Below are 57,671 nucleotides of genomic sequence, written 5' to 3'. Positions count from 1 at the left end.
AAGGCGGGCAGAGCCTCCTCCAGGACGACGCCCTCGGGGTGGCGCGCCAGCCAGGTGCCCAGGCAGCGCAGGTGCAGCGCGTTGCCCAGGTCGAGCGCCTGCGGCTTGGGCGCCCGCAGCCGTGCGACGAAGTCGTCGACGGCGCGTCCGGCCGGGGGCCGCGGCACCGGGTGCACGAACAGCTGTTCCGGCAGGTCCAGCAGGGCCCGCCAGCGGGCCACGGCGGCGGCCGGCACCGCATGGTCCCGCGCGGCGGCCGGCATCTCCCGCTCCTCCGCGGCGAGGTCCGCGCGCAGCGCGTCCAGCGCGCCCGGGCCGAGGTGCCAGCGGCGCCGCGCCAGCACCAGATGGCGGTGGCGCAGCCGTGCCGTACGGACCACCTGGCCGCCCGGCGCGGCCAGGATGTGCCGGGGCAGCAGCGGGCGGAAGTCCACCACCCCCGCCGGGTGGTCGCAGAGGTACGGCGCGAGCCGCTGCGGCAGCATGACCGGGGCGAGGAAGCCCAGGTAGAGCACGTCCAGCAGGTCGCCGCTCGCCCGTACCCGGAACCGCAGCCGGTCGGAGGCCGGGTCGTGGACGAGATCGAGGTCGGCCTCGGCGAGGGCCGTCCGGCCGCGGTCGGGGCCGATCTCCTCGGCGAGCAGCAGCGGGTGCAGGTTCGCGTTGAACCCGCCCACCGGCCGGATCTGCGCCGCCCGCGCGCCCATGAGGCCGCGCCGGACGCGCTCACCGACCGCGGCCGCGGCGCTCGCCGGCAGGGCGTCGAGGAAGCGGCTGGTGAACCGGCCCCAGCCGCCGTAGACATGGTTGACGCACAACAGGCCCTCCTCGTACGCCCGTTGGACGAAGCAGGAGTAGCTGAGCGGCCGGGCGGCCGTCCAGTCGGGCAGCCGGGCGGCGAGGGCGCGGACGGGCCCGGCCGGCAGGACGATCTCGGGGGCGCCCTGTCCGTCCGGCCCCGCCGCCTCTCGCGCCAGTACGGCGAACTCCTCGCGCAGTCGCGCCAGTCCGGCCAGTCCGGCAGGCAGCTCGGGGTCGTCGGACCGCCGGGCCATATGGCGGCCGGACTCCTCCCAGGCGGCGGCGGTGTCGGCGCCGAAGTCCCACGGGTCACGGCAGACGCCGCCCACTCCGTACCGGGCGACGAAGCGGTCCCGGGCGACCCGGCTCATCACCTGTCCGAGGTCGAACAGCTCCGCCAGCGCGGTGAGTTCGGTGAGCGCGGTGTGATCGGCCGGGGTGAGCGGATCGTACCCGGCGGGCCCGTCCGCGTACGGCACTCCCGTAGCGCGTTCGCCGGTGTCCGGCGCGGTCGGTGGTTGTCCGTCCAAGTGCGGTGCGGGGAATGGGTGGTTGAGCGGGTCCGGTGTGGCGGACGGGTGCCCGTGCGGATCCGGTGCGGGGAACGGGTGTCCGTGCGGGTCCGGTGCGGCCGGCGGGCGGCGTGGGGACAGGAGGACGGGGACGACGACGTCCTCGGTGAGGACCGTCAGCGGGGCCGCGCCGGACGGGACGGGCCGGCCGGCGTCGGCCAGCAGTTCGTGCCAGCGGCCGGTCAGGGCGGCGAGCAGGGCGGGGCGCTCGATGGCGGGGGCGTCGCGGAACCGCCCTGTGTCCTGGGCGAGCCGGGCGATCCGGTCGGCCAGGGCGGCGTCCGCGGGCCAGGCGCGCAGCCAGTCGGCGAGTGCCAGGAGGACAGCCGGGTGCTGCGGGTCGACGGGATCGGCGGGCACGAGCAGTCCGGAGTCGGCGAGCCGGTCCACGAACTGCGCGACGGCGGAGTCGCCGGCCGTGCGTCCCAGCCCGGCCGCGAGCCGGGCGGTCAGCGTGCCGAGGGCCAGCGGACCGTCGGCGAGGGCGGCGGCCAGCGAGTCCAGCGCGGGGCGGGCGGCCACCTCGACCGCGTCCTCCTGGCTGACCAGGTACCGGCCGCCGGCGAACAGCGCCTCCGCTCGGGCGAAGCGGGCCCGCCCGTCGGCCACCCGCGCGGTGCTCGTCAACCGGTGGGGGAGGGCACGGCGGCGGCGCGGCTCGTCGAGCAGGGCCGCGGTGAGCGCGGTGACGAGCGTGCGGTTCTCCTTGACGACGGAGACGGGGGCGGTGGGCGCCGTACCGGGCGCGGACGCGGAGGCGGCCGTGGCGGCGGCACCGGCCCTGGTGACGAATGGTTCGGCCGCCCACCCGACGGCCGTGAACCACGACAGGGGACTGGTCTTCGTACTGGCCCGCAGGGCGTGCCGGAGGACCGAGGCCTCCTCCTTGCGTGCCCGCCGCCCGGTCGCGTCCCGGCCGGCCCGGCCGACCGCCCGCAGCAGGTCGGCGCTGGTCAGGGCGACGGCGCGGGCGAAGGCAGGTGAACGGCAGAGGTCGGCGAGCGCGGCGCGCTCGACGGCCAGGGCGGGCGGGACGGCCGTGCCCAGCTCGGCGAGCAGCCGGGCGCGCGTCTCGCGCAGGGCGAGCCACTCGGCGAGCCGCGGCACCCGGCCGGGAAGGGTGCCGAGCCGGCCGAGGAGGGCGGGGCGGGGCTCACGGCCGTTGTGCAGGGCGCGGCGGAGCGGCAGGACCACCTGGCGGTGGAAGTCCTCGTCGTGGGTGGCGCGCGCGGCGAAGAGGTCGTCGCACAGGGCGGTCCGCAGACCGGCGTCCCGGGTGGCCAGGGCGGTGAGCCGGGAGAGCAGGGCCCGTACGGCGGCAGAAGGGGCGGTCTCGGCGGGGTACGCGAGCAGGGTCGTACGGACCAGGGCGTACGGCGCCGTCCGCTCGTACGGCTCCGCCGCGCCGCAGCCGTCCACCTCGTCGGACGGGTCCGCCGGGGCGTCTGCCGCGACCGGTCCGGACGGGCCGGCCCGTCCGGGCGGCGGCACGCGCACCGGGGCTGCCGGCGGGACGGGGTACGACATGACAGGGGCTCCCGGCGTACGGCTCGGAGGGCGGACGGGATCGACGTAGCGGACGGGATCGACGGCACGGACGGGAGTGGCGGAGCGAGCCGGGTTGACGCGCACCGGACCCGCGCGGACCCGGCCGGACCACGAGCCGTTCCGCACCCGCCGGCCTCGCGGAAAGCGAGACCGGCGGAGCGTCAGGACGGCACGTGTGGCCCTTCAGACGCGAAGGGCCTCAGTCCGTCCGGGGCCTGCGCGGGGTCAGAGGGCCACAGGTCCGTTCTCCTGCGGCTGCGCACAGGACGACGAGGCCTGGCAGGAGCACGAACCCCACGAGGCGCCGTTCTCGGGCAGCGCGGCGGTGTCGCGCAGCGACGTCACGGTCAGGTCGCTGAGGTCCAGGTCCGTGTCGAGGGCGAGGTCCTGAAGCTCCAGGGCGTCCTGCTGGTCACGGGACATGACGAACTCCTTCGGGAAGTAGGGGAAGAGCGGAACGCGCCGGCGGGATGCCGACGCGTACATGCCGGAAGACGGCATGGCTGAGAACTGCGCTCACAGCGGGAGAAACCGAACGATCATTCGCCTTACAGCAGTCGAGTGTGGTGTCGGGCGGGAACGGCAGCAAGACCGATCCGGACATTGGCCCGTTGTGATCGTCCCGGTTCGCTGCGTCTTGGCCTGGTGCGGCACGGCGATCCGGACGCGGTCGGCCCGCCTCTAATGGAGGCGGTGTAGAGACCCGTGTCCTTTCTGTGAGGGATCTTTCCCGGTTGTCCATGGGGTGGCTGCGGATCCCGTCAAGTGGATGCCACGCCTCCGGAGATCGGGAGCCGACTCCTCCGGATATCCCGGCGCGAATCGGACCCGTCGGAGTGACGCACATCACACACTCAGGGGTGCGCTATCGGTCAACTTCCGCTGCGCGGCGGCCCGGAGGGGCGGCACGGAACAGCGCGGAAGCGACGGGGACTTCGGCACCCGCCGACGGTGCGCTGTGGGGCACCGCCCTGTGAACCAGGTCATCACCAGCCTCGTGGGCCTGGCCCATGTGCTGCACTTCGTCGAACTCCACGGCTCGGAGGCCCGGATGGGCTGACCCGCCCCGGGGCGGCCCCACGGTGACGGGGCCGCCCGCCCGGGAACTCCTCGGGGCCCGGCCCCGCCGAGGTGAAGCCGAGGACGCCCACGCCCCGCGGCACCGTGGCCCACAGGCCGGTGCCGGATACCGTGCCGGACGCTTCGGATGCTGGGCGGCGGCGATGGAATCACGGCGAAGCCCGGCCCGGTGGCGGCTCACCCGCGGCGGTGAGCCCGGGCGAGATGGCTCTGCAGACGGGCGTGGCGGAACTGGTGCACCGCGCCGGCCTGCCGCAGGACACCCCGCTGGTAGGCGTCGTCCAGGAAGGTGACGACCGCCCAGGGCAGGCGTCCGGTCAACGGCAGCCAGATACGGGTGAGCACGCACCACTGGCCCCAGGCGGTCAGGCTCAGGGTGTAGCCGAGGGCGCCGCCGAGACCGCTGATGACGCCGAGCCGGAGACTGGCTGCCGGGTCCAGGACGAGTTGCCCCAGGTGCCCTTGCAGCAGGTCGACCACCAGCCCGGCGCCGAGTCCGACCGTCGCTCCGAACACGGGTGTCCAGACGGCGAGTTGGGTGAGCGTCGTCCTGCGGTCCGTGCTCAGGACGCTGCGCGGGCTGACGGCGGAGACGATGTCGAGGGGCGTTTCGAGGAGGCCGATGAGGCAGAAGGTGAGCCCGGTGCCGCCGGCGAAGACCAGGCCGTAGACGATCGCGTCGACGAGCACCAGGTACAGCCCGGACGCGAGGCCGGTTCTCCAGAGGTACGCGTGCAGCAGACCGATCAGACCGCCGTAGGAGAGGCCGAAGAACGCGCCGCCCAGGGTGCCGATCACCAGCCGGGGCCCGGCCGTCCACGTGGTGGCCGGCGGCCGGCCGCGGATGCGCAGGCGTACGGCCGACGGCGTGACGTCCTTGCCCGTGACCGTGTACGTCAGCCAGTGCACGAGCCCGAACAGGAAGCCGGCGAGGAGCCCGACGACGGCCCCGTCCAGGAGGGCCCCGACGAGCGAGCCGTGGAAGGCGAGGGCGACCAGGCCGTCGACCAGTGCGATGGCCAGTCCGGTGACGAGGGCGGTGACCAGGGAGCGGGTGGAGCGGCGCAGACCGTGGCCGAGCCGCCACCAGGCCAGGTCGGGGGTCTCCAGCTCGGCCAGGTGGCGGGCGAGGTAGCCGAGCCACTTCCGGGCCCGGTCCGCGTTCCAATCCCGTCCGTCCGGCCGGGGCGCGTGGTAGACGGTGGGGAGGAAACTGTCGAGCAGGTGCTCCTCCACCGCGCGCACGCTGCCGAACCGTTCGGTGTCGAGCAGGACGGCCGGATCGTACTGCGGGGTGTCGCTGTAGACGGTGCGGGCGAGCGCGACCATCAGCGGGGTCGCCAGGGCCGTGGCCAGCGGGCCCGCCGGTCCGTCCGGTGACGGCTCGCGCAGCTTCTTCAGCACGCGGTCCCAGGCGCCCCGCCCGGGGTCCGCGGGGTCGGACTTGCGGGTGGTGCGGGGCAAGTAGTGGTCCAGGTCGTCGACGGTGAGGTCGGTGAGTTCGACCGAGGCGGCCGAGGTCAGCACGTCGGTCTCCGCGACGGCGGCGGCGTACTCGGCGGGGCGGCTGGTGAGCAGGAGGGGGAGGGTGGTGGCGTTGAGGGCTTCGAGCGCGGGGCGGCGCAGTCCGTCGGCCATCTCGTCGAAGCCGTCCAGTACCGGCAGCACGCGGCCGGAGTCGACCAGCGCGGCGGCCAGGCTCACCCTGCCGGGCCCCCGGGCGGCCGTGCCGGGGTGGTCGCGCGTCAACTGGTCGGTCAGCCAGTCGCGCAGGGTGCGGGTCGTGGGATTCCAGGCACCGATGCTGAAGATCACCGGAACGGGTTCCGCGGGCTTCCGCGTCTTCAGGTGGTCGAGGACGAAGCGCAGGGTCAGGACCGTCTTCCCGGACCCGGACCTGCCGAGGACCACCAGCCGCCCGGAGGGGATGCTCCGGTAGGTCCGCGCGATCCCGTCCAGGTCGCCGCTCAGGTCGAGCGGACCGCTCGCGGCCCCGGGCGGGAGGCGGCGGATGTTGGCCCAGTGGTCGGTGAGGGTGTCGGGGGCAGCCGTCCAGCGGACCGGCAGCGGAAAGGGATCCTGGATCCGCCGGTGTTCCTCCTCGCGCTGCCAGCGGGCCGCCACCGCCTTCGCCAACTCGCCGGCCGCCTCTGCCAGGGCGTCCCCCGCCTCCGCTTCACCACCCGGGCCGCCCGCAGCGCCGGCGCCACCGCCCGGCATACCAGTGCCGCCCGGAGCGCCCATGCCATCGGCCGGCGGTCCCGCGTCGCCCGGGGTGCCCGTGCCACCGTCCGGCACACCCGCGCCGCCGGGAGCGCTCGCACCACCGGCCGGTACACCAGTGACGCCCGCGGTGCCCACGCCACCGGCCGGCACACCCGCGCCGCCCGCAGCGCCCGTGCCACCGCCCGACGGTCCCGGGTCGCCCGGTGTGCCCGCACCACCGCCCGGGTCCCCCGGGACGGCGGCGCTCAGCAACTCCTCGCGGTCCGCGCTCCGCAGGGCCAGCGCGTCGGCCAGTTGCCGCACCGTGGTCATCCGCGGGTTGCCGCGCTTGCCGGTCTCCAGACCGCGGATGGTGCTCACGCTGACCCCGGAACGCCGTTCCAACTCGTCCTGCGTCAGCCCCGCCTCCTCGCGCAGCCGTCGCAGGACCGCGCCGAACCCCCTGGCCACCATGCCCGGCCTTCCCCCTGAGTCGTCAGCCTTTCCGCAGGTGGGGACTGTAGCGCGGGCACCGGTCACATATGACCGGTTCCATGCTCTGTCCACACTTCCCGCACGGCGGCGAGCCTCGACCGCATCGAGGTGGCCGACCGGGGCGAGTGCGCCGACCGGTCCGGAGAACAGGGAGTCGCCATGCCGACGACGATCGCAGCCCGGGGCACCCCGGGCGGTACGGTCCTCACCGCCCAGGAACGCGAGGTGCTGCGCGCGCTCGGCTGCGGCCTGGCGGACGCCGAGATCGCCGCCGTCCTCGACCTGCCCGAGCCCGTGGTGGCGGAGCGGGTCGGCCGTGTCCTCGGGAAGCTGGGGCTGCGGGACCGGGCCGCCGCCATCGTGCGCGCCTTCGACTGCGGTCTGGTCGTCCCCGGACAGGGCCCGCGCGGACCGGTGCCGGGGACCGCCGCTGGACGGCGGACGGACGACGCACCCGGTCCCCGGCTCCGGGTGTCGGTGCTCGGTCCGCTGAGGACGAGTCTCGCGGGGCGGCCCGTGGACGTCGGACCGGTACGGCAGCAGGCCGTGCTGGCGGCGCTGGCGCTGAGCGCGGGGCGTTCCGTCAGCCGGCGGCACCTCCTCGACGCCGTGTGGGGCAGGGACATGCCGGACGGTAACGTCGTACCGGTCTACGTCTACCGGCTGCGCAAGAAACTGCGTCTCGGGGAGCGCCCGGACTCGGTGATCCGGCGCGACCGGTACGGATACGGACTGGTCCGCGATGTGGCCGAGGTGGACGCGCTGTGCGTGGAGGATCTCGCCGCCCGGTCCGGGGAGGCCGCACGCGCCGGCGATCTGTCCGAGGCCGTGCGGCTGTGCGCCCGCGCGCTGGAGCTGTTCCGCGGTGAGCCGTTGGCCGGACTGCCCGGGCCGCTGGCCGAGTCGGAGCGGCTGCGGCTCACCCGGCGCAGGGTCGCCCTGGCGCAGCGGGCGGCGCAGTGGCAGATGCGGCTCGGCCGGCACGACGAGGCGATCACCGGGCTGTCCGCCCTGGCCCTGGAGGAGCCGCTGAACGAACCGGTCGCCGCGGCACTGATGCACGCGCTGCGGTGCGGCGGCCGGCGGGCCGAGGCGCTGGCCGTCTACGACCGTGCCCGCCGCCACCTCGCCGACGACCTGGGGGTGACGCCCGGCGAAGAGCTGTCGCTGGCCCGGCGGGCGGTCCTGCGCGGGGACGCCGCCGGCCTGCGGGCGGGCGCGGCGTGAGCGGGGAAGCCGTCCCCCGGGGACGCGAGGAGGAGCTGCTGCTCGCGCGGGTCTCCGCGGCAGCGGGCCGGGCACAACTCGGCAGGCGGCTCGTCACCTACCGTCCGCCGCGCGCCGAACCCGGGACCGGGCGGACCACCGGCGCGGACACGCCTCGCCTGCCGGGGGTCGGCGGTGGGCCGGTGGCGCGGGTGCGTCGCCTGTTGCGGATCGGGGGCGGCTCCGTGGCGAGGGTGCGTCGCCTGTTGCGGATCGGGGGCGGGCCGGTGGCGGCGGTGCGTCGTCTGCTGCGGGCCGGGAGCCCGGTCACGGGCACGGGTGCGCGGCTGGACCTGTACGAGTACGGGATGACGGCCGCCGCCGGCGGACGGGCATGTGGGGTCCATGTCGTCCGCTTCGACACCACGGTGGTGCACCGGCGCAGGGTGCTCTCCTCGCGGGGCGTCACCCGTGCCCTGTCGCTAGTCGACGTCGACGGTGAGCGGATCATGCTGCGCTGCGGTGACTTCGGCCGGCCGGAGGAGTGGTGGCCCGCGATCCGCCGAGGCGTCGTCGACGCGCAACTGCCGCACGCGCTGGCCGCGCTGCGCCGGGGAGCACGGCTGGCCTTCGGCCCCGTATGGCTCACCCGGGACGAGGTCGGCTCGGGCGGCAGGACCCTGCGCTGGGCGCAGGTCCAGCGGATCGAGACCGGCAACGGTGTCGTCGCCGTCCGCGTCGCCGGCCGCTGGCAGGTGTGGACCGCCGTCGCGTCCGGGATCCCGAACCTCTGCGTCCTGCACGCCCTCGCCGAACACCTCGCGGGTGCCGCCACCGACGACTGACGTACAGCCCCCTTGCCCCACGGAAACCTCTCCGGCCGCACCCGGCGCCCGCCGGCCCGGCCGGGACCACCACCCACGAACGAGACCCACGAACGAGAAGGAGACAGTGATGGCTGACGGATACCGGTACCGGTGCGGCGAGTGCGGCCACCGCACCGCCTGGGGAAGCGAATCCACGGGAGCGAAGGCGATGGAGGCCCACTACGGGCGGAGTCATCCGCGTGTCGTCCCCGGCGGGACGGTCGAGTTCCGCAAGGGATCGTCTTCCGGAGGCGCCGGATGCCTGATCGCCCTCGGCGTCCTGGTCCTGCTCCTGATCATCGCCTCCCGGCACTGACCGCCCCTTGGTGCGACGGACCCGTTCGCCCGAGCGGGTCCGCGCCCGCCCCCGTTCCACGGCCCCCATAGCCCCCGTTCCACGGCCACCCGCGCGCCCGACGCCCGCACCTCGACGACCCGACGACCCGACGACACACCCCCCGCTTCCCCGGCACCCCCGACGACACGCCCCCAGCGCCCCGGTCTCCCCAGGGACGCGCACCCAGCGACCCGGCACATCGAGCAGACACAGGAGTACGGCAATGGAAGCGGAACTGGCGGAACTGGTGCACCTGGCCGCGTCGACGCTCGTCAGCGCGGCGGCGACGGCCGGCTGGGAGCGCGCGCAGCGGGCGCTGGGCGGGCTGTGGCGCCGGGCGCACCCCGAGCGGGCGGACACGGTGCTGGCCGAGCTGGGGGAGGCGCGCGCCGAAGTGCTCGCCGCCCGGCGCAACGGGGACGAGCGGGCCGAGCGCGAACTCGTCGACGAGTGGCGGACACGGCTGCGTCGGCTGCTGACCGCCAACCCGGACATGGCGCTCGAACTGCGGCGGATGGTCGACGAGTTGGGACCCATGACCGACACGACCGCCCCGCCGGCCGGCGGTGTCCGGCTGACCGCCCACGCGTCGGGGCGGGCGCGCGTCACCATGGCCGGACGTGACATCAACATCACCAAGAGGTGACCCGGTGAACTCCGCGAGGACGGACGGCCCCGGCCGGGAGGGTGCCGGCGGCGGACCGCACATCAGCGCACGCGCGGACGGCCGGGCCACGATCACGGTGGCCGGACGCGACATCAACACCACCTACTTCGTCAGTGCCTCCTCGGCGGTGCTCGTCGTCCTGCTGGCCCTCGTGGTCCTGCTCGGAATGTGGCAGCCGTGGCAGGGGACGGCCGCGGCCGGCGACCGGAAGTCCACGGAGGCCGCCGGCGGACCGCAGGTTCCCGGCGGGTCCACCGCGACGACCGCTCATCCCGGGCAACTCCCGTCCGCCGAAGAGGACTCCGGGGAGCCGGAAAAGCCGGAGACGCCGCAGACTCCGCAGCACCGGGAAACCTCCCCGAGCCCCACGCCCAGTGCCTCCCCGACTCCCGGCCCGCCTGATCCGGCCGACGTGGCGTTCGCGCACGCCGGCGTCGGCACCTGCCTGGACGTGTACGACGCGGGCTGGGGCAGGCTGAACCGCGAGTACCCGGTCGCCGTCGACTGCGGTGCCGGCTTCGCCTACTCGAAGGTCACCATGGTGACGACGTACGCCGCCAAGTGCCCCACCGGCGCGGGCCGGTGGGGCTGGGGCCACATCAACGACGACGGCTCGTCCACCGCTTTGTGCCTGGACCGCGTGTTCGCCGTGGGGCAGTGCTTTCCCGCGACCCTGAGCAGACAGGCCGAGGGAACCCTGAGGGGCGACGGGCAGTTGTTCACCGTCTGGGGCTGTGACCGGACGCAGGTGCCGCACGGCAGGAACGCCATCATGGCGATCACGGCGGTGCTGAACGGCGGCGGCTGCCCCCGGCGCACCGACCGGCAGACCCTCTCGTGGCGGGTCTTCGGCAACGCGGCCGAGATCTGCGCCGTACAGACGACGCGCTGAACCGGGTCGCCGGGAACAGGTGTCCGGTCCGGGAGGTCAGTGTGCGTCGCGCGGGTCGAAGGACTCGGTGTCGACCGTCAGCGGCTCGGGGAAGGCACCGGCGACGGCGTCCCAGCGGATGAACTTGAAGTCGGTGCCCGCGCGTTCGCCGTCGGCGGGGGTGGCCTCGCCGTCGTGCGTGATCAGCAGCCCCTTGGGGAAGGCGCGGCCGAGGGGCACGTTGACGACCGTGGAGCCGTCGGAGTGCTGCACGCCGTCGGTGGCGCCGTCGGTGACGGCGAACGAGCCGACGTAGTCGTTGTCCCCGTCGCGCTCGTACACGGCGAAGGTGTTGTCACCCTGGCTGGAGGCGAGGACGTACCCGTGGCCGTCCTCGGCGTGGTAGACGGTGACGCCCTCCGCGTCGGCGCGCAGGTGCGCACCGCCGAAGCCGGGGTCGCGGGCCGGGTCGAGGACGCACTCCTCCGCCTCGGCGTCGTACGTCCACGGCGTGCCGAACTCACGGACCCGGTCGACCAGTTCGGGGTCCTCGAACTTCTCGTCGTCCAGGTCGATCCGCCACAGGCCGACCCGCTCCTGGGCGGCGTACAGGACGTGTTTCTCCAGGTCCACGGCCATGCCCTCGACCTGCGGCCGCTCGCCGGGGTCCGCGCACGGGGACCAGTCCTTGCCGTCGGGCAGCCGGAAGGAGGCGGGCAGATCGAGGGTGTCCTCGGTGCGGTAGCCGACGCGTCCGTCGTGCTCCTCCAGCCGCAGCAGGCGCAGGCGGGTCTCCTCGCGCTGTGACACCACCACGTAGGCGTCGTCGTCCTCGCTGAAGGCCGTCAGGCCGTAGGAGGTGCGCTGGTCCTCCACCCCGGCCTCGTCGGCGGCGAAGACCGGCGCGGCGTCGGGAGCGGTGACGTCCTTCAGCGGCGGCTTGCCGGCCGCGACGGCCGCGGGGTCGATGACGTACGCGCGGACGCGGTCGCGGCCCCGGTCGCTGACGAGAGCCAAGTCCCTCTTCTTGCCGCCCAGTTCGAACCCGTAGACGATGTCGACGTTGTTGAAGCGGCCGGGCTTGGCGTCCGCGTTCGGGGCCTGCGGAGCCGCCAGGTGCTGAAGGCGCCGGCCGTCCAGGCCGTAGACGTCGAGACCGGCCTCCTTCAGTGTGCCGACGACGATGCTGCGGCCCGGGTTCTCGGGGTCCACCCACACGGCCGGGTCGTCGGCGTCGGCGTTGCCGCCGGCCGCGTCGTCGTACACGGCGGGAGTCTCGACGGCGGCGGTCACGGTCACCGGGGCGGCCGGACCGGCCGTCAGGGTGAACGCGGTGGCGAGTGCGGTCACGGTGCTGAGAGCGAAGGCGCTCACGTCACTCCTTCGTAGGGTTGCGGACGCCCCGGACGCTAGGCGGGTCACGTGAAGGAAGCGGTACGCGATCATGAACTCCGTATGCGGACTCCGGGGGCTGTGGACGGCTCCGACCGTACGGCGCCGTCCCCGTGAACACGACCCCTCGCGGGCCGGGGCGACCATAAGGTGGCGGGTGTGACCCATGGTGCTGCGTCCCCTTATGCGACCGGTGGCGGTGGTGTCCGGCTGGAACACCGCTACGCGGCGACCTTGGTGGCGGCTCTGCTGGCCGAGGACCCGGTCGGCGAGCTGGGGGACGGCGTCGTTCCGCTGGGTGTGCGGTTGCAGGCCAGTGACATCAGTCCGGTCGACGACGTGGTGGTGGAGGGCCGTTCGGCCGACGGCCGGATGCGGCGGGTGTCCATCGGGGTGCGCAGGGACCCGGAACTGACCGCGGGCGACGAGAAGTCGGTGCCGCTCGTGCGGTCCTTCCTGCGGGTGGTCATCGGGCACTGGGACGAGGTGGCGGCGGGCCGCTGGCGCGTGGCGCTCGCGGTGGGCGTCTCCGGCACCGCCGTACGGCAGACGGACGCGCTGGCGCGGATCGCGCAGTCCGTGTCCTCGGCGGCGTGGTTCCGGGACGCCGTCGCCCGGCCGGGGGCGGCCAACGCCGCGGTGCGCCGCCGCCTGACCCATCTGGACGCCCTGGTCGGTGCGGCCGCCGCGGGCGACCCGGAGCTGTCCGGCGCCGACGCCCGGGAACTCACCTGGCGCTGGCTGTCCGCCCTGCGGGTGCGGCAACTGCGCTTGGAGGGCGTGGACGAGACCGACCGCACCACGGCCGTCTCCGCGCTGCGCCGGATGGTGGCCGACGGGTCGGTGGAGACCGCCGACGCCGTGTTCGGCGCGCTGGCCGAACGGGCCGGCGCGTGGGCCTCGTCCGCCGCGTACGTGGACATGCCGCTGGTACGGCGTGCCCTGAGCGGCTTCCCGCTGGGCCGGGCCGCTTCCTGCCACCATGCCTGGTCGGTGCTGGACGCCATGGCCCGCCGTCTGCGCGAGGGGACCCGCCCCGACCTGCGGGCCGGCGAGGTGCGCCTGGAGCTGGACCGGGCCGGGGAACGGGCGCGCCTCGCCGACGCGATGGTCCGCACGGGCCGCACGGGCGCGGGTCTGGTGGTGACGGGGGAGCCGGATGTCGGCAAGTCCGCCCTGACCGTCCGTACGGCGCGACAGCTCACCGAGGACGGCGCGGCCGTGGCCTGCCTGAGCCTGCGTGACCTCCTCGCGTCGGTGGTGGAGACCGAACACGTCCTGGGCGGACGGCGGTTGGCGGAGGTGTTCGCGGCGGGAGAGGTCCGCCCGGTGCGGCTGCTCGTGGTCGACGGCGCCGAAGCCGTCCTCGAGGGCCGCCGGGACCTGCTGCGGGAGGTCGCCGTCGCCGCGTTCCGGGCCGGGCTCGGGGTGGTCGCGGTCACCCGGAGCGACGGAGCCGCACGCGTGCACGAGGTGCTGGAGACCGCCATGGCGCAGGCGGGCGGGACCGGGAACGTGACCCGCTACGTCGTGGCACGGCTCACCCTGGCCGAGCGCCGCCGACTCGTCGACACCTTCCGGCCTCTGATCCGGCTCAGCGCCGATCCGCGCGCCGAGTGGCTGGTGGGCCGGCCCGGTCTCGTGGACGTCCTGCTGCGGGCCGGCACCGTACACGAGAGCAGCGAACTGCTGTCCGAGGCCGATGTGTTCGCGGCCGTGTGGAACGGTCTCGTCCGCAACGGCGAAGAGCACCCGCCCGGTGCCGCGTCACCGGACGAGCGGGAACAGGCGGTGCTGGCCGTCGCGCGCCGCGCGCTCGGCCTGCCCGGTGAGGCGCCCGCGGGGGCGCTGCCGCGGCTGCGCTCGGACGCGGTGCTGCGCGCGCCGGCCAATCCCGCGTTCGCCGCCGGTGACGAGTTCGCCACGGACCTGATCCGCGACTTCGCCCTGTGCCGGCTCTTCCTGACCACCGGCTGGGACCCCCTGCGGACCGCCGGGGCACCCCGGTGGACCATGCGCGCGGTGCGCCTCGCCTGTCAGGCGAAACTGCTGTCCGGAGACCAGGCGGCCGTCTGGCGCGACCTGGACCGGGAGTTCGGCCGGCTCGGCGAGGGAATGGGGGAGCGGTGGACGGAGGTCCCGGCGGAGGCGCTCCTGACCCTCGGCGACGCACAGACCGTGATCGAGCACGTCTGGGACGACCTCGCCGCCGACGGCCACCGCGGACTGAGAACCCTGCTGCGCCTGGCGGACCTCCGCTACGTCAGCGGCTCCGTCGCCGACCCCTTCACCCTCGCGTCCGTGGTGGCCTCGGCCTACTGCACCGATCGCGACCTGGGGCAGCACGACCCCTCGGCACGAGGAGGGCTGGGGGAGTCCGTCCGTACGCTCGTCCTGGCGTGGCTGCGGGGCATGGCCCGCGACACCGAGGGAACCGACCCGCTGCGCCGACGGGTACGCGACCGCCTGCTCGCCGCGCCCAGGGACCACCACGACGAGTTCGCCGTCGAAGCGCTCGCCACGCTGGGCCCCGACACCGACGAGCACTGCGAGCAGTGGCTGCGGGAGGTGGCCGCGGCCGCCCCGGGCCGGCTGCACGCGGCCGTGGAGTCACTGGGCGCCGTCTTCCTGGCGCGGACGCACCCGCGGCTGCTGCTCGACCTCACCGAGGCCTACTACCTGCACCGTCCGGAGCCGGGCCGCCGGGACGGCGGACGGGCGCGCGACGACGGAATCCGCCGCCACCGCCACCGGCCTGCTTTCGGCCCGCCGTTCGCCGCCTGGCACTACGGGCCGTTCTTCTGGCTGCTACGCGAGGCGCCCGTCGACACCGTCGCCCTGATCAACAGGATGCTCGACCACGCCGCCACGGTCCGGGTGCGCGCCCACCGGCAGCCCGGAACCGGTGCGGACGCGCCCGACGCCCCGCCGGCCGGCGTCGACATCGACCTTCCCGGCATCGGCCCCCGCCGCTACGTGGGCGACGGACAGGTGTGGAGCTGGTACCGGGGCTCGACCGCCGGCCCCTATCCGTGCATGAGCGCGCTCATGGCCGTCGAACGGTACGTCGACCAGCTCGCGGCGGCGGACGTGCCCCTGCCCGCGATCGTAGGGCTGCTGCTGGACGGGTGTCACAACCTTGCCATGGCGGGGCTGGTCGTCGGCCTGCTCGTCCGCCACCTCCAGTCCGCCGGGGACCTGCTCGACGCCTGGCTGACCGCACCGGCGGTGTGGCGGCTGGAGTCCACCCGGGCCGCCGGCGAGGTCCAGGCCCTGGCGCGGTGGACCGGCCCGGACGAGGCCTTCGGCGCCGACCGGCGCGGCTGGACCCTGCGCGACGCCGCCGCCGCACTGACCGTGCGCGCCGTGGCGGCGCGCGACCGGCAGCGGCTGGACGCCCTCGCCGGCGTGGCCGACCGCCTGGTCGCCACCGCCCGGGCCGGGCTCGGCGACGGTCCCGGCGACCGGCTCCTCGTCGTCCAGGGATGGGCGTCGGTGCTGCGGCACGAGAACTTCTCCGCCCGCCGGGCCGCCGACGGCTCCCTCGTGTGGCAGTACGAGCCGCCCGCCCCGGTGGCCGAAGCCCTGGCCCCCACCGCGGCCGCGTTGGCCGCGGGCGGTGAGGCCCTGCGCCTGGCGCACACCTACACCGACCGTGACGGACACCCCGGCGGCTGGCCCGCGGACGCGCTCCTCGCCGACCTGGCGCGCGCCCGGCGGTTCGCCGCCGACCCGCCCGCCCGCACCCCTCTCGACCCCCAGGACGCCCCGGCCGCCGTCGCGGCCGCCGCCGTCACCAGCCACGCCCGCGGCCTGACCACCGTCCCCGACGACGACCTGCGCTGGGCGGCGGACACCCTTCTCGCCGCCGCGGACACCCCGCCCGCCGGCGCCGACGCAGCGGAGGCGTGGGTCTCTCCGACGAGCGCCGCCCGCTCGGCCGCCCATGCCGTCCCCATCCTGCTCCTGGCCCCCTTCGACCACCTCGGCATCGCCCCGGACCGGATCGAGGAGGCCGTCACCGCCCTGGTCACCCGGTCCGACGCCCTGCGCACCGCCCTGGCGACCGACTCCGCCGCCGTGTGGGACGCCCCCTGCGCCGAGACGCACGACGGCACCCCGTGCCGGCGGCACGGGCCCCTGTGGTCCGCCGTCGGCACAGTCCTCGGCCACTGCCGCCTCGGCCCCTGGGACCGGGCGGCGCAGCGCCGGCACCCCCGGTTCCTGCCGCCTCCCCACCACCGGACCCTGCCCGCCGTCCCGCCCGCCGACCTGCTCGTGAACAGGCTCGCCCTGCCGCTCGCCTGCACCGCGCACGCCCGCACCACCGCCTGCCTGGCCGCGCCCGCCGCCGTCCTGCTGCCGGTGCTGACGGACGCGCACCGCCACGGCTGCGCCCACTGGGCGGCCGAGGGGTACGACGGCTACCGGGCCCCCGAGCGCGAACTCGTCGTCCGCACCCTCCTCACCCTCGCCGCCCAGGGCAGCCCCGAACCCCTCACCGCGCACCTGCGCACGTTCGCCGCCAACGCCAACGCCCTGCAACAACTACTGCACGACGCCGCCACCCTCTTCACCTACGAACCCCGGCTGCGCGCCCTGCTGCCCACCGTGTGGCCGCACCTGCTCGGCACCACCCTCGACGCCCTCGACGCGGGCACCGGCCCGCGCCTGCACGGCCACTGGTCCGACTACGCCATCGCCGCCCTGCTGCCGACCCCGCAACTGCGCACCGCCGACCTCAGCCCCGACGACACCCTCGACCGGGCACGCCGTGACTGGATCCCGCCCGAGGCGCTGGCCGGACTGGCCGGGCGATGGCTCGTCCTGGCCCGCGGCGAACCGAAAGCCGCCGATGCGCTGGCCCGGTTCGCCCGCACCACACCCCGCACCTGGCAGTCCGTCACCGGCCTCACCTGGCTCGAACGCCTCATCGACAGCCGCTACGACGCCTTCGCCGACCGCTGCCCGCACCTGACCCACTGGCTGACCGAACTCCGCGAGACGCCCCTCCCGGACGCCTCCGCGCTCGACCGGTGGCGCCGTGTCGTCGACGGTCTCGCCGCGGCCGGCGACAGACAGGCCGCCGCGCTCCAGCGCATCGACGAATAGCCCCGCCGCGCGCGCGGCGGTCCCTCCCGCGCACGCGCCCGCCGTGGCGGCACTGCCGCTGCGGAAACCGGCGACGACGGCGGGGCCTGGGAACGCCTCCGCGGCAGCGCAGGCCGGCTCACCCCCGGCGGCCCGAAGACCCTGGCGGCCCTGGGCAGGGAGGCGGTCACCGCCATTCCCCGACCAGGGCCCCAGGCCGTTCCTCAGGGCACGTCCGGCACGGTCACTTCGATGCCGGACGCACCCAGTCGGGCTCGTCCGCCGACAGACGGTGCACGCTCACCGCGGTCACCGCGAGCAGCAGCAGGGCCAGCGCGAGGGTGAGCACCAGATGGCCGTGCAGGATGAGGACCGTGCCGACGAGGGCGCCCAGGAACATCGCCAGCACCGACAGCAGGCGCCGGCCCGGACGGGGAGCCTCGCCGCCCGCCGGGGCGGAGTCGGCCGCCAGCCCCGTCAGCGTCAAGGTCAGCACCGTCGTCGTCAGGTCCGGGACGGCCAGCCGTCGCGCCACCGCGTTCTGCAGACCCATGGCGAGCCCCAGGAACACGATCAGCGCGTACCGGACACCGGTCGTCACCTGCCCGTTCCCGACCGCGGCGACCGCCAGGGCCACCGCGACCAGGACCGTCTGCACACCCGTCGCCGCCCGCAGCAGGTGCCCGCGGTGCGCGGCGTACCGGCCGCCGACCCGGCCCCCGGTCAGCGCGCCGGCGAGGAACGCGGCCAGCGAGACCACGGACGCGAGCGCGGACAGGCTCGTGGTGCCGCCCAGCGCGAACCCCAGGAACACCACGTTGCCGGTCATGTTGGCGACGAAGACGTGTCCGAGCCCGAGGTAGCTGACGGCGTCGACGAGACCGGTGACCAGGGTCAGCGTCAGCAGCAGGGGCGGCAGCGGCCCGTGCCGGTCCTCCCGGGCCGGCACCAGGGTGCGCAGCGCGTCATTCAGCAGCCGGCGCATACGGCCCACCTCCCGCCGTGACGGACGGCCGGTGCAGTACCACCCGGGTGAGCAGTCCGCTGCCCGGCCCGGCCAGCAGCGCGGCGACGGCGACCCACACCGGCCAGGGCGTCAGCCCCAGCACCCGGTCGAGGGACCACCGGCCCGGCCCGGACAGGGCGAGGGCGGCGGAGACGACGACGAGGACGAGCGGGTACTCGTAACCGTCGTTCTGCACCCACAGCCCCTTGTGACGTTTCACCGTGCCCGCCACCGTCATCACGCCCATGGCGGCCATCGCGGCCAGCGGCGTGAGCAGTCCGGCGGCCAGGAACAGGCCGGAGCCGACCTGACTGGCCCCGGCGACGAGCGCCGTCAGCCGCCCGCCGCGGAACCCGTCGCGGCGGAACTCCTCGGTGCCGCCCGCCAGCCCGTCGCCTCCGAGCCGGAAGCTCACCTTCTGCACTCCGTGGCCGGCGATGAGCAGACCCACCGCCAGCCGCAGGAGCAGCACTCCCGTGTCCATCGTTCTCCTGCCTGTTCCCTGCCTGGTTTCCTGCCGGACCGGTGGGTCAGCCGGCCGCGTGGGCGCCGATGACGGCCTGCGCGTAGACGATGCCCAGACCGTAGGCACCGGCGTGCTCCTTGACCACGCCGGTCGTCGCGGCGTACGTCTCGGTGCGCGCCCAGTCCCGCTGGAGCTCCAGCAGCACCTGCACCCACGTCACCGGGACCGCGCCGGCCTGGAGGACCCGCTGTACGGCGTGCTCGTGGGCCTGCGGGGTGACGCCGGCGGAGGCGTCGGTGACGACGTAGACCTCATAGCCCTGGGCGAGCGCGGACAGCGTGGGCAGTACGACGCAGACCTCGGTCCACAGGCCGGCGATGACCAGCTTCGAACGGCCGGTGGCCTTGACCGCGTCGACGAAGGAGGCGTCCTCCCAGGCGTTCATCGTGGTGCGGTCGACGACCTCCTGGCCGGGGAAGACGTCCGCGAGCTGGGGCAGGATCGGACCGGAGAAGGACTCGGCGGCCACGGTGCTGAGCACGACGGGCACGTCGAACGCCTTCGCGGCCTTCGCCAGGCCCACGGTCGCGTTGATGACGGCGGTACGGTCACCGCTGCCCGCGCCGAAGAACATCTGCGGCTGGTGGTCCACGAACAGCACCGCGCAGTTGTCCGGGGTGAGCAGGTCGGGGCTGGGGGAGGGGGTGACGCCGGTGATGTCGACCATGGGAAAGACCTCTCATCGGTGTAGCGATATCGGTGTGGCGATATCGATGAAGTGATATCGGTGACGTGGTGTCGGTGAAGCGGCGACGCGGCGGATGTCCGCGCCGCACACCCCCGTGAGAACCTCCGGGGCCTCGGACGAGGCCGGGGTCTCAGAGGGAGAAACAGGGGTCGAACGGCGCGGTCCCCGCCGGCGGGACCAGCCCGCGCGCGATGCGCCACTCGTGGTGCTGCCCGGACTCGGCGACCGCGTCGGTGACCGCCGCCGCCTGGCGCACCCCGGACGCGGAGCGCCCCTGGTAACCGCCGAAGTGGGCGACCGGACTCCAGGCGGGGCCGACGGGCGGCAGCTCCTCGTCGAGGCCCTCGTACTCGCCCGCGGTGTAGACGATCCGGCCGCCGGTGACGGTCAGCAGCGACTCGATGTGCGCGATCTCCGGCTCGGGCACCGCGAAGTAGTCCTCCGACAGGATGGCGAGGTCCGCGTAACAGCCGGGCCGCAGCACGCCCTTGACGTCCTGCTCACCGGTGAGCACCGCGCCCGCGCGGGTGAACATCGTCAGCGCGGTCTCCCGGTCGACCCGGTTCGCCGGCGGGCGCAGGACCAGGTCGCCGATGGAGCGGCCGCTGACCAGCCAGTGCAGGGCCACCCACGGGTTGTAGCTGGATACGCGGGTCGCGTCGGTGCCGGCCGCCACGGTGAGCCCGCGGTGCAGCATGGCCCGGATCGGCGGGGCGTCCGCGGCGGCGCCGGGGCCGTAGCGGTGCAGGAAGGCCTCGCCCTGGAAGGACAGCCGGTTCTGCACCGACATCGCTCCGCCGAGGGCGGCGACCCGGTCGAGGCTTTCCGGCGAGGCGGTCTCCGCGTGGTCGAAGAGCCAGCGGTTCCCGGCCGGGAACAGCCCCTCGGCGGCCAGCTTCTCGAACACCGCGAGATCGCGCCGTATGGTCTCGTCGTAGGTGGCGTGGAGGCGGAAGCCCCAGCCGTGCTCCATCAGCAGACGGACGGCCTTCTCGAACTCCGCCTCGTAGTCGCCGGCGAGCTGCGGACGGGGCTGGCCGAAGTTCTCGAAGTCGGCGGCCGCCCAGGTGAGGTTCTCTCCCGCGCCGTTCAGCCGCAGCCACGCGTCGCCGTCCTCGGGGCGGACCATGCCGGTCCAGCGGGTGAGGTCGGCGACCTCCTGGCCCGCCGTCTGCGGGAAAAGGTGATAGGCGATCCGCAACGACAACTGGCCGGCCGCGGCGAGTTCGACGACGGTGGCGTAGTCGTCGGGGAAGCTCTGGAATCCGCCGGCCGCGTCGATCGCCGAGGTCAGCCCGAAGCGGTTCAGCTCGCGCAGGAAGTGCCGCGTCGAGGTCTTGCGGTGCTCCTCGTCCAGCACCGGGGCCTTGGCCAGCGTCGAGTACAGGACGAGGGCGCTGGGCGCGGCCAGCAGCATGCCCGTCGGCTCCCCGTCCCGGCCCCGCACGATCTGGCCGCCCCGCGGATCGGGCGTGTCCCGGGTGAACCCGGCCGCCTTGAGCGCCGCCCGGTTCAGGACCGCCGACTGGTACAGGTGCAGGACGAACACCGGGGTGTCCGGGGCGGCGGCGTTCAGTTCCGCCACCGTCGGCAGCCGGCGCTCGGCGAACTGCTCGGCCGACCAGCCGCCGACCACGCGCACCCACTGCCCCTTCGGCGTCCGCGCGGCCTGCTCCCGCAGCATCGCCAGCGCCTGCCGCAGACTGCGCACGCCGTCCCAGCGCAGCTCCAGCACATAGTGCAAGCCGCCGCGGATCACGTGCAGATGGGCGTCGTTCAGTCCCGGGACGACCCGGCGGCCGAGCGCGTCGACGACCCGGGTGTCCACACCGATGTGTGCCGCCACGTCCCGGTCGTCGCCGACGACGGTGACGACGCCCCCGCGTACGGCGAGCGCCTGCGCCCGGGGCCGGTCCGGGTCCAGGGTGTGGATCCTCGCGTTGCGGACGACGAGGTCCGCGGCATTCTCCACGGCGCGCGGCACCAGTCCGCCGACCGGCATGGTTGACATCGGTGGGAACCCCCAGGGAGAAGTAGGACACGGGTGGTGTCACGGCCGGAGCGGTCCCTGGCCGGACACCCTGCACGGTAGGAGTGCTCGCGGCGCCCCGATGTCCCCGCAGCGCACCGCCGTTGACCTGTCAGCGCACGGCGCCGGCGCCGGGGAAAAACCGCGTGCGCTGTGGGAGAAGGGACCGTGCGCGCGTCGGCAATCCCCGCTTTTCCGGGCGCTTTAGCGTGAGCCGCCGGCCGTACCAGTTGAAGAAAGCAAGGAATCAGACATGCCCGACGCCGTAGAGTCCGTCAAGCCCGCCCAGCCCGTGCTGGAGCCCGCGGCCGCCGCGTTCGCCGAGGCCACCGCCAACCCGCCCTACCTGTTCGACCTGTCCCCCGCCGAGGGCCGCAAGACCGTCGACGAGGTGCAGTCCGGCGAGATCGCCAAGCCGGCCGTCGACGAGGAGTGGGTCACCGTGCCGGGCGGTCCCACCGGCAGCGTCCGCGCGCGGATCGTCAGGCCCGCCGGAGCCACCGGCCCCCTGCCGGTGATCCTCTACATCCACGGCGCCGGCTGGGTGTTCGGCAACGCCCACACCCACGACCGCCTCGTACGCGAACTCGCCGTCGGCGCCGAGGCGGCCGTCGTCTTCCCCGAGTACGACCTGTCGCCCGAGGCCCGCTACCCGGTCGCCATCGAGCAGAACTACGCGGTCGCCCGCTGGATCGTCGACGAGGGCGCCGGCAAGGACCTGGACGGCACGCGCCTCGCGGTCGCCGGCGACTCGGTGGGCGGCAACATGACCGCCGCGCTCACCCTGATGGCCAAGGAGCGCGGTGGCCTCCCGCTGCTCCAGCAGGTGCTGTTCTACCCGGTGACCGACGCGAACTTCGACACCCCCTCCTACCACCAGTTCGCCACCGGCTACTTCCTGCGCCGCGACGGCATGCAGTGGTTCTGGGACCAGTACACGACCGACGAGGCCGAGCGCGCGCAGATCACCGCCTCCCCGCTGCGCGCCTCCACCGAGCAGCTGGCCGGGCTGCCCCCGGCGCTGGTCATCACCGGTGAGGCGGACGTGCTGCGCGACGAGGGCGAGGCCTACGCCAACAAGCTGCGCGCGGCCGGGGTTCCCGTCACCGCCGTCCGCTTCCAGGGCATCATCCATGACTTCGTGATGCTCAACGCGCTGCGCGAGACGCACGCCGCCGAGGCCGCCATCACGATGGCCGTCCGCACCCTGCGCACCGCCCTGCACGGCGTCTGAACACCGAAGGAACCAGGAACCACGCCATGACCACTCCCACCGTCCTCCTCGTCCACGGCGCGTTCGCCGACGCCGGTAGCTGGACCGGCGTCGTCTCCCGCCTCCAGGACCACGGCATCCCGGTGATCGCCCCGCCCAACCCGCTGCGCGGACTCGCCGCCGACGCCGCCTACGTCGCCTCGGTCGCCGCCCAGATCGACGGCCCCGTCGTGCTGGTCGGGCACTCCTACGGCGGCGCGCTCATCACCGTGGCCGGCACCGCCGAGAACGTCGTCGGCCTCGTCTACGTCGCCGCCTACGTGCTGGAGGAGGGCGAGAGCCTCGGCGAGCTGCAGGGCCGCTTCCCGGCCTCGCCGCTGGTCAGCAGCCTCAAGCAGTGGACGTACCCGGTGCCGGGCGGCGACCCGGCCGTCGAGGTCACCATCGCCGAGGACGCCTTCCCGTCCGTCTTCGCCGCCGACGTGCCGGCCGAGACCACCAAGGCGCTCGCGGCGGCGCAGCGCCCCCTCGCCGCCGCGGCCTTCGAGGAGACGGCCGCCGCGGCCGCCTGGAAGACCAAGCCGTCCTGGGCCCTGGTGGCCGCCGCCGACCAGGCGATCAACCCGGAGGTGGAGCGCTTCGGCGCCGAGCGGGCCGGTGCGACGGTCGTCGAGCTGGAGTGCGCCTCCCACGCGGTGGCCGTCTCCCGGCCCGAGGCGGTCGCCGACCTGATCCGTGCGGCGGTCCGCGCGACCGGCTGACCGGCCGGCGGACCCGGAACGGCCGCGCGAGCGACTCCCTTCGCTCACGCGGCCGTTCGGCATGTCCTCAGGCTTTTCCAGGCGGTCCGGTGCGCACTTCCGGGGCGGTCCGGAGCCAGTCCTCTCCGGGGCGGTCCGATGCGCATGTCCGTCTGCGCTGAAGCGCACAGGGACATGCGCTCTGGGACAAGGCGACCAGGCGTCCGGCGCCTAGCGTCAGCGGTGTACACCACGCACCAACCGCAGGAGGCACATCATGACCACCGACACCCCGGGCACCGGCAGCCAGCCCCGGCTGCACCAGAAGGGCCGCGTCATCCAGGAGTTCGGCACCGTCAAGCAGTTCCCGCTGGCCCTGTCGTACGAGGCCCGGATGTACTCCTGCCAGCGGCTCAACAAGGTCCTCGCGGACACGCAGATCCTCTACGGCCTCTACAAGAAGCACCACTGGCTCATGCGCGGCGCGACCTTCTACCAACTGCACCTGGTCCTGGACCAGCACGCGACGCAGCAGCTCGCGCTCGTCGACACGCTCGCCGAGCGGGTCCAGACGCTGGGTGGCGTGGCCGTCGGCGACCCCCGTCACGTCGCCGAGCTCACCTCGGTCCCGCGCCCGCCGGACGGTGTCGAGGAGGTGCCCGCGATGCTCTCCCGCCTCCTGGAGGCACACGAGATCATCCTGACCGACGCGCACGACGCGGCGTCCCGCGTCGCGGAGCTGGGTGACGACGGGACCAACGACCTGCTGGTCTCCCAGGTGATCCGCACCGGAGAGCTCCAGACGTGGTTCGTCGCCGAGCACTTGGTCGACACACCCCTCGTGCGCGCGTGACACGTCGGTGACGGGGTGACGGGGCGACGGTCAGGGGGACGAGAGGTGACCGACCGTCAGGGCAGGATGGAGTCGACGTACCCGCCGTCGACCCGCAGCGCCCCGCCCGTGGTGGCGGAGGCCTGGTCCGAGCTGAGGTAGACCACCATGTTGGCGATCTCCTCCGGTTCGATCAGCCGTTGCAGCAGCGATTGCGGCCGGTGCCGGCGCATGAACTCGCGCTGGGCCTCGTCCCACGGCAGATCGCGGTCGACCAGCTGGTAGACGAAGTCCTCCACGCCGCCGGTGTGGGTCGGCCCGGCGATGACCGAGTTCACCGTCACCCCGGTGCCGGCCGCCTGCTTGGCGAACCCGCGGCCCACGGCGAGGAGCGCGGTCTTCGACATGCCGTAGTGGATCATCTCCACGGGGACGACCACGGCCGAGTCGCTGGCGATGTACTGGACGCGCCCCCAGCCGCGCCGGGTCATCTGCGGCAGGTACAGCCGGGTCAGGCGTACGGCGGCGAGCACGTTCACCTCGAAGTAGCGCCGCCACTCCTCGTCGGTGATCTCCAGCGGGTCGGCGGAGCCGAAGACACCGAGGTTGTTGACGAGGATGTCCACATGGGGCAGGGCCTCGGCCAGCCGGGCCGCGCCCTCCTCGTGGGCGACGTCCGCGGCGACGGGGACCACGTCGGCGCCGGGCACCTCGTCGGTCAGCCGGGCCGCGGCGGCGGCCACGCGCTCCTCGTCACGGCCGTTCACGGCCACCCGGGCACCGGCCCGGGCGAGGCCGGCGGCGATGGCCGCGCCGATGCCCTGGGTGGAGCCGGTGACCAGAGCGGTGCGTCCTGCCAGATCGATGCGCATCCCGACGACTCCCTTTCGGACGGGCTCTGCTTGGACCTGGACAGGATGCTAGGCGCGCAGGCGGCCGAAGGACGCGCGCAATGCCGTGACGCCGTGACGCGGTGACGCGGTGACTGACGCCGTGCGCTGTGGTGCCGCGCGCTCAGTGAGGAGGCGCCGGGCGCACCGGGTGCTTGCTCAGGACGGAGACCCGGTTGAAGGCGTTGATGGTGATCGCGACCCAGATCACGGCGGAGATCTCGTCGTCCGACAGGACGGAACGGGCGAGGGCGTAGGCGGCGCTCTGGGCGTCGGCGTCCGCCGGGTGGGTGGTGGCTTCGGCCAGGGCCAGTGCCGCCCGCTCGCGCGGGGAGAACAGCTCGGTGTCACGCCAGGCGGGCAGCACGCCCAGCCGCTGTGTGGTCTCCCCGGCGCGCAGGGCGGCCCGGGTGTGCAGGCCGAGGCAGTAGGCGCAGGCGTTGAGCTGCGACACGCGGATGTTGACCAGTTCGACGAGGATGCGGTCCAGTCCCGCGTCGGCGGCGGTCGCGCGGACCGCTTCGGCGGTGGCCGTCAGCGCGCGATAGGCGTCCGGGCTCTGCTTGTCGACGAACACCCGTCCATCGGTGGTCGCCGTCACCGTCTCCGCCACGTGATCTCCCTTGTCGCACGCTGTTCCGATCTCCGTCCTATCATCCCGAGAAAATGTTGAAACTCCAACTTCCTGGGGGCGGGGGGACACGGGTGACACGGGTGACGCGCCGACGTGGAAACACCGCCGCCTTTTGCCCCGTTCGGCCCGCCCGGTCGGGGTGAGGACCGCTACGGTGGTCGGCCTGGGTGCACCGGAAACCAGCACGGGGGTGCCATGGGGTGCGAAGCAGCTCCGTCCCACGGCCGGACGGCCGCGACGGACGGACCACGGGTACGGGTACGGGACGTGGTCCGCGACGTGGTGGCCGAGCTGGCCCCGGAGGAACTGCCACTGGTGGCGGGAGTGGCCGGGTTCGACGACGCCACGGTCGTACGGCGCCTGGGCGGCCGGCGCCGGCGGAGCGACACCCTGGGCTTCGGGTTCGGCGAGGTCGCCGCGCTGGTGACTCCGGTGGTGTGGCTCGCGCTGAACCAGGCCGCGCAGCAGCTCGTGGGCACCGCGGTGGACAGCGGTGTCGGCAGGGCGCGGGCCGCGCTGCGCCGACTCTCCCGCAGGCCGGCCGAAGTGGTGACGGTCCCGCCGCTGAGCCGTGAACAACTGGCCCTGGTACGGCAGTCGGTCCTGACGACGGCCGCGCGGCACGGCCTGGAAGAGGAGCGCGCGACGAGGATCGCCGACGCGGTGCTGACCAGACTGGTGCTGGCCGGCCCGGAGGATCCCGGACCGGAGGATCCCGGACCGGAGCCGGCGGACCCGGACGGCCCAGCCGATCCGACCGGCTCGCCTGATCCGACCGGGCCGCCTGATCCGCCTGGTCCGACCGGCCAGGGCGGCCCGGCTGACCCGACTGGTTCGGCTCGTCCGGCCGGTTCGACTGGTCCGGCTGGTCCCGCTGATCCGACCGGTTCGGCCGGTTCCGCCGGCGCGGCCGACGCCGACGCATGATGGCCGCCTTACCCCCGGATGCCGCTCCCGGGGCGGGGGAGCGCCCCGCCCCGGTCCCGCTCGACGAGCGGGTGCTCGTGGCCGGCACGACACTGCGTTTCGTCCTGCTCGTGCTGCTGCTGGCGGCGGCCGGCGCGAGCATGGTCCCCGCGGCCGTCCGGCACTTCCTCGCGTCGTCCGCCAAGGCCGACAAGGAGGCGGCCTGCTGGCTGGCGGCAGGCATCGATCCCGGCGCCTCTCTGAACACGAGCTACGTCCAGTACACCCGGAACGCGTCCGCGCTGCGGGACTGCACGGCGCGCTACAGCCAGGACTTCACCGGGGTGTCGCTCGGCGTGGGAGCGCTGGCGCTCGCCGCGGCCGTCGCGGTCTACTGGCTGCTGCCGGTGTGGCGGACGCAGCGCTCCAAGGTGGTGCCCCTGGACGCCATGGACGTACACGGCAGGCTACGACCGCTGCTGGACGAACTGACCGCCGTCGCCGGACTCACCCGCCCGCCCCGCTTCGTCGTCGACCCCGGGGCACGGACCGCCGGCGCGGTCGCGTTCGGCCGCTGGCGCAGACCCACGGTCTGCCTGGACGTCGGTCTGGTCGTCACGAGCGACCCGCGCCGCGACCGGTTCCGCGCCGTGGTGCTGCACGAACTCGCGCACCTGCGCAACGGGGACATCGGGATCACCTACGCCACCGTCGCCCTGTGGCGCGTGTTCCTCGTCCTGGTCCTCCTCCCGTGGGCGGCGGTGTTCCTGGACATCCTCTTCTTCGCCGGCACCGCGGACGTCCGGAGCCGGTTCGCCCCGTTCAACACGCACAGCCTGGTGCTCGGCGGTCTGCTCGTGGGGGCGGTCCACCTCACGCGCGCGGGAATCCTGCGCCACCGCGAGATCCACGCCGACCTCACGGCGGCGCGCTGGGGCGCGAGCCGGGAGATCTGGGAGGCCCCCGCCGCACGGCGCTCCGACGCGTGGCCGGGACCGCTTCCCAGATGGGCCGAACTCTGGCACACCCACCCGTCCTGGGCGCTGCGCCGGACGTCGCTGACCGACCCGAAGGCGCTGTTCGCGCTGGAGGCGCTGCCCCTGTTCCTCACCGGGCTCGCGGCCGACATCCTCGTCTGGCACCTCGGGAGCCTGCCGTACGGCGTCCTCGCGGCCAAAGCGGTGCTCGTCGCGGCCCTGGTCGTCGGCATCGCAGGCGTCGCACTGTGGCGTGCCGTGCTGTACGCCGTCCGCACGGGGCGGCCGGTCCCGTCGGGAGGGCCCGTCGGCCTGTGGCTCGGCTCCGGCATCGTGGTGGGCGAGCTGACCGGCCCGCGAGCCGCCGGGAACCTCTGGCTGCCCCGGCATCCCGAGGCGCTGCTGATCCTCGTGGCCGCGCTGGTGCTGGTGCTGACGTGGACCGCGCAGAACGCCGAGTGGCTGATCAGGGCCCTGCGGGGGAGAGCGCTGCGGCCCGCCCTGCTCGTGGGCCTGGCGGTGCCCTCGCTCGCGCTCGCCTCGCTGCTGTACTGGTGGTACGTCCAGGGCGAGGTCCTGACCGACGGCTGGCCGTTCACGACGGCCGGTCTGCTGGGCTCGTACGGCCTGCCCGGGCTGCCACCCGCGCACATCGGCCCGCTGCTGGAGGCCGTCGCGGTGGTGGGTGTCCTTCCCGGCACCGACGCCTCCGCCGGGAGCCTGTGGTGGGCCGGTGTGCTGCTCTGGGCGGTCCCGCTGCTCACGACGGCGGTACGCCCGCCGGTGCGCCGGCCGGAGTGGCCGGCCGGAGCGCCGCCGGAGCCGGACGCGCCCCTCGGCACCCGTCCACCGGGACCGGGGCGGCACCTGGCCGCCGGGCTCGCGGGCGGGCTCGTCTGCTGGGCCGGGCTGGCCATGGCGCTGGCCCGTCTGCACACACCGGACCCGGCGGCCGTGCGCATGACGGGGCCGTTCCAGCTCACGCACCTGATGTGGCCCGTCTTCGTGATCTGCGCTGCGATGGCGCTGACCGCCGCCGTCGTCGCCGCGGTGACGGACGGGGCATGGCTGCTGGCCGGGCTGACCGCGGCGGGTGTCACCGCACTGCTGGGCGCGGGCGCCGCCTACCTCCTGATGAGGACGGACGGCTGTCTCGGTCCGCTCAACACCATGACGGACACCTGTAGATGGTGGCCGAACGTGGTGGCCTGGCCCCTGGTGAGAACCCAACTGGCCTACGCGCTGGCCCTCGGGACCCTGGTGGCCGGACTGGCCGCCTTCGCGGGCCATGGCGTGCGGGCGCTCGGGCGACGGGCCGGCCGCAGCGGACGGTACCCGGCGGCGTGGCCCACCGCGGAACGGCCGCTTCGTCGGGTGTGGCGGCACGGTGCCCGGCTGGCGGCCGTCGCGGTCGTCTTGGCCGGGGCCGGCGTGACGATGCTGACCGTCCAGACGTCCGGCCCGGCGGCCCGGCCACCGGAACTGGTGCTGCGTCAGCCGACGGAAGCTCCGTCGGCGTCGACGGCGCGCGACCAGGGCCAGGCGTGGGCGGCGGTCGGGGGACTGGACCACATCAACGCGCTCGTCGCGGCGGAGCGCGCCTACACCAGCGCGTACGAGGCAGGGGCGAACTCCGCCTCCGACGCCGAGTTCGACGCGGCGATGCGCGAACTGGGCACCTCCTGCGAGGAACTGACCCGGGCGACGAAGCGGGCCGGCGCGTATTTCACCGTACCCGATCCGGCAGGTCAGCAGGTGTGGTCACAACTGCTGGACCGACACCGGGAGTTGGCCTCCGCGTGCCGGAAGGTGGCCACGCGGCCCGGCGCCGCGACCGCCCGGGCCGTCGGCACCGCACACCAGTACGCCGTCGACTCGGCGGCCGCGATGACGTATTGGCTCGCCGAGACGGGCGCGATCCGGCCCCGGACTCCGTGAACGACTCGTGAGGGGTTGCCGGACCGGGTGGCGATCGCGTGACAATCACGCAGAAACCCGGCCGTTCCCGGCGGCCGTCGCTACAGTCGCCCCATGGCGCTTGTCGAGGGGGATGCCGCCGGAAAACGCGGGCGGCGCTTACGAGTTGTGTCCGGACGGGTCGCGGTCGTCGCGCTGAGCGGAGCGCTCGCACTGACCGCATGCGGCAGAGACGGAAGCGCCGACCGGAGCGGTGGCACCGGGAACAAGGAAGCGGCCGAGCGGCACACGGTCGTACTGGAGGCCACCTCCGACTACGGCCGGCCGATGGCGATCAACTACTTCGGTACGACCACCGGGCCGCAGGGCATCAGCATGATCGGGAAGAAGGGCGAAGGGGACCTGTCGGCGGAATCGCCGTGGAAGGTCACGCTCACCGTCGAGGGCAAGGACCCGTGGGTGCACCTGTCGGCCAACGGGACCGGCTGCCTCGGCCGCGCGACCGGAGGCGACTCCTGCGAAACCGGGGCCATTCCCCGCCGCGAGGACATCAAGGGGACCGGCACCACCACCTGTCGCATCACCATCGACGGCAAGGTCGTGGCGGAACGGTCCTACACCTATCCCACGATCGTTCCCGTCACCTGCCTCACGCCACGCGGCGGGAAGACCCGGTGAGGAAAGATGACTGACGACCTTGCGCGGCCCGGCACACCGGACGATCCGTCCCTCCCCGCCGCGGGTGAGGACGACGGCGGGCGCGACGGGAACGCCGGCGAGGGCTCGCCCCCGCGCCGCCGCTCACGGCGGCGTGCCGTGCTCCTCGCCCTGGGCGTCCTCGCCGTCGTCGTCGCGGTGCTCCTGTGGATCGTCCAGGCCACCGGCAGCGGACCGGACGGATCCTCTTCGTCCGTGCGCTCCGACCTGCGCCGTTCCGCGGCACTGCTGCGCGGGGCCCCGGCCCTGCACTACACCGGCACCCTCAAGGTCAAGGGACGCGGCGCGATCCGGCTGGACCTCGTCGTCAGCAACCCCGGTGACGCACTGGGCACGTTGACGATGCCCGGCAGCCCCGCGCTGGACTACGTGGCCATCGACGGCAAGTCGTTCCTGCGCGGGAACACGGAAGCGTGGCGCTCGCTCGGCATGGCCGAGAAGTCCGCGGTGCTCGCGGAACACCCCGCGCTGGTGACACCGGGCCTGTTCTTCTCCCAGGACCTCGCCACGACCCTGGCGCCTCCCGCACTGGCGAAGATGCTGCTGCTGGAGAAGGTCCCCGACGAGAAGATCACCGTGGGCGACCCCGTCACCGTGGGCGATCACACCTGCACCCCTGTCCACGGCGACGGCACGACCTTCTGCCTGGGCAGGAAAAGGGCGGGCGGCGCCCGGTTCGTCGACCGCGTCGGCTTCTCCGGCGGATCGGCCGTCCTCGACATCCAGGCGATGTCACGGGAGGCGGTGCACCGGTTCTCCACCGCGTTCCGGTCCCGGCTCCCCCTGACGCACCAGGCGGTCGACCACCGGATCAAGGTGACCACCCAGATCCTGACCGACTACGACGGCAAGTGCGCCCCGACCCTGTGCGTCTTCAAAGCCCGGGTGACCGTCACCTTCCTCGGTCCCACCGCGGCCGCCGAAGCCGCCAAGGCCGTCCAGGTGAACTACGCGTGGTCCATCGACCGGGACGGGGTGCCCGCGCGGACCGGCGCGCGGTGCTCGGGCGCCGTCCTGATCGAGCCGGGCAAGTCGGCCGACCTGTCGTGCGCCGCCACCGGCCCGTCGGTCCCGGCCGGCGGACCGACCGGCGGCCGGTACCGCGGGGAGATCCGCACCTCCGATGTCGCGCTCACCGAAGCGGAGTACCAGCGCCTGCTGCGCCTGGCGGCGGACGACAGCGACAAGATCGCGGCCCTCCCCGCCCTGCCCCCGCCCGGCTGACCGGCCACGCTGACGGGCGGTGCGGCCGGTGGTCTACTCCCGGTCGCCCCGCTCGCGGTATCCGTTCTCGACGAGCGCGCGGAGGCGGTCGACCGACTCCTCGTCGGCGGCGCGGGTGCTCCTGATCCAGGCGACCGAGATGACCGCGAGGAACAGGTCGTACCCCTGGACCGACGGGCGTACGCACCCCGCGAGCCGCGCGGCCCGCACGTACTCCTCGGTCGCGGCGATGAGCGTGTCGCAGGGAAGGGTGAGCGGGTTGTCCGGCTCCTGCGCCCTGGCCGCGGCCATCAGCGGTTCCGGCAGTCCGCTGAAGGCGCTGAAGTACTCCTCCATGGCCCGCAGCCACTGGGCGAGCGCCTCGCAGGCGTCACCGAGCCGGCCGATCTCCGCGCGGCGCGCCACCAGTTCCTCGGAACGCGTCTGCAGCACGGCCGCCAGCAGCGCCTCCCGGGTGGGGAAGTGCCGGTACAGCGTGGCGGGTCCGACGCCCGCCTCCTTGGCCACCGCCTCCAGCGAGGTGCCCACCCCGTCCCGCAGGAAGTGCCGCTGTGCCGCCTCCAGCAGGGCGGCACGGTTGCGCTGTACGTCGGCACGGGGCTTGCGCCCCTGCTGCCCGGTGGCGTCCATGTGCCCTCCTGCCCCGTGCCGCACGCGATCGTGCGGTCACGTGAACGGAGACCGCCTCCGTACGGGTCGAGCATAAAAGGGAGGCGGAATCCGATCAATTCATCACCCTGTCCTACGCCTCCTCCCGGCCCGGGCCGTGCCTTCCGCCGGGCTTCGCCGCCGGTCCGGCGGTCCCCGTGATGCCGGGCTTCGCCACCGTCCGGCGGCCCCTGCGACGCCGGGCTTCGCCGCCGGCCCGGCGGGCCCCGTGGCGCCGGGGCCGTCCGGCTGGAGGCCGCCCCGAAACGGCCGGGGAACTCCCCGCCGCCCCCCATGATCAAGAATCTCTCCGCTATCTCCTACAATGTTCAAGTAATGGGTGAGGTGGAAGGGGCGGGTATGTCCACGCATGAGGCGGCCTTCGGGCCGCTGCTGCGGGAGATGCGGATGGCGAAGTCGTTGACGATCGAGGCGTTGGCGGACGCGTCCGGCGTCAGCGTGCGCGGCATCGGCGATCTCGAACGCGGACGGCGGGCCGCCCCCCAGCGGCGGACGGTGGCCGCGCTCGCCGCCGGACTCGGGCTCGACGACACCGCGCGCGAACGGCTGCTCGCCGCCGCCCGGACCGGCCGCGCCCCCGGCTACAGCCCCCTCGGCGTGCGCTCCTTCCCGCGCGGCATCGACGACTTCGTCGGCCGCGCCGACGAACTGGCGGAACTGGAGAAACTCGCCGGCCCGCCCCCGGACGACGACACCGGGACGGAGACCGGGGACACGGCCGCCCGGCCCGTCGTCGTCGCCGTCCACGGCGCACCCGGAACCGGCAAGACCACCCTCGCGCTGCGCGCCGCCCGCCGGCTCGCCGACCGCTTCCCGGACGGCCAGCTCCTGCTGGACCTGCGGGGCACCGACGACGCGCCGCCCGCCCCCTCGGAGCTGATGGTCCGGGTGCTGAAGGCGTTCGGCGTGCCCGACCGCGACCTCGCCAAGGCCGGCCCGCAGGCCCACCCGGCCCTGTACCGGCAGGTCCTCGCCGACCGCCGCTGCCTGCTGGTGCTCGACAACGCCCGCGACGAGGCGCAGGTACGCCCGCTGCTGCCCGGCTCGGGCAGCACCCTGGTCCTGGTGACCAGCCGCCGCATGCTCACCGGACTCGACGACGTGCACCGGCTGCCGCTCGGCCGGCTCGACGCCGCCGAGGCGGCCGCCTTCCTCGCCTCCCTCGTCGGCGACGACCGTGCCACGACCGAACCGGACGCCCTGGAGGAGGTCGCCCGGCTGTGCGAGCACCTGCCGCTCGCTCTGCGCGTGGCCGGCAACTGGCTGGCGACCCGCACCGGTTGGAGCCTGCGCCGGCTCGCGGACCGGCTGGCCCGCGAGGAACGCCGGCTGGACGCGCTGTCCGCCGGGGACATCCGCGTGGCGAGCGCCTTCGACCTGTCCTACCGCCAGCTCACCCCCACCGCCGCCCGGCTCTTCCGGCGCCTGTCCCTGATCCCCGGCCCCGACACGAGTGCCGCCTGCGCCGCCCGGCTCACCGGCCAGGACCTCTACGACACCGAGGACACCCTGGAGGAGCTGGTCGAGGCCGGCCTGCTCGGCGTCACCGGGGACCGCTACCGGCTCCACGACCTGCTGTGCCTGTACGGCCGGAGCAGGCTCGCCGCCGAGGACGGCGCCGAGGACGCCGAGCGGGCCCGCCGCTCGATGTTCCGGTGGCTGCTGGAGACGGCCGTCGTGGCCGGCCGGTGGTACGAACCCGACCACGGCGCGCCGCCGCCCACCTGGCAGGGCACCGTGGACCTCGGCAGCGCCGACCGGGCGCGCGAGTGGCTCCAGGCCGAAGCCCCCAACTGGCTGGCGGCCCTGCGCGCCGCCGCGGCGGACGGCGCCCACGCCACCGTCGTGGAGGTCGCCGAGTCCCTGCACTGGTTCTCCGACCAGTGGATCTTCTGGGGGCACTGGCCGGAGGTCTTCGCCACCGCCGCCCGCTCCGCCGAGGCGCTCGGCGACCCGCTGCTCGAAGCCACCCAGCTCAACTACTACGCCTGGGCTGTGCTCCTGTGCGAGGGCAGACCCCGGGACAGCCTGGAGTACTCGGCCCGCGCGCTCGCCGCGGCCCGGCGGGCCGGCGACCGCGTCCAGCAGGCGTGGGCGCACCAGTACGCGGGCTGGGCTTACAACCTGCTCGGCGAGAGCGGCCCGGCCTTCGAGCACCACATCGAGGCCGTCTCCCTGTTCGACGCCGCGGGAGACCTGCCCGGCATGCTCCAGGCCCTCATCGGACGCGGCATGGACCTGGAGGGCGCCCGGCGCGGGGAGGAAGCCCTCGAGGCGTACCGGGAGGCCCTGGCCAGGCTCGACGAGGCCGGCGACCGCCTCGAACCCCACATCGCCACCGTCACCCGCGTCAACGTGCTCGCGGCCCTCGGCCGCAGCCACGCCCGCCAGGGCCACTGGGAGGAGGCCGTACGGCACCTGGGGACCGCCGTCGACCTGTGCCGCACGGACGGCAACATCGCCCTGGAGAGCCGCTATCTCCGTGCGCTCGGTGACGTACTCCTCGACGCGGGCCACACCGCCGAGGCCCGCGAGGCGTTCACGCGCTGCATCGCCCTCGGCCCCGGTGCCGACCCCCGGCGGGTCGCCGAGGCCCGCTCCCGGCTCGCCCGCCTGGACACGGACTGAACCGGCCCGCCGCCCGGCGCGGGCGGCCCCGCCACCTTACGGCCCGGTCACCGGCCCGACTTGCCCCTGCGCGCACGGCACTGTTCCCCGCGCGCACGTCCCGGCACCTCCGCTTTCTGCCTGGAGAGTGCCTGGTGCGCGGCACGGCCGGCTGGTTGATTGCAGGGGAGAAGAGAGAGGAGAGCCACGTGGAACTCGTGCTGTCGACGGACGCGGTGCCCGTCAGGGACAGACTCGACCGCTGGCGGGCCGCCCTCGCCACGGCCATGGCCCCGATGGCCGTGACACCCCGCGGCGGCGCCCCTCTCACCGGCCGGATCAGCGGCGGCCGCCTCGGCCGGCTGCCGGTCTGCTCCCTCGAGGCCGACGGCCAGCGCCTCAGCCACCGGGGACCGGACGGCGCGAGCGTGGGACTGCTCGTCCTGACGGCCGGCACGGTGACACTGCTCCAGGACGGCCGCAGCGCCGTCGCGGGCCCCGGCGACCTCCTGGTCTACGACACGGCGCGGCCCTACGCGCTGGACTTCCCCGAGCGGTTCGCCTGCCACGTCGTCCACCTGCCCCGCCGCGGTCTGGACGTGTCCGACGAGGAACTGCGCTCGGTCACGGGGACCGCCGTCAGCGGGACGCAGGGCATCGGCGCGATCCTCGGCCCCTACCTCACCCGGCTCCTGGACCCGGCGGACTCCTACGGCCCCGCCGTCGCGGCACGGCTCGCGGCCGGCGTCGAGGACCTCTTCGGCACGCTGGTGGCCGAGCGCGGCCGGTCCGGCGGCGCCGACAGCGGACGCGGCGAACTCGTCCTGCGCATCCGCGAGCACATCGACCGCCATCTGGAGAACCCCGGACTGTCACCGGAGACGGTGGCCCTGGCCCACCACATCTCCGTGCGCTACCTGCACCGGCTGTTCGAGGAGGAGGGCATCACCGTGGCCCGGCTCGTCCAGCGCCGCCGGCTGGAGGAGTGCGCACGGGACCTGGCCCGCGGCGGCCGGGCCGCGCCCGCCGTGGCGGCGGTGGCGCACCGCTGGGGCTTCGTCAACCCGGCCCACTTCAGCCGGGCCTTCCGCCGGGCGTACGGGCACTCGCCGCGTGAGTGGCGGCAGCTGAGCGCGGAGGGGCGGACGTCGCCCACCGCGTACGGCGACCACGCGCGGGACACCGCCGTACCGGCGCCCGGCACCCCGGGCACCGGCAGCACCGGCTCCCTCGCCGCGCGCACCGCCTCCGCCGCCGCCCGGGACACGGCCCGTGCGGCCTGACGCCGCCCCGGCGCGGACCGTACCGGCCCCGACGGCCACGGTGCCCCCGGACACCGGCCCGCCGCGCACGCCGGCCCGCGCACCGGTCCCGGCGAGCCGCGCGGCCCAGGACCGCCCGGCCGACAGCCCCCCGCCGCCCGACCGCCCGGCCCAGGACCGTCCCGCGCTCGCCGGCCGCGGCCCCGAGCAGGCCCTGCTGCGCCGCGTCCTGGACGGCGCCCGCGCGGGCAGCGGCGGCACGGGCACCCTCTTCCAGGGCGGCCCCGGCATCGGCAAGACGGCCCTGCTGGACTGGGCCCACGCCGAGGCCCGGGCGCTGGGCTTCACCGTGCTGCGCGCCGTGGGCTCCGAGGCCGAGGCCGGCGTGGCGTTCGGCGCGCTGCACCAGTTGCTGTGGCCGCTCACGGGCCGGATGCGCGCCCTGCCCGAACCGCAGCGGCGGGCCCTGGCCTTCGCCCTCGGCGAGGCCGCGGAACCCGTGCGCGGCGGTTTCCTGGTCGGCGCCGCGGTGCTGGCGCTGCTCGCGGGCGAGGCACGCATGCACCCGGTGCTGGTCCTCGTGGACGACCTGCAGTGGGTGGACTCCTCCAGCGCGGCCGTGTTCGCGTTCCTCCAGCGCAGGACCGCCGAGGTGCCCCTGGCCTTCGTCAGCGCGGGCCGCCCCGAGGGACCCGCGGCCGAGGGCAGACCCGGTACCGTCGTCGACCTGGCCGCACTGGCCGGCGACGACGCCCGCGCGCTGCTGGGCACCCGGCACCCGCACCTGGCGGTCACCACGGCCGAACGCATCCTCCAGGAAGCGGCCGGCAACCCGCTGGCCCTGGTCGAACTGCCCGTACACCTGCACCCGGACCAGGCACGCGGCGTCATGCCGCTGCCCAGGAGGTTCCCGCTCGGCCACCGGCTGGAGCGGCTGTTCGCGCCCCGGCTGGACCGCCTGTCCCGGGAGGCCGCCCACGTCCTGCTGTACGCGGCCCTGGGCGGTACGGCGGCGATGTGGGTGACGCCGGCCCTGCCGGACCGCCCCGACCCGCGGCGCGCCGACGACGTACTCGACGAGATCGAGACCAGCGGACTGGCCCACCTGGAACCGGACGGCCGGCTCACCTTCCGCCACCCCCTGGTGCGCGGCGCCGTCGTCGCCCGGGCCTCCGGACCCGAACGGCGGGCCGCCCACCGCCGGCTCGCCGCCGAACTGCCGCGCGACGACCCCCGGGCCCTCGGCCACGAGGCCGACGCGACCGTCCTGCCCGACGACGAACTGGCCGGCCGGCTCCAGGAGGCCGGCCGCCGGCTCGCGCTGCGCGGCGGCGACGCCGAAGGCGCTCTCCTGCTGCACCGCGCGGCCGTCCTCAGCACCGACGCCGAAGCCCGGGCCCGCCGCCTGACCTGGGCCGCGGCCATGGCCGCACGCGGCGGACGGCTGCCGTACGCGGCGAAACTCCTCGAGGAACTGCGCCACGCGCCCGTCCCCGACGACAGCGCCCCGCTGTACGCCTACGCCGTCGTCTACGTCGACCAGAGCCACCACGTCGACTTCGAGTCGTCCTTCACCCTGCTGCCGCGGGCCCTCGCCGCCCTGTCCCGGACCGGGCCGGGCGCCGGACCGTTCGACGACCTGGCCGAGCAGGTCTACTTCAAGCTGCTGCTGGCCACGGTGTACACCTCCGACGCGCGCGGCTGGGCCGCCCTGCGGGCTCACCGGCACCAGGTCTCCGCCCTGGCCGACCTGTGCCGCCGGGCCTGGTCCGACCCCGCCCGCACCGCCCACGGCACGGGCACCGAACTGCGGGCCATGGCCGCCGCGATGAGCCAGGAACAACAGGCCGGAGCCGCCTGGCTGCTGCTGTGGACCGCCGCGGCGGTCGACATGGCCGACGCCTCCCTGTGGCGCCGCTTCCTGGGCCAGCACGCCTACGCCACCCAGGGCAGCATTGCCAAGGCCGGCGGCTACCAGAACTACCTGCGCGGCCACTGGGACCAGGCGGAGGTGTGCCTGCGCGAGGCCGAGGCGGCCGACGCCCTCGGCTACCACTGCAACGCCCTGCTGTTCCGGCACCACTACGCCCACTTCCTCGCCGGACGCGGCGACGAGGAGGGTCTGCTCGCGGTGGACCGCGCCATCCGGCCCACGGCCGAGCGGGTACGCATGACGTTCGTGACGGACCACCTCACCCATCTGCGGGCCCTGGCCGCCCTCGGCCACGGCCGCGACGAGGAGGCGTACACCGCGCTGGCCGGACTGACCCCGCCCGGCGTGCTGCCGGCCGGACTGCCCTGGTTCCACCTGCCCTTCTTCGACTTCGTGGAGGCGGCGCTGCGCACCGGACGGACCGCGCAGGCACGGGCGCACGTGGCGGCCGGCGACGTGGCCCGCATGGGCGACATCTCCCCGCACCACGCGTTCCTGCTGGCCGCCGCCCGGGCGCTCGCCGCACCCGACGAGGAGGCCGACGCGCACTACCAGGCGGCGTACCGCGTGCCCGGCGCCGAGCAGTGGGTGTTCGAACTGGCCAGGCTGCGGCTGGCCCACGGCACCTGGCTGCGCGACCGCCACCGCCCGCAGACCCGGCAGACGCTCCAGCGGGCCCTGGATGCCTTCCGCGCCCTGGGCGCCGCGCCCTGGGCCGAGCGCGCCGCACGCGAACTGCGCTCCGCCACCGTGCGCACCGGTGCCGGCTGCCCGCTCACGGCGCAGGAGCTGCGCATCGCCCAGCTCGCGGCGGACGGGCTCACCAACAAGGAGATCGCGGCCAGGCTGAGCCTGTCCCCGCGGACCGTCGGCGGCCACCTGGCGAAGACCTTCCCCAAGCTGGGCATCGCCTCCCGCGCCGCCCTGGCCCGCGCGCTGGAGAGAGGCACGCCGTAGCGGCTCACGCGGGCCAGCCGTGCAACGCCTCGTGCAGGGTGTCCAGCACCTGGGTGCGCGCCGCCCGGGCCGCGGGGCTGTCCCGTAACCGCTCGAAGAGGAGGAAGCCGTGCACCGTGCCGTGGTAGCGCATCGACACCACCGGCACCCGCACCCGCCGCAGCCGCGCCGCGTACCGCTCGCCTTCGTCGCGCACCACGTCGGCCTCCGCCGTGATCACCAACGTGGGTGGCAGACGGGCGAGTTCACCGTCCGTCGCGTGCGCGGGCGACGCGGTGCTCGCGAGCCGGTCGGCGTCCTCGGAGACGTACTGCCGCCAGAACTGCTCCATGGCCTCCCGGCCGAGGAAATAGCCCTCGCCGAACCGCCGGTAGGACGCCGTGTCCATGCGCGCGTCCGTCACCGGGCAGACCAGCACCTGATGCGCGAGCCGCGGCGCGCGGTGCCGGCCGGCCAGCAAGGCCAGCGCCGCCGCGAGGTTCGCCCCCGCCGACACCCCGGCCACCGCCAGCCGCTCGCCGTCCAGCCCGTGTTCGCGGCCGTGCGCGGCCAGCCACCGCGCCACGGCGTACACCTGCTCCAGGGCGACCGGATACCGGGCCTCGGGTGCCCGGTCGTACTCCGGTACGACGACGGCGGCGTCCGCGCCGAGCGCCAGGTCGGCGACCAGTCCGTCGTGCGCGCTCGCGTCGGTGAGCATCCAGCCCAGTCCGTGCAGGAACAGCACCACCGGCAGCGGTCCGCCGGCGCCCGAGGGCCGCAGCACCCGGACCCGGACCCGGTCGCCGCGGGGCCCCGGCACGGCCAGCCACTCCTCGTCCACGTCCGCCGCTCCGCCGTCCCGTCCGACCAGCGGCGCCACCGCGGCGCGCGCCGGCCGCGGATCGGCACCCCGGGGCACCACGGGGCACCGGTGCAGCCGCACGAAGTCCCGCGCCTGCTGCTCCAGCACAGGGGAGTCCCAGGGTCGACCGGCATCCACGCGCGCACTCCTGACTGGCCGCCATCCGGGGCGTGCCGGATGCGGCGAACTGGTCGGCACGGCACGCGCCCCGACGGCTGCCGCACCGACCCTAACCCGCCCCCGTCCCGGCGAACACGCCGCCCGCGCACCGTGACGTGCCCGTCCGCGCACACCCCGGTGCGCCCGTCTCGGCGCAGGTCACACGCGTTCGCTCCAGGACAGGTCATATGACCTACCCCCTCCCCGGTACCCCCCGTCAGGCTGAGGACACCAGGTGTCCGTCCCGCCGGGCCGGACGACAGGAAGGGGCCGTCGTGCAGGACGAGGTCAGCACAGCGTCGATGCCGAGGGCGGAGGGGGCCCGGGAGTGGGAGCGCGCGGTCCGGCGGCGGCTGGCCCCCCTGGACGTCACGTTCCCCTCGGGGGCCGCGGACTTCCAGGGCACGCTCGGCTCGGGTGACGCGGGCTTCCTGCGGCTGCTGTCGATGCGCGCGGCCCCGCTGCGGCTGAGCCGCACCGCCCGGCCCGCGCCGGGCGCCGAGGACGGCCACCTGGTCCTGCTCGTGCAGGAGGAGGGCACCGGCGCCCTCCGGCAGGACGGCCGCGAAGCCGTCGTACGGACCGGCCAGCTGGCCCTGCTGGACCTGCGCCGGCCCTTCGCGCTGGACCAGCACACGCCGTTCCACCTGTACGCCCTGCGGATGCCCGAGCGCTCCCTCGGGCCGTCCGCGCCGCACGTCCCGCACCTCACCGGCCGCGCCCTGCCCGCGGCCGAGGGCGTGGCGGCGCTGCTGCGTCCGCTCGCCGCCGAGGTCGCGTCCGGCTCCGGGGTCTTCGCCGACCACGTCAAGGAGCGGCTCGCCGGCCACCTCGCGGACCTCGTCGCCACACTCGTCGACGAGCAGGCACGCGGACCGCACGACAGCGCGCCGGACACGCCGCGCGCCCTGCTGCTCACCGCGATCCGCGCCCACATCGACGCGCACCTGCGCGACCCCGCCCTGTCACCCGCGCACATCGCCGAGGCCCACGGCATCTCCCTGCGCTACCTCCACGTGCTGTTCGAGGACGAGGACACCACGGTGCACCGGCTCGTCCAGCAGCGGCGGATCGAGGAGTGCGCCCGCGAACTGCTGCGCCGCGCCCGGGTCAGCCGCACGATCTCCGCGGTGGCCCGCGGCTGGGGCTTCCAGAACGCCGCGCACTTCAGCCGGGTCTTCAAGTCCGTCTACGGATGCTCACCCAGCGAGTGGCGGGACGCGGGACCGGGAAACGGCGCTCCCCACCCGGCGTGAGCCGGAGGGTCCTGTGCGCAAAGAGTTATCGATACGACACACAGTGTCATCGGTATGTCGTTCCGGATCCGCGGACGACCCAAGAGGATGGTCCCAGCGCACCCCCCCGGCCCGGCGGCCCGGGACGAAGGAGACTGTCTCCCTCCGCCGAGCGGAGCCGGGGACCGCGCGACCGAACTGGCGATCCCGGCCTCCCATGAAGGCCTTGGCCGTAAAAGGGGAACGAACCATGCGTACGAACAAGAAGACGGCGGCCGCTGTTTCGGCCGTGGCGTTGCTGTCCGGTCTGCTCACCTTGACCGGCGCCCCGGCGGCCAGCGCCGCCGACGGCTGCAACAACGACAACGGCAAAACCGTGCGGACCGCGTTCGGGGGCAAGGGCCAGGGCATCGAACTCCGGGCGAACGGCTCGGGCGACAGCACCTGCGCCTGGGGCCGCATCGTCGGCGGCGCGCCGGGCATGCACGTCTGGGTGGACCGCAGCAGCGACGGCGGCCGGACCTGGGAACCGCAGCTCGGCTGGCGGGAGATCAGCTCCGGGGGCAGCGTCTGGACCGAGGCGTGGCGGGACAGCAACGGCAAACTGATGCGTGCCTGCGGCGACTCGGGCTACAACACGGCGATCACCTGTACCAGCTGGTACTAGGCACGGCCCGCACACCACGCAGGCCCGGGCCTGACGGCGCGGCGCCGGCCGTGCGCGGCCCGGGCCTGCCGCTGTCCGCCGAGGTCACCCCGGCCGCCCCGGACGGCGGACGCCCGTCCGGGGCGGTGCGGTGCGGAGGTGTGCCGGTCAGCGGATACGACGAGTCCGTCGCCGGACCGGGCGTGTCACCCGTCGGGCCGAAAGTCTCCGCGTCGGGACGACCATGCACGCCGAACGCGGGTATAGGGGCGCCATACCGACAAGTCCCCCCACAGGAGGAACAGACGATGACCGACGACGCCTATCTCGTGCTCGTGCCCGGTGCGGGAGCCACGCTCGGCGTGCCGCTCTCGGCCGTCGGCGCCCTGGCGTGTCTGGAGACACCCGCGGTACAGGGCTGGCTCCAGGCCCAGGGGGTCACCGCGGGCTCTCCCGACCTGCGGATCGTGCCGCCCGAGGAGACGGCGGCCATCCCCGGGGACGTCGAACGGCTGCCCGTGCCGCTCGGCGAGGAGGAGCTGAGCCGGCTGCGCCACCACATCGTGCCGCCGGACCTGGCGCGGGTGGAGGACGAACTGCTGGCCTACCGTTCCTGCACCGACGGCCGCGACGCCCTGCTCACCCGTGCCCTGGCGGCCGGTGTGCCGGCGCACCGCGTCGCGGAACTGACCGGCGAGGACGTGGCCACCATCAAGGCGATCGCCCACTGAGCATCGCGCCCGCGAGCTGTGGCAGGGGGCTCCGGCGGCACCGCCTCGGCCCGCGGCGGCGTGGAACACCGGGCGGGAACGCCGTGGACCGGGGGCGGCAGCGGGCCGCCGCGGCCTCGGCCGGACCGTCGCGGCCGGCGCCGCAGCCGGTGTGCCCAGACATGCGGCCGGGGCCCGTCGAAGGGGCCCCGGCCGGACTGTCCGCGCCGGCCAGGGCCGGTCGCTCGGGTGATGCGGGTCAGGACCCGCTCACGAGGGTCGAGAGCGCCTCACGGGCGGTCCCGGCGGAGCGGGCTCGCTCCGCACGCGCCGGCCGGGACCGCCCGCCGTGTCACCGCGTTTGGGCGGTGACGGGGTGGTTCAGCAGGCGCCGAGGTCCTGCCAGACGCCCCACTCGCCGGTGCTGCCGGGCTCCTCGCCCGTCGTCCACCACTTGGCCTTCCAGTTGTGACCCTTGTACGAGACCTGCTGGCCGCCGGTGTAGACCTTGTCCTTGGCCCACGGGGTGGCCGTGCACTGGCTGCCGGAGCCGCCGGTGACGGTCAGGGAGTAGGACGCCGAGTGGCTGCCCGAGGTGCCCGCGCCGGTCACGGTGACCGTGTAGGTGCCCGAGGCCGCGGCCGAGGTGGTGGCCAGGGTGAGGGTGGAGGAGCCGCCCGCGGTGACCGACGCCGGGCTGAGGGAGGCGGTGACGCCCGCCGGGGCCCCGCTGACGCTCAGCTTCACGGTCTGGGCGTCGCCCTTCGTCACGGCCGTCTTCACGGTCGCCGTGGCGGACTGGCCGGCCGTCACCGAGCCGGAGGCCGGGGTGAGCGCGACGGAGAAGTCGTTGGACGGGGCGGGGGTGCCGCCACCGGTGAACGGGGCGAAGACGCGCGTGAAGTCCCACGTGTTCTGCTCGATGCCCGAGCAGTTGTCGGCGGCCGCGCCGCCCGGGCAGCCGCCGTTGTCCCGCTGCAGCGCCCAGAAGGACAGCGTGTTGATGCCCTTGGAGACCGCCCAGTCGTACACGGTCCGGGCGTTGGCCAGGGTGAAGGTCTCCGCCTTGCCGAAGTCGTCGACGCCCGGCATCTCGGTGACGCCGACCATGTTCCACAGTTGGGCGGAGGTCTTGGCCGGGTACAGCTTGGCGAGCAGGTCGTACAGGCCCTGGGCGGCGGTCTGGGTGTCCTTCGCCATGTCGTGGGACTGGTTGTCGTAGTAGTCGAACGTCATGAGGTTCACGACGTCGACGCGGGTGCCGTTGCTCACCGCGTTGCGCAGCAGCGCCTCGCCGTTGGCCGCGAGGCCGTGCGTGGTGGTCGGCAGGGTGTAGGAGATCTCCACCTTGCGTCCGTTGGCCGCCGCCCAGTCCTGGACCAGCTTGATGGCCTTGTTGCGGCGGTCGATGGCCGCGGAGTTGTCGAGCGAGTCGACCTCGATGTCCATGTCGAGCCGCGAGATGTCGTAGGTGGTGATCACCTTCTCGTACGCGGCGGCGATCTGCTGGACGTCGGTGCAGCTGTCGGCGATCTCGGTGCCGGTGGTGTCGGCCGTGTACCCCCCGAAGGAGGGAATGACGTCACCGCCGGCCGCCTGGATCGTCTTGATGTCGGCGCCGAAGGTCGAGGCGGCCACCGGCATGCCCGTGTCGCCGTTCCAGTACGGCGTGCAGGAGCCCTTGGTGGCGGTCTGCAGGAACGCCATCGTGAGGTGCTTGGCGCCCGACTGGGCGGACAGGGCGGCGGGGCTCTCGCCGGTCCAGGCCTCGAAGTAGGGGGCGAAGACGTGTTCCGGCAGCAGGGTCGCGGCCTGGGCGGCGCCGGTTCCCGTGAGGGCGAGGCCCACCGCTGCCGCCGTGGTGGCGGCAGCGGTGAGGGCCGCGCGGAAGGAACGCACGAGTCTCATGTCAGTCCCGGTGTGTGGAGGAGATGCCAACGTGCTGGGGCGGGGAGGATGGTGCCGACTACTGGAATAACGCCCGCCACAGGGGTGGGTCAATGGTCTGGACCAAAAAGGGACTAGACCAATTCGCCGACCCGGGGCGCCCTGTCCCTGTCCAGGACACCCGGCGGTGGACTGGACCACGCGCGAACGCCCGACCGGCGCGCTCGCGGCCGTGGGACGGGCGGGCGCGCGCCCCCGAGGGGAGCGCGCGCCGCACGGGCCGGGGTCACGGTTCAGCAGGCGCCGAGGTCTTCCCAGACGCCCCACTGGCCGGTGGTGCCGGGCTTGTCGCCCGAGACCCACCACTTGGCACGCCAGTTGTGGCCGCCGTAGGAGACGGTCTCGCCGCCGTTGTAGACGTGTGCGGCGTCCCAGGCCGGCGCGGTGCAGGTGCCCCCGCCGCCGCCACCGGTGCCGCCGCCACCACCGCCACCGGTGCCGCCGATGTTGACGTCGACGCAGGAGTAGAAGGCGTTGCCGGTGTCCGCGATGTTCCAGACGGCGAGCACCTTCTGCCGGCCGGTGAAGCCGCCGAAGTTCACCTGCTGGCTGACGTCCGCGGCCGGCTGCTGGTTGTGGCCGTCGAACTCGGCGATCTTCTGGCCGCCGATGAAGTACTGCCAGTTGGTGGTGGAGTGCCGGGCGGTGTTGTGCCACGTGAACGTCGCCGACGTGCCGACCGGCGTGGCCTTCCAGCCCTTGCTGTCGTTGTCGAGCTCGGCGTACTCCGCGTGTCCGCCACTGCAGCTCTGCAGGCCCTTCGGCCCCTCGACGCTCTGCGGTTCGTACTTGATCTGGCCGCAGTCGACGGTGCCCTCGGCGCACTGCTGCTGCCGGCTCGTGGGTGCCGTCACCCAGCCGTGGGCGCTGGCCGTGCTCGCCGGGAGGCTGATGGCGAGGACCGGGGCGATCAGCGCGCCGATCGTGAGAGCCGCTCGTCTTTTCGTGTTCATGCCGTGCCACTTCCTTCGGTGTGTGCCAAAGCCGTCGCCTGTGGAGCCCGCCTTGCCGGGGGTGCGCGAGGCGCGGGGCCGGTATGCGGTCCGCGCGTCCCGCCGGGCCGGGCGGGGCACGCGCCCACGTCGACGACCCGGTGCGTGTCGTACGCGCCGGGTCATCGCGCGACCGACGCCACGGGCAGAGGGCGGAGGCGGCTCAGGTCTGGACCTGACGCCTACTAGGTCTAGACCATAGCCGCAGACCGGATGCGGTCAAGAGCCTCGGCAAGGGGAACTGCCCACCCGGAAGGCGCACTTCACGATCAGGCGCCGCGCGGCCAACTCTTCCGGGTATTGGTCTAGACAAGCCTGGCCGGAATGGTTCACAGTGCGTCTGCACATGCGTGACACCGGACGACACCGGAGGGGCCGCCACACCGCGCGGCACCCGCGAACGCGGCGTCGTCGGACGCGCCCGCCGCACCACCCGCCGGAGCACCCCCCGCATCCCGCACCGACGCCGTCCGGACCGGCGTACCGCCCCCCACCGCGACGCAGCGCCCCCGAGGCCGCTGCGTGAGAGAGGAGCACCTCCCATGGAAGCGCTGGAAAGAAGCAAGGAACACGTGCTCGGCCTGTTCCGGATCGTCGTGGGACTGCTGTTCGCCTGTCACGGAGCCGCCACCCTGTTCGGCGTCCTGGGCGGTCCGCACGGCGCCGAGCCGAAGTTCGCCGAGTGGCCCGGCTGGTGGGCCGCGGTCATCCAACTCGTCGGCGGGATACTGGTCATGTGCGGCCTGGGCACTCGCGTCGCGGCCGTGCTGTGCTCGGGTTCCATGGCGTACGCCTACTTCGACGTGCACCAGGCCCACGCGGTCATGCCCATCGAGAACGGCGGCGAACCGGCGGCCATGTTCTGCTGGGCCTTCCTCCTCATCGCCGCCCTGGGACCGGGCCGTTGGGCACTGGAGTCCCTGTTCCCGTCCCGGCGGCGGTCCGCCACCGGGCCGGCCGGGGCGCCGTGGTCCCGGAACACGCCGACATCCGTGTGAGCGGGCGGCCAGGCCGGGACGGGCGCCGAAAAGAGGGGGGCGCCCGCAGGACGCCCCCCTCATGCCGCGGCCCCGTCCCGGCAACGCCGTAGACGGCGACGGCTGTCGTTCGTGGATCGCCGGCCGCTGCCTACTGGTTACCGCTTACCGCTTACCACTTACCGCACGTCGACGTAGTCGCCCGACGAGCTGACCTCCGGGCTGATCAGGTTGCCCGGGTAGGTGAGACGGTAGTAACCGCCGTAGGTGGCGGTGGTCGTGGCCTTCAGGTGGCCGGCTTCGATCCGACCGCTGTACTTCAGCGTGGTGTAGGAACTCGCCGTCTTCTTGCGGTACTCCAGTTTCGACAGGGTGCCGGAGGAGAAGGCGTGGTACTTGCCGTCGTTCCAGCTCACGCGGCTGATCAGGCCGGTGACCGTAATGGTCTTGCCCTTCTTGACCGGCTCGGGAGCGGCGTCGGCCGTGAGCTTGACGGAGCGCTGGAGGCGGAAGTCCTTGGCGCTGTCCCGCGTCGCGAGCCCGATCCTGCCCGGGTCCTGCGCGCCGCCGCTGTCCTGGCCGTTGAAGGCGATGGCGTAGATCCCGGTCCGCCAGCCGCCGGCCAGCTCGTCGCGCAGTTCGGCCGGGTCGACCGTCACCGTGGCCGTGCACGTCGCGAGGGTCGCGGGGGAGGCGGGGGAGTCCGCGCAGACCGGCTTGGCCTCGGCCAGGAGAGCGGTCGCCTCGTCGAGCGAGTTGCCGCGGTACAGCTCGACACCGACGACGAAGTCGGAGGCGTGGATGTCGACGTCCGCGCCGTGCTCCAGCGTGAACGTGACGGCCGCCTTCTTCGCGGTGCCGGTGCCGACGACGATGTTCTTCCCGCCGTTGACCTTGGTGTCGCGGAAGGTGACGTCCAGGGGGTACGGAGTGCCCTGGGCGGTGCCGGTCGGGGCGGCCGCCGTCGTGCCCTGTACGTCGACGTAATCGCCCGCGCCGCTGCCCGGGGCGCTGGTCGAGGCACCCATGAAGTGGAAACGGTAGTAACCGTCGAGCGAGGCGAGGGCGGTGGCCCTCAGCCTGCCGTCGGCGTCCGCCCTGACGGACCGGAGCGCGGAGTAGGTGCCGGCGCCCTTCCTGCGGAACTGGAACATCACGTCCGGCGAGTGGTACGCGGTGTACGTCAGCGTCTCCCAGTCCGCGCGGGTGAGGGTGCCCGTGACGGTGAGGGTCTTGTTCTTCTTCACCGGCTCCGGAGCGGCGTCGGCGGCGGTGAGCTTCGTGGCGCGCTGGAAGGAGAAGGAGCCGGCACTGTCCTTGTCCTGGTAGTGGCCGTCCTGGGCGGTCACCCGCGCGTCCACGTACCAGGTGCCGGCGTTGGCGTTGGTGAGGTGGTCCGTTCTCGGATCGACCGTCACGGAGGCGGTGCAGGTGGAGGTGGTGGCGTCGACCTGGGCGCAGGTGGGCGTCCCGGTCGTGAGGTGCCCGTCGCCGGGGCCGTGCAGAGTGAACGCGTCGGCGCTTGTGATGCCCGAATCGTCCGTGGCGGTCACGCTGACGTCGAAGGTGACGGCGGAGGTGCCGATGGCCACCCTGTTGTCGCCGTCCACGACCACCTTGGTGATCCGGGTGTCACCCTCGCCGCCGGTGGCCTGCGCGGCCGGCACGGCGAGAGCGGACAGGGCCAGAGCGCCGCCTACGACGGCGCTGGAGGCACGGATGTGCATGTGTTGTCCCCACGTGTGGATCTGGGGAGTCGAACGACTCCGCAGAGGTGACCCGAGGAGGAAACGAAAGGTTGTACGCACAGTGAACTTCTGCGGGACGATTCCTTGACGATTCACCCGGCCGGGGCGGGACGGTCCGTCACTGACGGCTGACGGCCCGCGAGATCCCGGCGGTGACGGTCGTGGCGAGGATCCAGCCGGCGGCGGTCAGCCCGTAGGCGAGCCACTGCCCGGTGCCGCGCGGTGCGAAAGCCGCCTCCTGCCCGAAGGTGATGATGGGGACCAGCAGGTCGAGCGTGTAGAAGACCGCGTTGAACGGCGGTGCCTTGCCGGCCTCGAGCGGCGCGGGAGGATGGACGCCGAAGAAGACCGCACCGCAGACGAGCAGGGCCAGGAGCCACAGGCCGGCGCGCAGGGGCCGGTAGCCGTAGCCGACGGTCACGTCCTGGACGTGACCCCAGGCACCGCTGTGCGGGGGGAGCGTGGCGCGCCGGTGACGCTGTTTGGCCAGCAGCACGGTGCGTGCCTCGTCCTCGTGCCCGAGCCGGCGGTAGGCGGCGGCGAGCTGCTCGTACGGCTGCGGGAGGTAACCGTCGGTGCCGCGCCGGAGCCAGTCGAGCCGCTCGGCGGCCGTCAGGGGGTGCGCGAGCGCGTCGTAGGTGGCCTCGGTCAGCCGGAGGCGGGCCGGCCAGGTGTCCGGGGTGTCGTACAGGGTGCCCAGCCGGGCATTGCGCGCGTCGACGGTGCCGTCGACCGGTCGCCGGGTCCGCAGGTCGGTCTCCCGCGCCTGGACGAGCCGCAGTGACAACGCGGTGCCGCCGGGACGCGCGAGCGTGGCGTCGCGGAAGCTGAGCTGCGTACCGATGCGACTGCCGTCGAGCTGGACGCCGCCCACGACGGTGAGGCCCTGGCCGAGGTCGACATTGCGGGTGACGCTGACGTCGACGGCCTCCAGCGCGACATCGCCGGCGTTGTCCAGCAGGGCGCCGCAGAAACCGATCGCGGCCGAGACCGTGGCACCGGACAGGATGATCCGCCCCTCGGCCCTGAAGCCCGGGTGGAAGGTGAAGTCCTCGGTGATCCGGACGTGATAGGCGTCCAGCGCGTGCCCGCCGGGGTTGCTCAGGGAGGCGCCCTCCAGGTCGAACTCCCCGTCGATGACGCCACCCGAGATGCGGAAGCCTCCCTGGACGGCGAGGTGGCTGCACAGCGCGTCACCGCTGACGGCCACATGGACCGCGGATATCGCCTCGGCTTTGCGTGCCGTGACCACCGCCTCGCGGAGGTCAAGATCGCCGTTGATCTGTGCGCGGTTCAGTACCAGGGCACCGGTCAGGCGGCAGCGGGCCAGCACCAGTCGGCCGTCGATCCGCGCCGTGTCCGCGACCAGACCCGGCAGACGGCTGCCGGGCAGGGCCAACTCGCGCATCCTGGCGCCCTGGAGGAGCGGCACTTCGTCGAAGCGGCAGTCCGCCAGGACGACCGGCACGGTGATCTCGGCGAAGCTCAGATCCAGGCGGCCCGTGATGCGGGCGCCGGAAAGACGCAGTGCCGGGCGGTCGCCGGGAGCGGTCCCGGGCCCGGTGCCCAGCAGCAGCGCCGCGATGACGTCGGCCCGTACGGCGGATTCCGTCGCCGGCGTGCCGGCGGGGACCTCGACGGCCGCGCCCCGCGCGAAGGAGTTCCACAGCTCACGTTCCACGGTGCCGAGTTCATCGAGACGCATGATCAGTGATCTTTCCGGTGCGGGCCTCCCGGGACAAGAGCAGCCGTAAGGAATCCGTCAACGTCGTGCGGTCCGCCGTAAGGGAGCCGTCAACGGGCGACCGGATCCGGTCACGGCGGAGGTTTCCTCTAACCGTCCGTTTCACCGCACCTCACTCCAGGAGTTAGCGATGGCCGATCTGGCCTTCGTCGTCGCCGTGCTCGCGGCTTTCACGCTGGTGGCCCTCGTCGCCAAGGGGGTGACGAAGCTGTGACCGCCGAGAACGTCGTCGGCCTGATCGTGGCCGTCGCCCTGCTGGGCTATCTCGTGCTCTCCCTGATCTTCCCGGAGAGGTTCTGACGGTGACATCAGCCGCTGCCGCAGCGGGCGACCTGGGTCCCGTACCCGCGGGCGTGCTCCAACTGCTCGCCCTCGCGGGCGCCCTGGCACTCGTCCACGTCCCCGTCGGCACGTACCTGGCCCGGGTCTACGCCTCGAAGAGACACCTGCGCGCCGAGAGGTGGATCTACCGGGGCATCGGTGCCGACCCCGACGCCGGGATGACCTGGTCCGCCTATCTACGGGGCATCCTCGCCTTCTCGGCGGCCGGGGTGCTCTTCCTCTACCTGCTCCAGCGGCTTCAGGGCGTCCTGCCCGGCTCGCTGGGCTTCTCCCCGGTGTCCCCGGCACAGTCGTTCAACACCGCCGTGTCCTTCGTGACCAACACCAACTGGCAGTCGTACTACGGCGAGCAGACCATGGGCCATGTCGTGCAGACCGCCGGTCTGGCCGTGCAGAACTTCGTCTCCGCCGCCGTGGGCATGGCCGTCGCCGTCGCGCTGGTGCGCGGCTTCACCCGCTCCCGCACCGGTGAGCTGGGCAACTTCTGGACCGATCTGGTGCGCGGCACCCTGCGCGTCCTGGTGCCGTTCGCCGCGGTCGCGGCGGTGGTCCTGGTGGCCTGCGGCGTGCTCCAGAACTTCGCCGGCATCCACGAGGTCGGGCAGTTCACGGGCGGCCCCCGGCAATGGAACGGGGGCGCGGTCGCCTCCCAGGAGGCCATCAAGGAACTCGGCACCAACGGCGGCGGCTATTTCAACGCCAACTCCGCCCACCCGTTCGAGAATCCCACCGCCTTCACCAACCTGTTCGAGGTCTTCCTGATCCTGGTGATCCCGTTCTCGCTGACCCGCACCTTCGGGGTGATGGCCGGCTCGGTCAGGCAGGGCTACGCGATCCTCGCCACGATGGCCGCCATCTGGCTGGCGTTCACCGCCCTGATGATGTGGACGGAGTTCGCCCACCACGGTCCGGCACCGCAGGCGGCCGGCGGAGCCATGGAAGGCAAGGAGGTCCGCTTCGGGATCGGCGGCTCCGCGATCTTCGCGGTGTCCACCACGCTCACCTCGACGGGCGCGGTCGACTCCTTCCATTCCTCCTTCACCGGTCTCGGCGGCGGTCTCGCACTGCTCGGCATGATGCTCGGCGAGATCGCGCCCGGCGGCACCGGTTCCGGCCTCTACGGCATGCTGGTCATGGCGGTCATCGCCGTGTTCCTCGCCGGCCTGATGGTCGGCCGCACCCCGGAGTACCTGGGCAAGAAGATCGGCGCCCGGGAGATGAAGCTGGCCGCCTGCTACCTCCTGGTCACCCCGGCCCTGGTGCTGGTCCTCACCGCCGCCTCCCTGGCGCTGCCGGGCCCGTCGCACTCCATGCTCAACTCCGGTGCGCACGGCTTCTCCGAGGTGCTGTACGCCTTCACGTCGGCGGCGAACAACAACGGCTCGGCCTTCGCCGGTCTGAACGCGAACACCGACTGGTTCAACACCACGACCGGGCTCGCCATGCTGCTCGGCCGCTTCCTGCCCATGGTCTTCGTCCTGGCGCTGGCCGGCTCGCTCGCCGGGCAGACACCGGTACCGGTCACGGCGGGCACCCTGCGCACCGCCACTCCGCTGTTCACCGGCCTGCTGGCCGGCGCGATCCTGATCGTCACCGGTCTGACGTACTTCCCGGCCCTGGCCCTGGGCCCGCTCGCCGAAGGACTGGCCTGATGACCACCCGCACAGAGAACACAGGGATCGCGGCGACCACACCCCACTCAGAGAACACAGAGAACTCCATGGGCACAGCCACACCCACCAGAGCGCCGCACACCGACGTCCCCACCGGGCGAAAGCCCGCCGAAGGACGGGTCGGCGCCGGCCTGTTCGAGCCCGGGCAACTGCTCAAGTCCCTTCCCGACGCCTTTCGCAAGCTGGACCCGCGGGTGATGGTCAGGTCACCCGTGATGTTCGTGGTGTGGACCGGTTCCGTCCTGACCACGGTGTGCTCCGCCCGGAACCCGGGGGACTGGTTCGGCTGGACCATCAGCGCCTGGCTGTGGCTGACCGTGCTCTTCGCCAACCTCGCGGAGGCGGTCGCCGAGGGCCGCGGCAAGGCACAGGCCGACACCCTCCGCCAGGCCAGGACCGGCACGGTGGCCCGCCGGCTCCTCCCGGACGGCTCCGAGGAACGTGTCCCGGGCACCGGCCTGACCCCCGGTGACCTGGTGGTCTGCGAGGCCGGGGACGACATCCCGGGCGACGGGGACGTCGTCGAGGGGGTGGCGTCCGTGGACGAGTCGGCGATCACCGGCGAGTCCGCCCCGGTCATCCGCGAGTCCGGCGGCGACCGTTCGGCGGTCACCGGCGGTACGAGGGTCCTCTCCGACCGCATCGTCGTCAGGATCACGGCGAAGCCCGGCGAGACGTTCATCGACCGGATGATCGCGCTGGTCGAGGGCGCGGCCCGGCAGAAGACCCCCAACGAGATCGCCCTGAACATCCTGCTGGCCTCGCTGACGGTCGTCTTCCTGCTCGCGGTGGCCACGCTGCCGCCGTTCGCCGCCTACGCGGGCACGCACCTGAGCATGGTCGTGCTGGTCGCCCTGCTGGTCTGCCTGATCCCGACCACGATCGGCGCCCTGCTCTCCGCGATCGGGATCGCGGGCATGGACCGTCTGGTGCAGCGCAACGTGCTCGCCCTGTCCGGCCGCGCGGTGGAGGCCGCCGGTGACGTCTCCACGCTGCTGCTCGACAAGACCGGCACCATCACCCTCGGCAACCGCCGGGCCGCCGGGTTCCTGCCGGTGAGCGGCACCACCGAGACCGAGCTGGCGGACGCCGCCCAGTTGTCCTCCCTCGCGGACGAGACGCCCGAGGGCCGCTCCGTGGTCGTCCTCGCCAAGGAGAAGTACGGGCTGCGCGAACGTCACCAGGGCGAGCCGGCGCACGCCGAATGGATCGCCTTCACCGCCCAGACCCGGATGTCCGGTGTCGACGTCGACGGGCGCGAGATCCGCAAGGGCGCCACCGCCTCGGTCATCGCCTGGGTCCGGGAGCGGGGCGGTACGGCCGGCCGCGAGGCCGAGGCCATCGCCGGCCGCATCTCCCAGGCCGGCGGCACCCCGCTGCTGGTCGCCGTGCGGGACGGCCGGGGCGCGCGCGTCCTGGGCGTCATCCATCTGAAGGACGTCGTCAAGGAGGGCATGCGCGAGCGGTTCGGGGAACTGCGCCGCATGGGCATCAAGACCGTCATGATCACGGGTGACAACCCGCTGACCGCCAAGGCGATCGCCGCGGAGGCGGGCGTCGACGACTTCCTCGCCGAGGCCACGCCCGAGGACAAGCTGGCCCTCATCAGGCGGGAGCAGGCGGGCGGCAGACTGGTCGCGATGACCGGCGACGGCACCAACGACGCGCCGGCCCTCGCGCAGGCCGACGTCGGCGTGGCGATGAACACCGGTACGTCGGCCGCCAAGGAGGCCGGCAACATGGTCGACCTCGACTCGGACCCGACCAAGCTGATCGAGATCGTGGAGATCGGCAAGCAGTTGCTGATCACACGGGGCGCGCTGACGACGTTCTCCCTCGCCAACGACGTGGCGAAGTACTTCGCGATCATCCCGGCGCTGTTCGCGGCGGTCCACCCGGGCCTGGACAAGCTGAACATCATGCGCCTGTCCTCGCCGGACTCGGCGATCCTGTCGGCCGTCGTCTTCAACGCGCTGGTCATCATCGCGCTGGTGCCGCTGTCGCTGAAGGGTGTGCGGTACCGGCCGACGAGTGCGCACCGGATGCTCCGCCGCAACCTCGGGCTCTACGGCCTCGGCGGCCTGATCGCGCCGTTCGCCGGCATCAAGCTCATCGACCTGCTCCTCTCCTGCGTCCCCGGGATCGGCTGACCGTCATGAACCACTCCGTCACCCACACGGCCCGGCTGCTCGTGGCGGGCCTCAGGGCCCTCCTCGTACTGACCCTCGTGACCGGCGTCCTCTACCCCCTCGTCGTCACCGGCGTCGCCCAGGGGCTCTTCCCCGGCCGGGCGAACGGCTCCGAGGTCACGGCGGACGGCAAGGTCGTCGGCTCCTCCGTGATCGGCCAGTCCTACGGCCTGCCGCCGAAGAAGGGCCGGAAGACCCCGGCCGCGGACCCGAGGTGGTTCCAGGGCCGCCCGGCGAACGGACTCGGCGTCAACAACGTCAACACGCAGTACCACCTGCTCCTGTCCGGCGCCACCAACCTGGCCGCCGACAGCGGGGAGCTGGTCCGGCGGATCGAGGACGCCAAGGCCGCGGTGGTCAGGGACAACTCGGTGCCCGGCTACACCGTCCGGCCCTCCGACGTACCCGCGGACGCGGTGACCTCCTCGGGCTCCGGACTGGACCCCGACATCTCCCCGGCCTACGCCCGGCTCCAGACGCACCGGGTCGCCGCGCGGAACGGCCTGCCGCTCGCCCGGGTGGAGAAGCTGGTCGCGGACCACACCGAAGGCCGCACGCTGGGCTTCCTGGGCGAGCCCCGGGTGAACGTCCTGGCGCTCAACATCGCGCTGAAGGAGCTCGCGGCGAAGCGCTGACGGACCGGCCCGGCGTGCACGCAGGTCGCCGCGGGCCGGGGAGCCGGTGATCGGGGCGGGAGGGGCGCGTGGGGCGTGCCTGCCTGGCCGGATGCCTGTCCGGCCTGGGTGGCGGGCCCATCTCGTGGGGAGCGGGGCGGTCTCGTGGAGGGGAGCCGGGCCGGGGTGGCCCGGCTCCCGCGTCGTACGGGTGCGGTCAGCCGGTCGTCAGGGTGGCGTCGTCGAGGACGAAGCTGGTCTGGAGGCCGGAGTCCTCGGTGGCGGTGAACGTGAGCGCGATCTGCCGGCCGGCGTACTGGCTCAGGTCCAGGGTGCGTTCGGTGTACCCGGTGGCCGCGTCGGCGTTGGAGTAGGTCTGCTTCACCGTTCCGTCGACCTTGACCTGGAAGGTGTCGTACACCGTCGTGCCCGACTCGGCGGTGTCGATGTGCAGCCAGTACCTCAGGGTCGCCTTCGTGCAGCCCGCCGGGACGGTCACCGTCTGGGCGACGCTGTCGGTGGCCGCGTAGCCGTACCCCGCGAGCCAGGCGTACCGGGACCCGGAGTGCGCGGACTGGCCGCTGAACGTCCCGATCGCACTCGTGTCACCGGTCCACGGCGTCGTACCGCTCTCGAAGCCGCCGTTGGAGATCGCCTGGGACGGTGTGCAGCCGCCGGCGCCCTTCACGGTCAGCGTGTACGACGTGCTGTGCGTGGCGGTGCCGGTTCCGGTGAGGGTGATCGGGTAGGTGCCCGGCGGTACGGCGGAGCCGACGGAGACCGTCGCCGTGGCGGAGGCGCCGGAGGTCACCGAGGCCGGGCTGAAGGAGACCGTGACGCCCGCCGGGGCGCCGGAGGCGGACAGGTTCACCGTCTGTGCCGAGCCGCTGGTGGTGGCCGTGGACACGGTGGTGGTCAGCGAGGTGCCCGGGTCGGTGCTGCCGGCGGCGGGGCTCGCCGAGACCGAGAAGTCGTTCGCCGGTGCGGCGTCCGAGACCGCCTGCTTCCACAGGGTGTAGGCGACGCCGTCGGCGCTGCGGTTCAGGCCGGTGGCGTTGATGTTGGCGGTGGTGTCGCAGGAGGAGTGGTAGCAGCCGTCGTACGCGGCGCCCGCCGTGCCGCCCCACTTGGCCGCCTGGGCGGAGGTCTTGCGGGCGCTCGCGCCCATGGCGTAACCGGAGGTCGGGATGCCGTAGTTCTCGAAGGAGTAGTCGTCGGAGCGGCCCGCGCCCTCGGTGTTCTCCTCGGGCTGGAGGTTCAGCGAGTCCCAGTACGCCTTCATCGGCGCGGCGGCGGCGGAGGTGATGTGGTTGATGAAGTAGCCGCCGTTGGGCGAGGCGACCATGTCGAAGTTGTAGTACGCCTTGATCGCCGAGCGCTGGGCGGAGGTCAGCGAACGGACGTAGAAGTCCGAGCCGTTCAGGCCCTGCTCCTCGTCCGTCCACCAGCCGAAGCGGACGCGCGCCGCCATCGAGGGATCGGTCTGGGCCAGCTTCAGCGCGACTTCGAGGAGTGTGGCGCTGCCGGAGCCGTTGTCGTTGATGCCGGGTCCGGCGGAGACACTGTCCAGGTGCGAGCCGAACATGTACACCTTGGACGCGTCGCCGCGGGGCCACTCGGCGATCAGGTTGGGCCCGGCGCCGCTGGCGCAGCCGGAGGTGCAGGGCTGTTCGGTGACCGTGTAACCGGCCGCCTGCAGCTTGCCCTTCACATAGGCGACCGAGTCGCGGTAACCCTGCCCGGACGACTTGCGGTTGCCGCCGTTCCGGGTGGCTATGGCGTTCAGCTCGGTGAGGTGCGCCTGCACCTTGGTGACGTCGATGTCGGGTGCGGCGGCGGCCAAGGCGGGCGCGTGGGCCGCGGCGGGGAGGTGGCGCGCGGGGGCCGCCTCGGCGCTCGCGGCCAGCAGGGTCAGGCCGGCGGCGGCCGTGGCCAGCGCCAGGCTCGTCAGGCCCGCCAGGGACAGTCCTCGTGGTCGTAGCACCATGTCTCCTTGTGGGGTGGAGGAAACGACAGGTGTGCGGCGGACTCGGGTGAGCCGCGCCACGGCACCTTCATGAGCATGCGCATGCCAAGCCCTCGTCAAGCATGGGCGCACGGGACCGGCCGGATCAACGGCTCCCGCCCGCCCTCCCGGCAGCCGCCGGCTGGGGTGCCGGACCGGCATGCCGGGGCCCCGAGGAACCGGGCGGGCGGCCACGAGGTTAACGGCCCGGGGCCGCCTCCCACCCTGGCCGAAACCGGCACGTCCGCTCCCGGCCAGACCGGCGGAGTCCACCACGGCCGCGGCCGGGACGACGGCTCCTGACAAGTCCTGCCGCCTGCACGTCTGCTAGCGGCAAGTCGTGCGGCCGGGGCGGCGGTTGCCTGCAAGTCCTACGGCGGCGTGGGGTTGCCCGCAGCTTTCGCGGCGGCGTGGGGTTGCCCACGACTCCCTTGGTCGATGCGGCGGTTGGCAGATCCCCGCGGCCGGGGCGGCGGTTGCCTGCAAGTCCTACGGCGACGCGGGGCTGCCCACAGCTCCCACGGTGGCGCGGGCTGCCCACGACTCCCGTGGCTGGCGCAGCGGTTGCCCGCAAGCCCCGCAGTCGGCGCTGCAACCGCCCGCAAGTCCCGGGGCCCGTGCGGCGGCTGCCCGCCGGGACCGCCATCGGTGCGGCCGCTCCCCACGAGCCCGGGTGCCACCACACCCCGTCGCCGGCAACGCCGGGCATCGGCTCGTCCGCTCCTTGCCGGCCCTGCCCCCGGCCCCCGGCCCTGGCCCTGGCCCCCGGCCCTGGCCCTGGCCCTGGCCCTGGCCCCGGAGTTTGGCGTCGCCCCTGGCTGAAGCGCGCGAGTTCGCAGGATCCTGACGGCGCTTGCACGGGAACCCGATCGGTGAGGACAGGCCCGAGGTGCCTAGGTTCTGTCTCTTTGGTCAGCGTTGGGTCCAGATGAGGATGCCGGCGAGGTGGAGTGCTGCCTGGTAGGCGATGGCGAGCTTGTCGGTTCGT

Annotated in this window: 41 protein-coding genes (1 of these 41 running past the window's edge); 24 read left to right on the top strand and 17 right to left on the bottom strand. The window is 73.9% G+C overall.

The annotated features are described in order from the left end of the window. The 3 genes from ACZ4SV_RS28130 to ACZ4SV_RS28120 all read right to left on the bottom strand — a co-directional run. A protein-coding gene (locus tag ACZ4SV_RS28130) for a lantibiotic dehydratase (protein WP_468007426.1) crosses the window boundary here: on the bottom strand, positions 1-2,900 show its 5' portion. Its footprint begins 124 nt before the window's first position; the window shows 2,900 of its 3,024 coding nt (coding positions 1-2,900); the start codon lies at positions 2,898-2,900; its stop codon lies off the left edge, out of view. A 246-nt stretch (positions 2,901-3,146) separates the two neighbouring features. Then, complete coding sequence (locus tag ACZ4SV_RS28125; protein WP_365882269.1) at positions 3,147-3,344, bottom strand: thiazolylpeptide-type bacteriocin; 198 nt, start codon at positions 3,342-3,344, stop codon at positions 3,147-3,149. 834 nt (positions 3,345-4,178) lie between these two features. Further along, a complete protein-coding gene (locus ACZ4SV_RS28120) occupies positions 4,179-6,680 on the bottom strand; it encodes a helix-turn-helix domain-containing protein (RefSeq protein WP_468007423.1) in 2,502 nt (833 codons plus the stop codon). Positions 6,681-6,860: 180 nt separating this feature from the next. Here ACZ4SV_RS28120 and ACZ4SV_RS28115 point away from each other — a divergent pair, with 180 nt between their 5' ends. The 5 genes from ACZ4SV_RS28115 (at position 6,861) to ACZ4SV_RS28095 (ending at position 10,669) form a co-directional block, all read left to right on the top strand. Then, a complete protein-coding gene (locus ACZ4SV_RS28115) occupies positions 6,861-7,928 on the top strand; it encodes an AfsR/SARP family transcriptional regulator (RefSeq protein ID WP_468007421.1) in 1,068 nt (355 codons plus the stop codon). Next, on the top strand, positions 7,925-8,752 hold the full coding sequence (locus ACZ4SV_RS28110) for a DUF6585 family protein (RefSeq protein ID WP_468007419.1): 828 nt from the start codon (positions 7,925-7,927) through the stop codon (positions 8,750-8,752). Before ACZ4SV_RS28115 ends, ACZ4SV_RS28110 begins: the two co-directional genes overlap by 4 nt. Positions 8,753-8,861: 109 nt before the next feature. Next, positions 8,862-9,089 carry a hypothetical protein gene (locus ACZ4SV_RS28105; RefSeq protein ID WP_365881333.1) on the top strand — a complete coding sequence of 76 codons (228 nt, stop codon included), beginning with the start codon at positions 8,862-8,864 and terminating at the stop codon, positions 9,087-9,089. Positions 9,090-9,333: 244 nt separating this feature from the next. Then, positions 9,334-9,756, top strand: a complete 423-nt coding sequence (locus ACZ4SV_RS28100) for a hypothetical protein (RefSeq protein ID WP_468007417.1) — start codon at positions 9,334-9,336, stop codon at positions 9,754-9,756. Between the two features lie 4 nt (positions 9,757-9,760). Beyond that, complete coding sequence (locus tag ACZ4SV_RS28095; RefSeq protein WP_468007415.1) at positions 9,761-10,669, top strand: hypothetical protein; 909 nt, start codon at positions 9,761-9,763, stop codon at positions 10,667-10,669. Positions 10,670-10,705: 36 nt separating this feature from the next. On the opposite strand, the gene ACZ4SV_RS28090 is transcribed toward ACZ4SV_RS28095, so the two are convergent. Further along, complete coding sequence (locus ACZ4SV_RS28090) at positions 10,706-12,022, bottom strand: phytase (RefSeq protein ID WP_468007413.1); 1,317 nt, start codon at positions 12,020-12,022, stop codon at positions 10,706-10,708. A 177-nt stretch (positions 12,023-12,199) separates the two neighbouring features. Between ACZ4SV_RS28090 and ACZ4SV_RS28085 the strand changes: the two genes are divergently transcribed. Further along, complete coding sequence (locus ACZ4SV_RS28085) at positions 12,200-17,152, top strand: hypothetical protein (RefSeq protein WP_468007411.1); 4,953 nt, start codon at positions 12,200-12,202, stop codon at positions 17,150-17,152. A gap of 223 nt (positions 17,153-17,375) precedes the next feature. Here the strand turns inward: ACZ4SV_RS28085 and ACZ4SV_RS28080 are convergent, their stop codons facing one another. From ACZ4SV_RS28080 to ACZ4SV_RS28065, 4 genes are all read right to left on the bottom strand, one after another. Continuing rightward, complete coding sequence (locus ACZ4SV_RS28080; protein WP_468007409.1) at positions 17,376-18,116, bottom strand: YoaK family protein; 741 nt, start codon at positions 18,114-18,116, stop codon at positions 17,376-17,378. After that, on the bottom strand, positions 18,097-18,621 hold the full coding sequence (locus ACZ4SV_RS28075) for a DoxX family protein (protein WP_397940942.1): 525 nt from the start codon (positions 18,619-18,621) through the stop codon (positions 18,097-18,099). The genes ACZ4SV_RS28080 and ACZ4SV_RS28075 overlap by 20 nt, the downstream gene beginning before the upstream one ends. Before the next feature lie 46 nt (positions 18,622-18,667). Then, positions 18,668-19,330, bottom strand: a complete 663-nt coding sequence (locus ACZ4SV_RS28070) for a hydrolase (protein WP_468007407.1) — start codon at positions 19,328-19,330, stop codon at positions 18,668-18,670. A gap of 151 nt (positions 19,331-19,481) precedes the next feature. Then, a complete protein-coding gene (locus ACZ4SV_RS28065) occupies positions 19,482-21,362 on the bottom strand; it encodes an amidohydrolase (RefSeq protein ID WP_468007405.1) in 1,881 nt (626 codons plus the stop codon). Positions 21,363-21,633: 271 nt separating this feature from the next. On the opposite strand from ACZ4SV_RS28065, the gene ACZ4SV_RS28060 reads away from it, so the two are divergent. From ACZ4SV_RS28060 to ACZ4SV_RS28050, 3 genes are all read left to right on the top strand, one after another. Further along, a complete protein-coding gene (locus ACZ4SV_RS28060; RefSeq protein ID WP_468007403.1) occupies positions 21,634-22,614 on the top strand; it encodes an alpha/beta hydrolase in 981 nt (326 codons plus the stop codon). A gap of 26 nt (positions 22,615-22,640) precedes the next feature. Further along, a complete protein-coding gene (locus ACZ4SV_RS28055; RefSeq protein ID WP_468007401.1) occupies positions 22,641-23,354 on the top strand; it encodes an alpha/beta fold hydrolase in 714 nt (237 codons plus the stop codon). Positions 23,355-23,610: 256 nt separating this feature from the next. Continuing rightward, positions 23,611-24,186, top strand: a complete 576-nt coding sequence (locus tag ACZ4SV_RS28050) for a Dps family protein (protein ID WP_397972309.1) — start codon at positions 23,611-23,613, stop codon at positions 24,184-24,186. Positions 24,187-24,242: 56 nt separating this feature from the next. Here ACZ4SV_RS28050 and ACZ4SV_RS28045 read toward each other — a convergent pair whose 3' ends face one another. After that, the gene (locus ACZ4SV_RS28045) at positions 24,243-25,037 is read right to left on the bottom strand and encodes an SDR family NAD(P)-dependent oxidoreductase (RefSeq protein WP_365877823.1); all 795 of its coding nucleotides are present in this window, start codon (positions 25,035-25,037) and stop codon (positions 24,243-24,245) included. A gap of 142 nt (positions 25,038-25,179) precedes the next feature. Beyond that, positions 25,180-25,668, bottom strand: coding sequence for a carboxymuconolactone decarboxylase family protein (locus ACZ4SV_RS28040; RefSeq protein ID WP_468007398.1), 489 nt, complete (start codon positions 25,666-25,668; stop codon positions 25,180-25,182). A gap of 216 nt (positions 25,669-25,884) precedes the next feature. Between ACZ4SV_RS28040 and ACZ4SV_RS28035 the strand changes: the two genes are divergently transcribed. The 4 genes from ACZ4SV_RS28035 (at position 25,885) to ACZ4SV_RS28020 (ending at position 31,430) form a co-directional block, all read left to right on the top strand. Continuing rightward, entirely contained in the window at positions 25,885-26,616 is a 732-nt protein-coding gene (locus tag ACZ4SV_RS28035; protein WP_468007396.1) for a hypothetical protein, read from the top strand. A gap of 77 nt (positions 26,617-26,693) precedes the next feature. Beyond that, positions 26,694-29,510, top strand: a complete 2,817-nt coding sequence (locus ACZ4SV_RS28030) for a M48 family metalloprotease (RefSeq protein WP_468007395.1) — start codon at positions 26,694-26,696, stop codon at positions 29,508-29,510. A gap of 147 nt (positions 29,511-29,657) precedes the next feature. Further along, positions 29,658-30,167 (top strand): hypothetical protein, encoded by a 510-nt coding sequence (locus tag ACZ4SV_RS28025; RefSeq protein WP_468007393.1) that lies wholly within the window; start codon positions 29,658-29,660, stop codon positions 30,165-30,167. Between the two features lie 6 nt (positions 30,168-30,173). Further along, positions 30,174-31,430, top strand: coding sequence for a hypothetical protein (locus ACZ4SV_RS28020; protein ID WP_468007391.1), 1,257 nt, complete (start codon positions 30,174-30,176; stop codon positions 31,428-31,430). A 33-nt stretch (positions 31,431-31,463) separates the two neighbouring features. On the opposite strand, the gene ACZ4SV_RS28015 is transcribed toward ACZ4SV_RS28020, so the two are convergent. Next, a complete protein-coding gene (locus tag ACZ4SV_RS28015; protein ID WP_468007389.1) occupies positions 31,464-32,060 on the bottom strand; it encodes a TetR/AcrR family transcriptional regulator in 597 nt (198 codons plus the stop codon). 378 nt (positions 32,061-32,438) lie between these two features. On the opposite strand from ACZ4SV_RS28015, the gene ACZ4SV_RS28010 reads away from it, so the two are divergent. From ACZ4SV_RS28010 to ACZ4SV_RS28000, 3 genes are all read left to right on the top strand, one after another. After that, entirely contained in the window at positions 32,439-34,727 is a 2,289-nt protein-coding gene (locus tag ACZ4SV_RS28010) for an ATP-binding protein (RefSeq protein ID WP_468007387.1), read from the top strand. A 188-nt stretch (positions 34,728-34,915) separates the two neighbouring features. Continuing rightward, positions 34,916-35,989, top strand: a complete 1,074-nt coding sequence (locus tag ACZ4SV_RS28005) for an AraC-like ligand-binding domain-containing protein (RefSeq protein WP_468007385.1) — start codon at positions 34,916-34,918, stop codon at positions 35,987-35,989. After that, positions 35,979-38,858: an ATP-binding protein gene (locus ACZ4SV_RS28000; protein ID WP_468007383.1), complete on the top strand. Its 2,880-nt coding sequence runs from the start codon at positions 35,979-35,981 to the stop codon at positions 38,856-38,858. The genes ACZ4SV_RS28005 and ACZ4SV_RS28000 overlap by 11 nt, the downstream gene beginning before the upstream one ends. Before the next feature lie 4 nt (positions 38,859-38,862). Here ACZ4SV_RS28000 and ACZ4SV_RS27995 read toward each other — a convergent pair whose 3' ends face one another. Further along, positions 38,863-39,840 (bottom strand): alpha/beta hydrolase, encoded by a 978-nt coding sequence (locus ACZ4SV_RS27995; RefSeq protein WP_468007381.1) that lies wholly within the window; start codon positions 39,838-39,840, stop codon positions 38,863-38,865. Between the two features lie 296 nt (positions 39,841-40,136). On the opposite strand from ACZ4SV_RS27995, the gene ACZ4SV_RS27990 reads away from it, so the two are divergent. From ACZ4SV_RS27990 to ACZ4SV_RS27980, 3 genes are all read left to right on the top strand, one after another. After that, positions 40,137-41,117 carry an AraC-like ligand-binding domain-containing protein gene (locus ACZ4SV_RS27990; protein WP_468007379.1) on the top strand — a complete coding sequence of 327 codons (981 nt, stop codon included), beginning with the start codon at positions 40,137-40,139 and terminating at the stop codon, positions 41,115-41,117. A 229-nt stretch (positions 41,118-41,346) separates the two neighbouring features. After that, entirely contained in the window at positions 41,347-41,763 is a 417-nt protein-coding gene (locus tag ACZ4SV_RS27985) for a glycosyl hydrolase (protein WP_468007377.1), read from the top strand. Positions 41,764-42,050: 287 nt separating this feature from the next. After that, the gene (locus ACZ4SV_RS27980) at positions 42,051-42,473 is read left to right on the top strand and encodes a DUF6003 family protein (RefSeq protein WP_365883879.1); all 423 of its coding nucleotides are present in this window, start codon (positions 42,051-42,053) and stop codon (positions 42,471-42,473) included. A gap of 360 nt (positions 42,474-42,833) precedes the next feature. On the opposite strand, the gene ACZ4SV_RS27975 is transcribed toward ACZ4SV_RS27980, so the two are convergent. Then, entirely contained in the window at positions 42,834-44,360 is a 1,527-nt protein-coding gene (locus tag ACZ4SV_RS27975) for a glycosyl hydrolase family 18 protein (protein WP_468007376.1), read from the bottom strand. A gap of 272 nt (positions 44,361-44,632) precedes the next feature. After that, positions 44,633-45,352 (bottom strand): lytic polysaccharide monooxygenase, encoded by a 720-nt coding sequence (locus ACZ4SV_RS27970; protein ID WP_468007374.1) that lies wholly within the window; start codon positions 45,350-45,352, stop codon positions 44,633-44,635. A 581-nt stretch (positions 45,353-45,933) separates the two neighbouring features. Here ACZ4SV_RS27970 and ACZ4SV_RS27965 point away from each other — a divergent pair. Further along, positions 45,934-46,389, top strand: a complete 456-nt coding sequence (locus ACZ4SV_RS27965; protein ID WP_468007372.1) for a DoxX family protein — start codon at positions 45,934-45,936, stop codon at positions 46,387-46,389. Positions 46,390-46,547: 158 nt separating this feature from the next. On the opposite strand, the gene ACZ4SV_RS27960 is transcribed toward ACZ4SV_RS27965, so the two are convergent. Both ACZ4SV_RS27960 and ACZ4SV_RS27955 read right to left on the bottom strand, forming a co-directional pair. Next, positions 46,548-48,095, bottom strand: a complete 1,548-nt coding sequence (locus tag ACZ4SV_RS27960) for a hypothetical protein (RefSeq protein WP_468007370.1) — start codon at positions 48,093-48,095, stop codon at positions 46,548-46,550. 139 nt (positions 48,096-48,234) lie between these two features. After that, a complete protein-coding gene (locus ACZ4SV_RS27955; RefSeq protein ID WP_468007368.1) occupies positions 48,235-49,821 on the bottom strand; it encodes an oxidoreductase in 1,587 nt (528 codons plus the stop codon). Between the two features lie 249 nt (positions 49,822-50,070). Here ACZ4SV_RS27955 and kdpF point away from each other — a divergent pair, with 249 nt between their 5' ends. From kdpF to ACZ4SV_RS27935, 4 genes are all read left to right on the top strand, one after another. After that, positions 50,071-50,160, top strand: a complete 90-nt coding sequence (gene kdpF / locus ACZ4SV_RS27950) for a K(+)-transporting ATPase subunit F (protein WP_468007366.1) — start codon at positions 50,071-50,073, stop codon at positions 50,158-50,160. 32 nt (positions 50,161-50,192) lie between these two features. Then, positions 50,193-51,854, top strand: a complete 1,662-nt coding sequence (kdpA, locus tag ACZ4SV_RS27945; protein WP_468007668.1) for a potassium-transporting ATPase subunit KdpA — start codon at positions 50,193-50,195, stop codon at positions 51,852-51,854. Positions 51,855-51,922: 68 nt separating this feature from the next. Then, positions 51,923-54,025 carry a potassium-transporting ATPase subunit KdpB gene (kdpB, locus tag ACZ4SV_RS27940; RefSeq protein ID WP_468007364.1) on the top strand — a complete coding sequence of 701 codons (2,103 nt, stop codon included), beginning with the start codon at positions 51,923-51,925 and terminating at the stop codon, positions 54,023-54,025. Positions 54,026-54,030: 5 nt separating this feature from the next. Further along, positions 54,031-54,699: a potassium-transporting ATPase subunit C gene (locus ACZ4SV_RS27935; RefSeq protein ID WP_468007362.1), complete on the top strand. Its 669-nt coding sequence runs from the start codon at positions 54,031-54,033 to the stop codon at positions 54,697-54,699. Between the two features lie 196 nt (positions 54,700-54,895). Here the strand turns inward: ACZ4SV_RS27935 and ACZ4SV_RS27930 are convergent, their stop codons facing one another. After that, positions 54,896-56,665 (bottom strand): M28 family peptidase, encoded by a 1,770-nt coding sequence (locus tag ACZ4SV_RS27930; protein ID WP_468007360.1) that lies wholly within the window; start codon positions 56,663-56,665, stop codon positions 54,896-54,898. Between the last annotated feature and the right edge of the window lie 1,006 nt (positions 56,666-57,671).

It is taken from the genome of Streptomyces sp. NPDC027672 (genome assembly GCF_055566335.1).
The sequence above is the reverse complement of the archived record's forward strand: the minus strand, read 5'-3'. Positions and strand labels throughout refer to the sequence as shown.

Coding starts and splice junctions, on each gene's coding strand:
- ACZ4SV_RS28125 (WP_365882269.1), bottom strand. CDS start 3,344: ATGTCCCGTGACCAGCAGGACGCCCTGGAGCTTCAGGACCTCGCCCTC.
- ACZ4SV_RS28120 (WP_468007423.1), bottom strand. CDS start 6,680: ATGGTGGCCAGGGGGTTCGGCGCGGTCCTGCGACGGCTGCGCGAGGAG.
- ACZ4SV_RS28115 (WP_468007421.1), top strand. CDS start 6,861: ATGCCGACGACGATCGCAGCCCGGGGCACCCCGGGCGGTACGGTCCTC.
- ACZ4SV_RS28105 (WP_365881333.1), top strand. CDS start 8,862: ATGGCTGACGGATACCGGTACCGGTGCGGCGAGTGCGGCCACCGCACC.
- ACZ4SV_RS28100 (WP_468007417.1), top strand. CDS start 9,334: ATGGAAGCGGAACTGGCGGAACTGGTGCACCTGGCCGCGTCGACGCTC.
- ACZ4SV_RS28080 (WP_468007409.1), bottom strand. CDS start 18,116: ATGCGCCGGCTGCTGAATGACGCGCTGCGCACCCTGGTGCCGGCCCGG.
- ACZ4SV_RS28075 (WP_397940942.1), bottom strand. CDS start 18,621: ATGGACACGGGAGTGCTGCTCCTGCGGCTGGCGGTGGGTCTGCTCATC.
- ACZ4SV_RS28070 (WP_468007407.1), bottom strand. CDS start 19,330: ATGGTCGACATCACCGGCGTCACCCCCTCCCCCAGCCCCGACCTGCTC.
- ACZ4SV_RS28065 (WP_468007405.1), bottom strand. CDS start 21,362: ATGTCAACCATGCCGGTCGGCGGACTGGTGCCGCGCGCCGTGGAGAAT.
- ACZ4SV_RS28060 (WP_468007403.1), top strand. CDS start 21,634: ATGCCCGACGCCGTAGAGTCCGTCAAGCCCGCCCAGCCCGTGCTGGAG.
- ACZ4SV_RS28055 (WP_468007401.1), top strand. CDS start 22,641: ATGACCACTCCCACCGTCCTCCTCGTCCACGGCGCGTTCGCCGACGCC.
- ACZ4SV_RS28050 (WP_397972309.1), top strand. CDS start 23,611: ATGACCACCGACACCCCGGGCACCGGCAGCCAGCCCCGGCTGCACCAG.
- ACZ4SV_RS28045 (WP_365877823.1), bottom strand. CDS start 25,037: ATGCGCATCGATCTGGCAGGACGCACCGCTCTGGTCACCGGCTCCACC.
- ACZ4SV_RS28035 (WP_468007396.1), top strand. CDS start 25,885: ATGGGGTGCGAAGCAGCTCCGTCCCACGGCCGGACGGCCGCGACGGAC.
- ACZ4SV_RS28020 (WP_468007391.1), top strand. CDS start 30,174: ATGACTGACGACCTTGCGCGGCCCGGCACACCGGACGATCCGTCCCTC.
- ACZ4SV_RS28015 (WP_468007389.1), bottom strand. CDS start 32,060: ATGGACGCCACCGGGCAGCAGGGGCGCAAGCCCCGTGCCGACGTACAG.
- ACZ4SV_RS28010 (WP_468007387.1), top strand. CDS start 32,439: ATGTCCACGCATGAGGCGGCCTTCGGGCCGCTGCTGCGGGAGATGCGG.
- ACZ4SV_RS27985 (WP_468007377.1), top strand. CDS start 41,347: ATGCGTACGAACAAGAAGACGGCGGCCGCTGTTTCGGCCGTGGCGTTG.
- ACZ4SV_RS27980 (WP_365883879.1), top strand. CDS start 42,051: ATGACCGACGACGCCTATCTCGTGCTCGTGCCCGGTGCGGGAGCCACG.
- ACZ4SV_RS27975 (WP_468007376.1), bottom strand. CDS start 44,360: ATGAGACTCGTGCGTTCCTTCCGCGCGGCCCTCACCGCTGCCGCCACC.
- ACZ4SV_RS27970 (WP_468007374.1), bottom strand. CDS start 45,352: ATGAACACGAAAAGACGAGCGGCTCTCACGATCGGCGCGCTGATCGCC.
- ACZ4SV_RS27965 (WP_468007372.1), top strand. CDS start 45,934: ATGGAAGCGCTGGAAAGAAGCAAGGAACACGTGCTCGGCCTGTTCCGG.
- ACZ4SV_RS27960 (WP_468007370.1), bottom strand. CDS start 48,095: ATGCACATCCGTGCCTCCAGCGCCGTCGTAGGCGGCGCTCTGGCCCTG.
- ACZ4SV_RS27955 (WP_468007368.1), bottom strand. CDS start 49,821: ATGCGTCTCGATGAACTCGGCACCGTGGAACGTGAGCTGTGGAACTCC.
- kdpB (WP_468007364.1), top strand. CDS start 51,923: ATGGGCACAGCCACACCCACCAGAGCGCCGCACACCGACGTCCCCACC.
- ACZ4SV_RS27935 (WP_468007362.1), top strand. CDS start 54,031: ATGAACCACTCCGTCACCCACACGGCCCGGCTGCTCGTGGCGGGCCTC.
- ACZ4SV_RS27930 (WP_468007360.1), bottom strand. CDS start 56,665: ATGGTGCTACGACCACGAGGACTGTCCCTGGCGGGCCTGACGAGCCTG.